We start from the raw sequence: 57,671 nt of genomic DNA, 5'->3' as shown, positions 1-57,671 counted from the left end.
CGGAGTCGGTGGCAGAGCAGCATCGACCACGAGACCCGGCAGATGGCGCGGGACCAGCGCGCCCTGGCCGAGCTCGACGACGAGCTGCTGTACGCCGCCCGGGAGGTGTACCCGCAGCTGCGCGAGCGCCTGGGCTACACCGAGGACAAGGGCGCCGAGTACGCCCAGACCGCGGACGAGGCCCACACCGCCGAGCAGGCGCTGGCCGACGCCGTGGACGCCGACGTGGAGCGGGCCCAGCGGGAGCTCAACGCCCTGACCACCCGCATCCAGCAGGCCATGGCCGAGATCTGCCGGCGGTGGCCGGACCAGACCAAGGAGATGGACGCCTCGATCGCCGCGCGGGACGAGTTCGTGCGGTTCCACGCCCGCCTGGCCGACGACGACCTCCCGCGGTTCGTGGGCGAGTTCGAGGAGCAGCTGCGCAAGAACACGATCCGGGAGCTGGCCGGCTTCCACAACTGGCTGCTGCGCCAGGCCGACGACATCGGTCAGAAGATCGAGAAGACCAACGAGGCGCTGGGGGCGATCGACTTCAACCCCGGCCGGTACGTGCGTCTTGACCGGGAGAACACTGTCAACCAGGAGGTCCGCCAGTTCCGCGCCGACCTCCGGGGGGTCACCGACCAGGCGTTCGGCGGCGAGGGGCAGTACTCCGAGGAGCGGTACGAGCAGGTCCGGGCCATCCTCGAGCGGCTGCGGGGCCGGGAGGGCCACAGCGACGGCGACCGCGCCTGGCGCACCCGGGTCACCGACGTCCGCAACTGGTACACCTTCTCCGCCTCCGAGCGGGACCGCGAGACCGATCAGGAATGGGAGCACTACCGGGATTCCGACGGCAAGTCCGGCGGGCAGAAGGAGAAGCTGGCCTACACCATCCTGGCCGCGTCCCTGGCCTACCAGTTCGGACTGGAATGGGGAGCCGACAAGGCCCGCGACTTCCGCTTCGCGGTGATCGACGAGGCCTTTGGCCGGGGCTCCGACTCTTCGACCCGCTACGCGCTGGAGCTGTTCGCCAAACTCGGCATCCAGCTGCTGATCGTCACCCCGCTGCAGAAGGTGCAGGTGATCGCGCCCTACGTGCGGTCGATCGGGTACGTGGACAACGTGGACGGCCGGTGTTCGCGGCTGGTGCAGATGACCACCGAGGAGTATCACAAGCTGAGGGGCGGTCAGTAAGGCTCTCATGAGGGGGGCGCGCGCTCTGCTGTCAAGCGAAGGTTGGCCGCGACGGCATTGGCGGACTGGTGCGGTCGTCTCGTACTTGCTTGCGGTGGGATAGACACGACAAGAAGATATGGTCGACCTGCTTGCGAGGCGAAACTCCAAACGAACCGCTCACCCACACTGGACTCAAGCTCGCTAGCGGCGGATCGCTGGCTTATCCCAGGCTAGAGTCCGGCGCGGGGCCAGCATTTTGTTGTTATAGAAGACCCACAGTCTCTTTGCGGCGGTGCGCGGATTGTCCTTGCAGCATCACGGTCTCTTCCAGCGACTTTCGTCGAGGACACAAACGGGATTGGGGGATCCAGATAGTATCGAATATTGAGTCAACCGAGACCAAGGGCCTTTCATCCATGGATGCACCCCACATGGCCCACGCGATCTTCTGCTTGAAGGGCGGGGTAAACCCTCCCCGAAAAGTCTAGGACTCAATCAGGCAGCAGTAGCAGCAAACTTCCGATCATCCAAGGAGTTCGACAGGTGAAGGGTCGCAGGAAGCAGGATCCAGATGTGACGCCTCAGGCGGAGTTCCGGCCGCTCATATGCGAACTGCTTATGGAGACTGGAGGCGGCCGTGAGATGAATGAGCTGCTAAGGGTGGCCGAGAAGCGGTTGAAGGGTAAACTCCGACCGGGAGACTACAACGGGCTTACCGGAGGAGAAATCCGTTGGCGAAATGCTATGCGTTGGGAACGCAATTCCATGGCCAAGGAGGGCCTAATTAAGCGGGGATCCCCTAGAGGGTGGTGGGAACTCGCCGATCGTGGTCGCAAGTGAGTGAAGGCCGCTAGTCGCGAATTGCGGCTAGCCGCCTGCTTCAGCCGCCTTCTTCAAACGCCTTCGGTAGTTAGTCAAAGTAGTCCTGATCCACCTTAACTGCGCTGAACGATTTTTCCTCTTCGATGCCGACTCGGTGCTCAATCATAAGGCTGACCAGATATTCGCCATCGACCAAGATGATGCGCGACTGGACCTTCTTGGCGTAGTCGATAGCGCCTGAGGTGAAAGAACTCGTCGTGAGGAATACTCCTCGTGACGCGCCAAAGCCGTGTAGTGCGCCAACGAACGCCTGGATCGCTTCTCGACCCACGTTATTGCCGTCTTTGTATCTCTTTGCTTGAACGTAAACTTGGTCTAGGCCAAGTGCATCTTGGTCAATTAGGCCGTCAACACCTTCGTCATTGCTTCTGCCTATTCTTTGTCCTCGTTTTCCGGCCCCGCCGTAGCCCATGCTTAAGAGGAGGTCGACCACGGACTGCTCGAAGAAGTCGGGGTGGCTGTTTCTCAATCTCTCAAGAAGTTCTTGACCGACGTTTTTCTCAATTCGAGAGATCGCGTCCTCGATAACTTCGATGGGATCAGTGAGCTCGGAGACGGATTCCGGCGGAGGCGAAGTGTCCTCTTGAACCTTGTCGTTCCAGAACGGGGTGAATACTACCCTCGCAAGCGAGTAGTCGAATCCTCCTGGGTAGGTCGCAAGGGCCTGTTTGCCAGCCTGCGTTATGAGGTAATGGCCTCTCTCGGGCCGGTCGACCCATTCGGCCTTGCTCAGGTGACTCAATGCCCAGCCCGCACGTTGTTCGAATCTCGAACCGCCAGATTTCAACGTTTCCTGTCGAGCTTCAGTGCTGAGCGTGATCAGCTCGGCGACGGTATCGAAGATTTGTCTGCGGTGGTGGGGTAGGCCATCAGAGAGAGCCTTGAGTGTGGGCACTACAAGCTCGGGCCAAATAGGAACTTCGCTTTCATAAGCATCCATATGGGCTATTCTCGCATATGAATGGCTCTAGCGTGACGGTTGATGTGCTTGCTTGAAGGGTCGCGTTGTAGTCCTGACGGAAAGTTTACGGGAACACGCTTCGATCCTAGTGAGTCGACCTGCTTCGTTAATTAGCTTGGACGACCGCCGATCGCGAGCGGAAGGATCTAATTGAACCCGTCCCGCACAGCCTTGGTCAGCCGTACGTACTGACCAGTGTCGGGATCGAGGATCCAGGTCCGCGGGCCGGCCTTCGGCAGCCCCCGGGCTGCGAGCGTCCTGGGGTCCGGCCGGTACCAGTTGGTCACCCGGATGTCTTTGACGACGTGGACGAGGTCCGGCCGCCCGGCGGGCGGGACCGAGGCCAGAGCGCCACCGATGTCGGCCGCGGTGATCGCCTCTGAACCCCACTTATTCACCGCGGCAACGGCGACCGGCCCCTCAGCGCCGGGCACCTCGTAGACCACGGCCAGGTCAACCGCGGGAAGGTCCCCGAGTGCGTCGGCGACCTGGATCGGATACACGGGCCCATGGGTCGTGCGGATGACGGTGCTCGCCGCCGCGAGCAACCAGAAGTCGCCGTCCCTGTCACGCTCGAAGATGTCATTGGTCGACACCCACGTGTCGCCGGGGCGGAACACCCCACGGAGTTGGCGCACGGAAGCGTCCAATCCGAGCCTGGGCCGGGTGAGAAGTACGCCGGGTGCGTCGATCTCACTGGGTATGGCGAAGCCATCGGGGCCGGCGAGGATCGCGCCGGTGTCGGGGTCGGCCTCGACGAGACGCACGTCGGCGGTGCCGGGCAGTGGACGTCCGCGCGCGCCCGGCTTGGAGGTGGTGAGGTTGGCCAGGACCACATCGGACTCGGTACCGGCATAGAACTCGAGGACCCGCGTGCCCGGGTAGCGGTCCAGGACCCGCCGCCACAGCCCACGGGGCATGCCTGACCCCATGAAGAGTGAGAGTGTCGGGAGCGTCTCGCGCGGATGCACTGGCCCGCGCACCAACTCGCGCATCATCGCCCAGGTGTAGGACACCACCGTCACGCCGTAGCGGCGGATCTCCTCGTCGAAGGTCGCCGGATCGAAACCGCGGGAGAGCGCGATCCGGGCTCCTCCCGCCACGGCGCCGCCGACGGTGGTGAGCAGGCCCGATGGGTGGTGGAGAGGGCTGAGGCAGTAGACGGTGGACTCGGTGGTGAGACGCGCAGCGCTGGCGGTGCCGAACGCGGACGCCGCCCACCGGTGGTTGGTGACGAGCTTGGTCTGCCACGTGCCCGTGGAGCGGGTGAAGAACACAAAGGCCAGGTCACCCCCTCGGCCGGGATTCGGCCGGTACCAGCGGGGCAACTCGACCGCCTCGGGGTCAATACGCTCGAGGTCGACGACGTCCTCGCCGAGGTCCGCGGGCAGGTCGCGCTCACCGCCGCCACCGCCGAGCACGAGCGCCCGCGCTCCGGCATCGGTGACCTTGGACGCGTGCTCGGGGTCGGCGACCACGTCGGTCACGGAACTTAGCTGGAGAAGTTCGGGCAGTGACTGGGACGGGGGGAGCAGCACGGCCACGGCGCCGAGCCGCGACAACGCGGCGATGGCGACCAACGCCGAGGGTCGCGTCTCCATGAGCACGCCGATGTGGTCGCCCTGCCGGACCCCGACGTCGATGAGGCCCTGGACGACGTTCGTGATCCGGGTGTCGACGGCGGAGAACGTGTGGACGCGGTCGGAGAACAGGAAGCACGCGTCGTTCGGCTGGTTCCGGGCGCGTTCGTCGATGATCTTGGCGAAGGAGATCCGGGTCGCGGGCTGGATCTGCCCCAGCCGGATGAGACGCGGTGCCGCGCGCACCGCCTCGTATCCGACGGCTCGCGTCGTCCGCAGCGCGCCCAAGGCGAGCTGCCCCGCACCGCGCACCACGCCGACCCCGAGTCCAGCGGCCTGGAACGCCCCGTCCGCCGCGAGCATGATCGCTTTGGTGGGGGAGGAGTCGATGACGGTGTCGGGGTCGACCTCAGTGATCCCCTCCGGTCGGGCCCCTCGCTCTTCGATCCAGTCGATCCAGTGAGCGACGGTGGGCCACGTCTGCGAGGCGGCGGTCGAGCCCACAACGAGGCCGAAGTGCCCGGCGCGGACCGGAAAGTCGTAGACATCGGCCGCGGGAGCGACGGACGCGATCTTGCGGACGCCGGCCGGGACGCCGATCTCGTCGACCTCGCCGAAGACGGCGAGGATCGGGCAGGTGATGTCCGCGAGTGAGACAACATGGTCGCCGACGACGAATCCACCGACCATCATCCGGTTCTGGATGACTACCTGTTGCATCATGTCGACGATCGCGGGCCCGGACCAGGCCACGAATCCCTCGCCCCCGATGAAGCGGCGCTGCCGTTCGTGGCCGAGGAGTGCTTCGCGGTTGTGGAGCTGGCGCAGGAAGTCGACCTGTGAACGGGCGGTCTTGATCGGATCGAGCAGACGGAACGCCGTCGAGGCCAACCACCCGGGCAGTGGGCGTTCGTTGAAGACGTAGTCGGCGACGAGGCGTGCGATGGTGACGACCACCTGCTCGGGAATGCCGAGCGGGGCGTTGCCGCGCCAGTCGACGGGGGAACCGAACGTCACGATGCTCTCGAGGTCGCGTGAGCGCCGGTAGGCCGCGGCCTGGTAGCAGAACATGCCGCCCTGGCTGTACCCACCGAGATGCACCGAACGGCCGGTGGCCGCGGTGACGAGGTCGACGGCGTCGCTCACGGCCACCACGTGGTCGGTGAGGGTGCGTTCGAGACCGCCGGTCTCGAGGTCCGGGGCGCCGAAGTCGATCACCCACGGGTCCATGCCGGCCTCGTGCAGCGCGGCCACTGCGCTGGTCGAGGGGGACACGTCCCAGACCTCCGCGGAGATCATCATCGGCGGAACGAGCACGATCGGCGGCCGCGGCGGCTCCTCCTCCTCGATGTGGACCCCACTGTGGCCAGCGTCCCCCGCCGCTGGCGGGTAGTAGCGGCGCAGCCGGAACATCGGGCGGCGGGTGACGATCTCGAACGGAGACTGCTCCTCGTCTGTCTGAAGGCCGCCGAAACGCAAGACCTCGACCGCGTTGAGGACGAACGACGTCGCGGTCGTGAGCGCGGCCGAGATGATGTCAGGGTTGGGCGGCATGGTGGTTCAGAGGATAGAGGGTGCGGCACGGGGACCGAGACGATCCAGTGGATTGCTCCGCTACTCGCGGCTGCCCGCCCTCGTCGGGCCGGCGTCGTCGCTCGCATTCCCGCTACAAAGCCGGGATTCTTCAGCACGGCCGGACCAACTTAGACGCTGCTCGCGGACGAGTGTCTTACTAAGAACCTACTCTCCACCAATGGCTTCTCTTAATAACTCGCTGATCCCAACCTGGGTGCCCGATCCCGCTGTCGCCACGTGGGCAGATCAGCAGGGCTTCGGGCCGGCGACCCCCATGTCTGACAAGGCGCTTAGAGCTTTAGCGAAAAGGCGGAGCGGTAAGCCGGCGGGTCTGTACATGTGGGAGGGGGAGGCCAACGAGGTGTACGTAGGAATCTCGAGCACGTCGGTGGTGTCGAGGTTGCGGCAGCACGTCAAGAACTATGACCACGCGAATATACAGTCGTTCCGGTACATGCCGGAATCTCCGAACACAGAAACCTTGAGGGCGGCAGAGCGCGAGCTGATCTACGACCTCTGCCGAAACGGGTTCACTTGTTTCAACCGAGAGCACAGCGCAGTGATCTACGGGACGTCCGTTCTAGACGAGCTCATCTCGGTGGAGGAACAGAAGGCATGGTTCAACAGCCCTGCAGCCGCTGATCGTCGGGCTGGCGAGGCCGATCAGACCGTCCTCGGCGGAAAGTCGGCGGAGGTGCGCTCGAAGGCCAGGTTCGAAGAGCTTTCTTCACACCCTGAGTTCGAGTCGATTCTGGAAGCGGTTGCGACGTATCTGCACGGGTGCGTGCTCTTCCCGAGGCGCACGCAGGGCCAGTTTTGGTCCCTATCGTGTCTTCCGAGCCTGAGGATGGGAGGTGGAGTCAAGCGCCTGGTGACCCTCAATATGGGAATGCTCGAGGTCTTTTACCTCAACGAGTTACCGGGCGGGAGGCTGGAACTAGGTGTTGCGACAGACAGCACCGTTCTTCCGGCCCGCATGACGTGGTGGGCACTGAAGCATCGCGGTGCGTCGATGGCTGGTCCCGTGCACAAGTCCTCGGGACCCAATGCGGAGTATCTCATCTTCAAGTCTCCAACTGCGTTCGTGAAGGCGATGAAGAAGTCGGACAAGATTCGCTCCGCAGCGGCCAGGTACGCCCTGGACAGGACACGTAAAGGCCGTGTCTCGGGGCGGTACGCCGATGCGCACAACGGGTTGCTGGCTGGGGCGGCGATCGACCGGGCGGCTGGAATTAGCTTGCCGACTGTGGGTCTGCGTGATGCCCTCCGTGCCGATGACGAGTAGTTGCTCGTAGCCGACTCAGCCGGCAAGGCAGCAACTGGTAGGGGATTGCAAGACGCACTCGCTGGCATCGTCGTCGTCCTAACACCCCGTCGACCACCACCAACCGCCCCCAGAACTAGAACCCGTTCTAGACACCCGTCAATTCGGGCGTATCATCATCAACGTGACGACCCTCACCTCGTTCCCTCGCCTCATGTCGCCCGGCCGCATCGGCCCCATGGAGACGCCCAACCGCATCGTGCTGCCGGCCATGGACATGAACGTGTCCGAGGACGGCGAGATCGAGCAGCGGGAGATCGACCACTACGTCGCCCGCGCGGCCGGGGGAGCAGGGCTCATCATCACCGGCGCGTGCGCGATCGCGTTCCCGGTGGGCGCGGCGTCCATGAAGGAGCCGGGGTTGTCGGATGACAAGTACATCCCGGGCCTCAAGGCGCTGGCGGACGCCGTGCACGCGGCGGGATCCAAGCTGTGCGTGCAGTCCACGCATCACGGCAAGGTCGCGCGCGTGGACATCGCCAACGACCGCCCCCTCATCGCGCCGAGCACCCCGGACTACGACTACGACTACTCCGCCCTGGCCGACAGCACCGGCGAGGAGCTGGGCCGGATGGGCGCCGCCACCGGCGGTAAGAAGACGGTCTACAAGGAGATGGACCACGACGACATCGCGTGGCTCATCGAGACCTGGGCCGAGGCCGCCGATCGCATCGCCCGGGCCGGTGCCGACGCGATCGAGATCCACGTGGCGCACGGCTATATCCTGGGCGTGTTCCTCAACCGACGCGACAACCAGCGCACCGACTCCTACGGCGGGGCGCTCATCAACCGGGCGCGGCTGGCGTGCGAGGTTATCGCGGCGGTCAAGGCGCGGGTAGGCGAGAAGCTCGCCGTGCTGGTGCGCGTGTCCGGCGAGGAGTACGGGCAGGAGGGCGGGCTGACCCTGCCCGAGGCCACCGAGGCCGCGGTGCTGTTCGAGCGCGCGGGCGCCGACGCCATCCACGTGACCGGCTGGGGCCGCAACCCCTTCGACAACTTCACCGACGGCCCCCTCCCGGACACGATCGGCGCGTACGTGGACAACGCCGCGGCCATCAAGAAGGCCGTGTCGATCCCCGTCATCGCCGTGGGCCGCATGTTGCCGGAGGTGGCGGAAAAGGCGATCGACGACGACAAGGTCGACTTCGCCGCCATGGGCCGGCAGCTACTCGCCGATCCGAACCTGCCCAACAAGTTGGCCGCCGGCACGCCGGAACGCGTCCGCCCGTGCATCAACTGCTACCTCTGCGTGGCGGAGAACTTCTTCGACGACACCCCGTTCTGCGCCGTGAACCCGGCGCTGGGCAACGAGACGCTCCTGCCACTCACGCTCGCTCCGAAGCGCGAGCACGTCGTGGTGGTGGGTGCCGGCCCCGCCGGTCTTGAGTCCGCGCTGGTCCTCACCGAGCGCGGGCACCGCGTGACCGTGCTCGACAAGGCCGACCGCCTCGGCGGAACCATGTGGTTCTCGACCCTGACCACGCCGGATAACGAGCCTCTCATCCGCTTCTTCGAGGCCGAGGTCAAGCGGCTCGGCATCGACGTGCGGCTGAACACCGAGGCGACGGTGGGGTCGATCCGGGCGCTGGGCGCTGACCGGGTGATCGTGGCGACCGGCGCCAAGCGTCCGGCCCCGTCCATTCCGGGCGGCGACCTGCCGCACGTGCACACTGGCGACTCGCTGCGCGCGACCATGCTGGGCACCGCCACCGCCGACGAGGCCGGGTTCTTCCTGCGGACCGTCGGGCGGCTGGGCAGGCTCTCGACCATCACCAAGCGCCCCTCGTGGATCCGGCGACTGACCAAGATCGCGCTGCCGATGGGCAAGAACGTCGTGGTGATTGGCGGCTCGCTGGTGGGCTTGGAGCTCGCGGAGTTTCTCGCCGAGCGCGGCCGCAAGGTCACCCTTCTGCACGAGTCCCAGCAGCTCGGGCTACCGCTGGCCATGCCGCGTCGTTGGACCGCGGTGCGCCACGCCAAGGCGCACGGCGTCGATATCCAGCGTCGGGTGAAGGTCAGCCACATCACCGAGTCGACGGTCGCCTGGACTGACGCCAAGGGTCGCGCCCAGTCTGCCGCTGCCGACATGGTCATCTACGCCGACGGCACCACCGCAGCCGCCCCGCTGGCCGACGAGCTCCGTGCCGCTGGCATCGACTGCGAGGTCATCGGCGACGCCGGCGAGGTGGGCTACATCCACGGGGCGATCCACTCGGCGTGGAAGGCGGCGGCTGTCGGCTGACCTCCGATTCACTCTTGAGGGAACTATTCGCCCGCCGGCCTTCAGCGCCGAGGGCCGACTTCGCACAGAGGATGGGACCGCAACTGGGCCGAAGAGATGAGGGGCAGGCCGGTACGGAGCGTAGTTGGCAGTTGTTCCCGCCGCCGCATAAGTCGGGGTACGCACGTGACAAACCAGTCTAGCAGTCAATCGCGATGCAAGGTCTGGACCCGCTTCACCTGCCGTGGGGTGACGTTAATTTGCCCAATGCGGTCGCAGCTGGGAGAAGACTCATGCTACGAAAAGACCATCGTTGACTGAGCCTAGGCTGTTCCCTCGATGCGTTCCGACGGGGCCTTTGGCTGAAGACCCGGCATGTCGTTGAAGAACTTAAGTAGTGCCGCGGAATATTCTGAGGCCGGTTCGAAGTGCGCAGCGATAGCGGTATCCAGTACCGACTCCATTTCCGTATTGCAATGCTTGCGCGAGTGAAGTAGCGCAAGAAGTTCGTTAATGCGCTTCTCACGTTGATGGAACAAGTCTGCTCTGTTGAGCTGTAGTACTTCGATGGTGTCGATCGCTCTTCGGTTACCTGGGTAAGGGAATGTAGCGGCACCCATAAACACGAGGTGTCGAGACGGATCTTCTGAAGTGGGGTCGATTAATGGATATTCCGATGAGTAATAATCGCCCTTATTGGTGTTGCAACGGCTGCATGCGCTCACCAAGTTCGTCCACTCAAGGACTAGTCTGGGAAAGCGCGACTTAGGACGAATGTGCTCTACGTTCACATAGCCGACTGCCGCAATATAGCTCTCGCAATACGCACATTTCGAATGAGTCTCGCGGGTAAGGGCTGACTTGATGTGTTCGTGCCGCCACGGCGACTTCGATTGATCCGTTAAGAAATCGTTCGTCAGTCTTTCCCGGTTGCGCGTAATCCATTCCGGGGCAGGAGACTTGAAGATTCGAATCATTGCTGCCTATTTGCGAGAGCAAGAACCGTCGCGGAAAACTCGGACTCAAGTCCGGCTTGACGGAGCTGGTCGGCTAGCCAGCGGGCGCGATCGGCTTGCGGTGGAAGTGAACTAAAGTCTCGCATAATGCGATCCATGTCTCGCTCGACCCAAACGGGAAGAGTTGACGATACGCCGAGCACATTGCGGAGCGTTTCTTCGGCCGCCTGTGACTTGTTCACGAAGTCCAAAGCCCTGCTCTCCACTTGGCCATTCGGGCTGAAGTCGAGTGCGTAAACGTTCGACTCGGTGCTGCTATTGACTATAAACGGGCTGTGGGTGGCAACAACGAACTGAACGTTTGGAAAGGCACTTATAAGGGCCGGCATGAGGTGTCGTTGGAGGCTGGGGTGGAGGTGGTTTTCAGGCTCGTCGAAGCATACTGTGAATTGGCTGCTGTCCTGTGAGGCAAGGAGGATCATCCACGCATATTCGACAATCGCACTGATGCCCCCCGACATGGCGTCGAGAGGGAAGCTGTTGGACTTGGTTTCCAGGAATAGTTCGGAAGACTTGACGTAAAGCCTTTGAAACTCGATTTCGCTGGGCAGCAGGCGGGACAGTAGAGATTGAATCCCCTCCCATAGGTAGACCGCCGATCTGTCGGCTTGTACGGCGCTCGTCGTCTGGCTAAAAACGGCGGCACCTATAAGTGACTCTTTCAGTTTGTAGGCGGGCATATTGCTGCCGCGCAGGAATGTTGTATTCTCGGGGTTTATTCGAAGTAGTTCTTGAGAGATGTACTCGTTCAGTAGTTTGTTGAGATCGCCGAATGAAGTCGGTATGCTGCTAACCTGCTTTGGGGACGGGGGGCTCCTGTGTGACGCGATAAATAGGCCTGGCACAGTCTGCTGACTCTGCCATTCAACTTGGTAGGGAGAGGTGCCTCGACCGGTGGAGATTAGACGACTTGTGGCGCCGCTGGTGTAGGAAAGGCGTACTGACTCCGAGGCGGTTTGATTTCGGCGGTTTTCTCGGTCTGCAAAGTTCTGATCTAATTCTCCCTCTGCGAGGAATTTCGGCTTCCACGAGAAGTGTGGTCCTAGCAGGTTCAGCACGGTAGTTTTTCCGGCACCGTTGGCTCCGGTAAGGACGGTGAGGCGTTCGTGGAACTCGATAGCAACTCGGCTGAATTGTCGCCAATTGTTAATATCGATCCGGGAGAACCTATTGTAGGGTCCGAGATGTGGTCGTGGGGCGTTCACAATTGTCCTTTCTTCGCCAAATGTCCATGTTCCACAGCTTCGTGCTTATCGCTGGGGCTGAGGTGCTCCAAGTGCATTGGCCGAAGGTCAGTCGCACCAAATCTTGCCCATTCTGTCACGCTTGGTGGTGGCGCGGTACACGGTGACGAGATTCAGGCGCAGGAAGCGCCCCTCAGCTACTGGTTAATACTCGCAATTGCGACAGGCTTTTCGCCGTGGCGCGCCGCCTCGTGGTCGTCGTCGGCTGATATCAGTTTGTCAATCACCAGATGCTGCCTCGCGAGTTCTGCGTTTCGGTCGGCCCTGCGCCGGCGACCCCTGCAGGCCCCCGCCTCCAGTACTGCCTGGATGGGTGACGCCGCTCGAATAGGCGTGCGTCGCAGCGCAGAACGGCTCGGCGGCCGGGGTGCGCCAGTCCACGAGGAGGGGGGTGCCGGGCGCATCGGTGAGGCCGATGCGGCCCACGTGCACCGGCGCGGCCTCGGGTGCTGTGGGACTGGAGTCGGCGGGGTCTGAAATGGCCGCGGTGTAATGGCCGATGCACACGTCCAGCCCGCAGCGGCGCAGCGTAGCGAGTTCGGCGACCAGGCGGCGGATATCGGTGCCGCGTTTGATGGGTATGCGCCCGGCGTCGGTGTAGCTGGCTCGGTCCGTACCGACGTGCATCTACTCGTCTGCCGATTTGGAGCTTCGGACGGTCGCACGTACTGTCGGTGACGCAACCGACGCGGGGTGGAGCAGCTCGGTAGCTCGCTGGGCTCATAACCCAGAGGTCGCAGGTTCAAATCCTGTCCCCGCTACCACGTACCAGGCCCGGTTCCCGAGAGGGAGCCGGGCCTGAGTACTTTCCGTGCCCAGGGCACCGACCGACCAACGGACAGAAGCGAGCGGTGGGAGCAATGAGAGGCGACTGCGGCGCGCGTGCTCGTTCACAAGGCTGAAAGCCGCCTCTGGCCAGGGGTGCCCTGAAAGGCGCTTTCAGGGCGCCCCTGGTCAGGAGCTTGGGGCTACCCAGTGACGAAGAACCACACAAAGAGTCCGGCGGCGGCGACCGCAGCGATCGCGGCGACGGACACTACCGCGGCGCGGAGATCCACTCTGCTTGACCGGTGCGACTGTCGGCTGACGGGCTGGTGCGCTCGTGGGCCACCCGGTTCGTCGGGCGGCCCCTATAGTTCGGGAATGGGGCCTGACGATTAGCTTGAGAAGTCCTCGGACTCTGGGCGAATGGGCAAGGCGGCGGAGCTGCTCGTCGCCGCCACCTGCATCCTGCAGTCCCGCGCGAAGCTCAACGTGTCGACGTCGATCATCGACGACGAGGGCGTCGACCTGGTCTTCCACCTGCGCGAACACACCGCCACTCTCGCGGTCCAAGTGAAGGCGCGAATGTCAGACGGACTGGTGGTGCAACGAGGCCGTTTCCAGGCTGTTGTCCGCGACTCGTCCTTCTACCCACGCAGCGACCTGGACATGATGTTCGTCTACGTAGACGTGACGCGGGGCTCGATCGCACAGGCGTGGATGGTGCCGAGCCCCGTCTTCGAGGCGAACACGACTGTGAACGCACGGGGTCGGCGCGTCTTCTCGGCCTCGATGTCCGCCGAGAGTGGCGATAAGTGGTCGAAGTACAGGCTCGTGGAAGGCGAATTGGCGCGCCGGGTGGTGCAGCGTCTGGAGTCAAGCGACCTGCGAATGTTCGTTGGTGTGAGCGGCGACGGGCGGCATCGGCGGTGGGCTGGAGCTCGACATCTTCCCAGAACAGTTGCTCAAGCGACCTATCGCGGACGTAGCGCTGAGGCAGGCGTCGGCGTTGTGACGCTGCGCGCCCGGCGGGAAACTACGACCTGAGGACGACCAGCTTCTGCGTCGCCCGCGTCATCGCCACGTAGCTGTCGACTGCACCGATGACGCCCGAACCGAACGTCTCCGGGTCGACCAGAACCACCAGGTCGAACTCGAGGCCCTTGGCCTGCGCAGGGGTCAGCGAGCGGACGCGGTCGGATTCGTTGAAGTCGGGGACGGTAGTGCCGGGCGCGCAGATGATGCCGACCGTGCCCTCGGAGTGGGTGGCGAGCCAACCGTCGATCACGTGCTGGAGATCTTCGACGTGGCCGTACTCGACGGGGATCCCGCTGCGGCGCACCGACTCGGGCACGTTGGCCTCGGGACGGACCGACCGGATCACCGGGGCAGCGGCCTCCATGATCTCGGCGGGCGTGCGGTAATTGATGCTCAGATGCACGGAAGTGATGCGGGCAGGGGAGAGGCCGATGCGTTCCAGTCGCTCGGGCCAGGACTCGTCGAAGTCGCGGCGGGACTGCGCGCGATCGCCGACCACCGTGAGGCTGCCCGACGGGCAGCGGCGCAGAATCATCGCCCACTCTGAGTCGGTGAGTTCCTGCGCCTCGTCGACGATGATGTGACCGAACGGTCCTGCGAGGCGGGCCGCGCCAGCAGTCGGCTCGTCGTCGGTCGACGGGTCGAGCAGTGCCTCCTGGAGATCGGCGTGGCGGAGCATGGGGGAGACGCCCTCGGGGTCGTCGTCGGCGGCGATGAGGTCGTCTATCACCCGCTGGCGCCTCGCGAGTTCGGCGGATCGCTCGGCCCGGTGACGCTGGGATCTGCGCGCCCGATCGGCATCGCCCAGCCGGTGGTGGGCCGCGTCCAGGAGCGGCAGGGCCGCGGTCGTCCACGCGCCGGCCGCGGGTCGCTGGAGCAGCCGGATCTGGTCGGTGGTGAGCCACGGTGCGCACAGGCGCAGGTACGACGGGACAGTCCACAGATCCCCGACGAGGTCGGTGGCGCTGATCATCGGCCATGCCCGGTACAGGGCGCGGTGCAGGTCCGGGTGCGCTGCGAGCTCAGCGCGGAGGACCTCCTCGGGCACGCCGCCGGCGCTGTTATGGAGGGCCCGGTCAACGAGGATCTCGGCGATCGTCTCGCGGATCTGCGGGTGAGCCTCGTTGTGGGGAGTGCCGTCCTCGACCGAGCCGAACGCCTCGGCCCAGTCGGCCGGCGTCAGGCGGAGGTCCACCCACTCGGTCTGCACCACCATCGACTGCTCGGGCGGTTGCTCGTAGAAGCGCACCGCGGCCTCGATCGCCTCGACCATGCGGAGCTCGGACTTCAGGCGGCCGACGTCGGGACCGGATTCGTCGGGCAGTCCGCCGGGCGGTGCCGCGATAGCTCCGCCGAGCGCCGCGAGGCCGAGATCGGCCACGGTCGCCGTCTGCACGCTGTGCTGGCCGAGCGACGGGAGCACATCTGCCACGTAATCGAGGTATGGCCGGTGCGGCCCGACGAGGAGCAGGTTGCCGCGGCGTAGCCCCTCTCGGGACTGGGCGTGCAGTAGGTAGGCCGCTCGGTGTAGCGCCACGACGGTCTTGCCGGTGCCGGGTCCGCCGTCCACGATGAGGGCTCCCTGGGAGTCCGCGCGGATGATCGCGTCCTGGTCGGCCTGGATCGTGGTGAGCACATCCCGCATTCGGCCGGTCCGCGCCTCGGACAAGCTCGAGACGAACGCCGAGAGGTCGTCGGGGCTGACGTGAGCGGAGACCTCGTCGTCGTCGCCAAAGACCTCATCCCAGTAGTCCACGATGCGCCCGCCCGACCACCGGTACCGACGGCGATACGTCACGCCCCTTGGATCGGCGAGCGTCGCGGCGAAGAACGGCTCGGCGGCCGGGGTGCGCCAATCCACGAGGAGGGGAGTGCCGGCCGCATCGGTGAGGCCGATGCGGCCCACGTACACCGGCGCGGTCGCGGGTGCTGTGGGGCTGGAGTCGAATTGAGGGGCGCGGGAGGCGGCGGCGGTGGCGTAGTGGCCGATGCACACGTCCAGCCCGAAGCGGCGCAGCGTGGCGAGCTCGGCGACGAGGCGACGGATGTCGGCGTCGCGCTCGATGGTCTGCGCGCCGCGGCCTGCGGGGTCGCGGCGGCGGGCGTCCAGACGGGCGGACAGGGAGGCGACCTTCTGGTCGAGGGCGTGGGAGATGGCGGCGAGGTGGCGTTCGTCGGCGGCGATGTGCGCCGGGTCAGCCTTGTGGGCGAGGTGATCGGGGAGGGCGAAGATGCCGGGTGCCTCGGGGGACATGGCGACAGTGTGCGCCCCCACCGGGGTCTTGCCGCAAGGCCCCCTACCAGCTATAACTTGAGAAGGGGAGGGGTTTCCGGCAGGAATCTAGTTGCCTGGAGGCTGCCAGATCGACGCCGCGCCTCGCAGTGGCTCGCCCCCACGCTTGTCGTCAATGACGCTCTCGACATCGACCGGCCGGATGGTCACGGTCTCAGGGTGGTCACTGGGTCTATACTCGTATAGCGGCGGAAGGGGTGTCATGACGGCCAAACAGCTGAACACCAAGTTGGACGACGAAACCATCGCCCGTCTGGACCATCTGGCTCGAATCACCGGCAGGTCCAAGTCGTTCTACGCGAGCGAGTTCATCCGCAGCGGGCTCGACGAGATGGAGGACTGGTACTTGGCCCGGCACCGTCTGGAGGAATTCAGGCAGTCAGACGATTCCGCGATCCCGTTGGACCAGGTGGACTGGTCCTGAGGTGGCGTATCTGGTCGAGGTCACGCCGCACGTCCAGAAGGTCATCACCAAACTCGGTCGACAGGATAGGACTGCGCAGCAGAGAATCCGGGCATTCCTCGAGGAGCGAATACACGGGTGCGAAGACCCCAGGTATCTCGGGAAGGCACTTCGCGGCGACCAGCACCTCTGGCGGTACCGCGTGGTCGACTACCGGATCATCTGCTCGATCGAGGATCAACGGGTGACCGTCCTCGTTGTCGATATTGCCCATCGGCGCGAGGTCTATCGATAGCGGCCCTTGGTGCTTCTGCCCTGTCACGCCCCGGGGGCACGGGCTTCTACGACCCAGGTTCCGGCGCCCAGACGGACCTCGCCGTCGGTGACATGCTCACCCAGCGCGGCCGCGGCCGCGGCGACAGCGGAGTCGCGGGCATCGGGGTTGGCGGCCATCGCCATCATGGCCTGGGGGTTCTGTTCCAGCGCCTGCCGGGCGAGTTGTTCGAGGCGGTCGGCGGGGCCGAGGGTGACCTCGTCGGGGCCGGGGTTCACCTCGACGGACTGGAAGCCGGCGGTCTCCAACACGCTGCGCACGCGGTCCGGGTCAGCGAACGAGAACGGTCCCGGCGCGCCCGGCGGAGGCACAGGGGCACCACCGAGCCGGGCCAACGCGGCGCCCGTGGGGACGGTGATGAACGGGTTCGCGGCGGGCGTGGCAAAGCAGACGAACGCGAGCCGGCCGCCCGGTTCGAGGGCGGCCCGGACGGCGGAAAACGCCACCCCGGGGCGGTCGAAGAACATCACGCCCATCCGCGAGAACGCGGCGTCGAACAGGCCGGGCAGCGGCTCGCTCTCCACGTCGAGGGTGAGGAACTCGACGTTTTCCGCATCAGCCTCATCCACCAGGCGAGCCTGCGCGCACTCGACCATCGGTCGGGACACGTCCACGCCGACCGCCGACCCGTCCGGGCGCACCCGACGTCCGATCTCCAACGTCGTTGTCCCGGTCCCGCACCCGATGTCCAGCACCCGCTGCGGTGGGCCGAGGTCCAGGCGGTCGAGGGCCGCGCGACCGAGCGGCTCGAGAATCGTGTCGTACGCGAGTGCATTGCGCACCCACGACTGCCCGACGGGACCACTCCAGAGGTCGGCCTGCGATGCACTCATGATGAGCTCCAATGCCTTGGTCTTCATCGTAGAACCGGGGAGAGACGACCGGAACCCTCAAGGCAGCGGCACCACACTCACAGGGCACGCGACTCTCCACAGGGCGCCGTGCCGGGCACCGTTTCGCGGGCGAGGACGCCGCCGACGGGTGTGACGCTGTCGGCCATGGACATCGCCACACCTCTGACCGGCACCCGCTACGACACCGTGCTCCGCCAGGCCCTCGCCTACGTTCGCGCCGGGGACTACCGCGCTCGCCGAATCACCTTGACGGGAGCGCCCGGGGTCTTCGCCGACAGGACCGCGATCGTCACTCCCCATCGCGACAGCTCCGGCGCGATCGATGCCGATGACCTGGCGGCCCAGCTCTACGCACTCGCCCACGGCATCCCGTCCGACACAGCCACCTACACCGACGGCTACTTCGTCAGCGGAGGACGGATGTACTCGGCCCGGGCCGAGGCGTATGAGGCCGGCTGGCCGTGACCGGTCGACGGCGGAACTGAGACACTGGGTCCGGCCCGGTTCGCGGGTAGCTTGCTCTCGCGCGTCATTCTTCCCCACGGTCGAGTGCGCGCCCGTTCGAAGGACTCCCGTGTCTTCTCCTGCCGCCCCCGGGTCGCCTGTGACCACCGTCAGCTGGCGAGAGAAGGGCGAGGACCGCACTGCCGGGTGGCACTCCGAGAACGGCGCGCCGCCGCCGCGGGACATCGTGGTGATCCACGACGACATCGCCGCGGACACGGCGCTTCGGATGATCCGGCGGGGCACCGGACTGCTCTGGCGAGGCGACTTCCACAACGCCCGCCAGCTCATGCGCGCCCTCGACCGGCGTCTGCAGAAGCGGGCGTCCCGGGCGGCGCAGAGCTCCGAACCCGGGGAGGTCTTCCTCGCCAACCGGAGGGCACGCGCGCAGCGGGCGGAGACTCTGGGAAAGATCCTCATCCCCCTCGAGCGGGACTACACGGTTCGGCTGCGCCGAGCGCCCGACGTGAGCGACGCCTGCGCCCATGCCTACGGGCCGCCGACCCACAACGGCAACGACTCGACCGGTCGGGAGACGCTGGTCTCGCTACCCGAGCTCCTCGGCGTCATCAGTGCCTACGAGTGGCACCTTGGCGGCATCGAGGTCGCCGCGTTGGGGGCCCGGATCCATCCCGCCTACGGCGTGTTCGCCCCTACCCGAGACGAGTACATCGACCTGGTCGCCGACGCCCCCTGGCCGCAGGGCGTCGAGGATCCGACCGTGTGGGACATCGGCACCGGAACCGGCGTGCTCGCGGCCGTCCTGGCCCGGCGCGGGGCCCGGCGGGTCGTGGCGTCCGACATCAACCCGCGCGCTGTGCAGTGCGCGCGGGACAACGTGGGTCGGCTGGGGTCGGCCGACCGGGTGGACGTGGTGGAGGCCGACCTGTGGCCTTATGACGACGACGACGAGGTGGGCGACTCCCGGCGGGCCGACGTGGTGGTGTGCAACCCGCCGTGGATTCCCGGTCATCCGACCTCGGCACTGGAGCAGGGGATCTACGACCCGGGCTCGGACGTGCTGGGCCGCTTCCTGGACGGGCTCGCGCAGCACCTCACGCCGCAGGGCGAAGGGTGGCTGATTCTGTCCGACCTCGCCGAGCATCTCGGCCTACGCACTCGCGACGAGCTGCTGACCCGTATCGCCGACGCCGGGTTGACGGTCCTGGAAACGCACGAGACGACGCCTCGACACTCGCGCGCATCTGACACGGGCGATCCGCTCCACGCGGCGCGATCGAAGGAGCGCACCATCCTCTGGCGGGTGGGGGCGAGGCGGGACACCTGGAGGCGGGACACCTAGCCCCGGTGTTTCATGGGGATCTGCGGATCGCTGGGCGCAAATAGACCGAAGTGCTCCCTGAACAGGGGAAACTGGGACTTGTCTAGAGCTACAGTTCCTCAAGCAGAAAGCACTCGGTAGGTGAAGCGTACTTCGTGGTCGTCTGGTCTGTCGTTCTCCGTCGAGGATGTCGGGGTGATTGCTCATGCCGGGGTCATCGCGCCACGTCTTCTGGCTGATCGCGTCGGCCTGACCGCCGAGCTGTCGGGGGCCATGGCGCAGCGCCGATCCATCCCGATCCATGACCGTGGCAGGGTGTTGACCGATGTCGCGGTGATGCTCACGGGTGGCGGGGAGTCCATCGCCGACATCCGCGTCCTGCGCCACCAATCCACGGTCCTGGGGCCGGTCGCCTCGTCCCCGACGGTGTGGCGCACGCTGGACGAGGTCACCGCTGGTAAACGCAAGAAGATCCAGGTCGCGCGTGCCCGCACGCGGCGGCACGTTTGGTCCCAGCTGCCTGGCGGGGTGCCGGCCTCCAAGTGCGCGGGCCGGGATCTGGGGGACACGGTCGTGCTCGATGTGGACGCCACCATCGTGGTCACCCACAGCGAGAAAGAACAGAGCGCGCCAACCTACAAGCGCACCTTCGGCTACCACCCGATCGGCGTGTGGTGCGACAACACAGAAGAGTTCCTCGCTGCGAGCTTGCGCCCGGGCAACGCGGGGTCGAACACCGCGGTCGACCACATCGACGTCCTCGGGCAAGCCATCGCCCAGATTCCCGCCGCCCATCGGCGTGATCTGCTGATCCGATCCGACGGCGCCGGCGCCTCCCATGACCTGTTGGAGTGGATCTCCGAGCAGAATCGGATCCGTGGTCGGCGGGTGGAGTACTCGGTCGGCTTTTCGATCACCGCCGGAATCCGCCGGGCCATCGCGATCGCCCCCGACACCGCGTGGGGGCCAGCGGTGAATCAAGGCGGCGACCTGAGGCCGGGCGCGGAGATCGCCGAGCTGACTGGACTGCTGCCGCCCAGGATGCTCGCCAAGTGGCCCGACGGGATGCGGGCCATCGTCCGCCGTGAGCGGCCCCACCCCGGCGCCCAGTTGTCGATGTTCGAGGAACTCGACGGGTGGCGCTACCAGGCGTTCGTCACCAACACCGCCACCGGTCAACTGCAGTTCCTCGAGGCCAGGCATCGGGCGCATGCCCGGGTGGAGGACCGGATCCGCCACGCCAAAGACACCGGCCTGGGCCGTCTGCCCTCGCGAGAGTTCGCTCTCAACCAGGCATGGCTGGTGGCGGTGATGATCGCCGCCGACCTCGTCGTCTGGACCCGGATGCTGGCCTGCACCGGCGCCGCCGCCATCCTCGCAGCGTGCGAGCCCAAAGCGATGCGCTACCGCTTCCTCCACGTCGCCGCCCTACTGACCCGCAGCAGCCGACGTAGACGGGTCAAAATCCCCGAAACCTGGCCCTGGGCCACCGCCATCGAAGCGGTGTTCCACAAGATCGCCGCGATCCCCAAACCGGCCTGACCCCGCCTGCCCACCCTTGAGAGCACCACCCGGAGACCCGCCCACCGGCAGCGCCAGCCGGCGCCCAAACACGTCTACACGACCCGCCGGGCACAACATCCGTAGAGAACCGACTCCATCACGCCCCATGAATCAGCGGGGCTAGAGGCGGGACACCTAACGGGGGCGGCGCCCACCGAACGCCCAGACCAGCGCGTGCACCGCGAGCAACGGGGCGATGAGCACCACCGCGCCCCAGCCCGTGGTGGCGACGGGCACCCAGTCGTCCCACGACGCGCGCATGGCGGCGAGGAAGTCGCCGCGCTCGGGATCAGTCTGTTCGGGTGCGCAGTGCCCGGGGGCGGCGAGCTCGGGGTCGTCGTGTGAAGAGCCCGCCCACAGCCCTTCAACGTCAGAGCTGTCCGCCGCCAGTGGGAAGTCGGCGGGCCGAGGGGACTGCGAGGCGGAGTGCATGACAGGGGTTCGTCGCGGCTGGCGGGCCGGATGGCCGGTTCGGCCGGGCGAGGACACGGCGGGTCTCCGGCGGCAGCGGTGCACCTCGTCGTCGTCGCACTTACCCCGCCACCACGGCGATTCCGGAACGTAGGCTGGCGGCGCCCGCACCACACCCGAGGCCGAGGATGCCATGGACAGCACGACGGACAGGTCGGCTCCCGCCGCTGGCGACGGACATCCCACCGAGGACGAGCGCGCACCCCAGCTCCCACCCGGGCCCCGGCTGCCCCGGCCGGTCCAGGGGGTGGGCTTCGGGATCGCCCGGCGGGAAACTCTCCGACTACTTCACCGGCGGTACGGCACCGCGTTCACCGTGCACCTTCCCATCTACGGGCGCGCGGTGGTGATCTCCGACCCCGCTCTGGCCAAGGAGCTGTTCACCGCCCCGCAGGAATCGCTGACCAACGTCGACCCCAACCTGGGCCGGGTCCTGGGGGAGAACTCGATGTTCGCGCTCGAGGGCCCCGACCACCGCCGGCGCCGGAAACTGCTCACGCCGCCACTGCACGGCAGACGCATCAAGGCCCACGAGGCGATCGTCGAGGAGGAGACCCGTCGCGAGCTCGACTCGTGGGTCGCCGGTCGACCGTTCGCCTCCATGCCCTCGATGACCCGCATCACGTTGGACGTCATCCTCCGGACCGTGTTCGGCGCCCGGGACGACGAGCTCGACACCCTGCGCCGCGTCATCCCGCCCATGGTCGAGGCAGGCTCGGCGGTGGTGATCACCCCGGAGCTGCCGGCACGGCTCGGCACGGTGGGCCCGCGCGCCCGGTTCGCCCGATACAAGAAGGTGTACGACGAGGCGATCGGCGCCCTCATCACCCGGGGGCGCCGCGACGACCGGCTCGACGAGCGCGACGACATCCTCGCGATGATGCTGCAGAGCACCTACGACGACGGATCGTCCATGACGGATGACGAGATCCGCGACGAGCTCACCGCACTCCTCGTGGCCGGGCACGAGACCACGGCGACGACACTCGCCTGGGCGCTGGAGCGGCTCAGCCGCACCCCCGCGGTGCTACGCGAGCTGGTCGCCGAGGTCGATGCCGGGGGAACCGACTACCGCAGCGCCACGATCCTCGAGGTCCAGCGCAGCCGGCCGGTGATCGATCTCGCCGGACGCAACGTGCAGGTCCCGCACCTCGACCTGGGCCCGTGGCGGATCCCACGCGGGTACAACGTGCTGGTCGCGATCTCGCTACTGCACGACGACAGCACGCACTTCGCCGAACCCGAACGCTTCGACCCGACCCGCTTCCTCGGCACCACGCCACCGCCGGCGTGGCTGCCGTTCGGCGGCGGGACCCGGCGGTGCATCGGGGCGGCGTTCGCGGCCATGGAGATGGATGTCGTGTTGCGCACCGTGCTGAGCATGTACGAGATCGTCCCCACGACCGAGCCAGACGAGAAATGGCATTCGCGGGGGGTCGCGTTCGCACCCCGTCGCGGCGGGCGGATCACCGTCCGGCGTCGGTGACCCTAGTCGGACGGCACCGGTGACGCGGCGGGGTCGCGGGGCTTGGCCTCCGGGGCCCTCGACTTCTGCCACGGCCACCGGCCCGAGATCTCCAGCTCCAACGACCAACTGAGGAAGGTCCTGATCACGACGATCGCGGCCAGCACCGCCACGCTCTCCAGCGTCGGAGTCACCGCGACCGTCTTGATGATGTCCGCCGCCACCAGGATCTCCAGCCCCAGCAGGATCGACCGACCGAGGAACCGGCGGAAGTGCCGATAGGTGTCCGGCTGCCGGCTGAGCAGGCGCCACCCCGCGATGACCGTGGCCGCCACGATGCCGATGACGATCGCCGCCACACCGAGCGCGTCGATCACCTCGCCGACCGCCTCGATGTACTCCTTGGAAGGCACCCTGGACTCCTCTCACCCGGATCCGCACCGGGGCGACCCGGACGGCGTTGTCCGACGAGCCTAGGGGGACCCCCGCCGCGCGCCCGGGCGTTTGCCGATCCCGTAACTAGTTGCACTGAGACGGGTCTTGGGTACGTTTGTGGCCCACCGCCCTGGATTGATCGGCCCACGCAGATCGAACCCGCGCCTACTCGAGGAGGCAGCGCACTTGCAGACGCCTACCGCAGAATCGACCACCGGAGCAACTGACCTGCGTCCGAACCCGACCCGCGACCTCAACGAGCACCTGCGCGACCCCGAAAAGGGCTACGTCGCACTGCTGGGCTGGGTGCCCAACGCCATCGACGCGCTCGACAAGTTCGACCGCCGCTACGTCGTGGTGGCACCGCCCTGGGCCGAGGAATACTGCAGTCAGCACCAGATCCCGTACGTCCCGTGGGACTTCGAGCGGCTCAACGACCGGTCCATGGAGATCGCCGAGACGCTGCGGGACATGGGCGTCGACGTGGCGATCCCACTGTTCGAGGAGACCGTCGAGTGGGCGGGCGCCATCAACTCGATGCTGCTCGACAACCCCACCCTGTACGGTCAGTCCCTGCTGCTGCGTGACAAGGCGCTGATGAAGCGGCGCGCGCAGCTCGGCGGGATCCGCGTGGGCATCTTCGAGGAGGCGCACGAGCGGGACGACGTGATCCGGTTCCTCAAGCGAGTCAACCAGACCCTGCTCAAGCTCGACGGCGACCCCAATGACCCGATCCACCTCAAGGCCTTCGACAAGGCCGGGTGCCTCGGTCACCGCGTCATCCGTACTCCCGACGAGGTCGACACGATTCCCGAGGAGGAGTTCCCCGTCCTCATGGAGTCCCACCTCGACGGCTGGGAGTTCGCCGTGGAGGCCTGGGTGCACAACGGCAAGATCGTGTTCCTCAACATCTCCGAGTACGTCACGCTCGGCTACTCGGTGTTCGTACCGGCCTCGCCCGAGCTGGAGAAGTACCGTCCGGAGATCACCCGGCAGATCGAGAAGCTCATCAAGACCTTTGACATCAAGTTCGGGTTCGTCCACCCCGAGTACTTCGTCACCAGCGACGGCGAGATGTACTTCGGCGAGGTGGCCTACCGGCCGCCGGGGTTCAAGGTCTTCGAACTGCTCGAGCGTACGTACGGGTTCAACGCCTACCAGGGCCTGGTGCTGGCGTTCGACCCCAAGACCACCGAGGACGAGATCGCGGCGTTCTTCCCGCGCGAGGTGGTCGACGCGAAGGGTCACGCCGGGTGCTTCGGCGTCTACCCGCGGCGCCGGGTCGTCTCCACGCTCGAGATCCCGGAGGCCACCGAGGACCACGAGTACTTCGAGTCCCACGAGCTCACCGCGCCGGTCGAGGAGACGGTCACCAAGCGCACCGCCTTCGGCACCCACTGGGGGCTGGTCTACTTCTTCGGCGACGACGCCTACGAGATGCGGTCGGTCCTGCGCAACCAGGAGGACCTCGACTTCTACGTGTGACGCCTCGGCCGGTACCGACCCGCGGGTACGGTACCGGCGGGTGGACGTGGAACGACGTGGGATGACCAGGCACGGCCTGGGGCGACCTGGCACGACGCGGCACGACTCAGCGGCGAGAGACGGAGAGTGGATCGAAGTGGGAAACGACGAGCCCGGCGCGACGCGGGTCCTGGACAAACGGGTCGCCTCCCTGGCCGACGCCACCAGAGCGCTCGCCGAGGCCGGTGACGTGACCAAGTCGTCGCGTCTGCGGCGCGTGCTGGACGGGGCCCGGTTGGTGCTGCTCCAGGACGGGGGAGCCGGGGCCGTGCAGGCGATGGCCCGGGAGCTCGAGGCCGCCGGGATCTTCGAGGGCACCGACTGGGACTCGCCGGCGGCCCTGATCCCGGCCCTGAGCGCCGGCACCCTTCGCAGCTCCGACTCGGACAAGGTCGTCACCGAGATCGTCAGTGATCTGCGGCTGACGGCCGTGGCGCAGGGTCAGTACGAGCACCCCGAGGTCACGGCCGAGCAGGCGCGCCAGCACCTCGCCGAGGTGCTCGCCAACAATGCCTCACTGCTGTTCACCGTGGCCACCGAGGCCGAGCGCACACAGCAGGGCCGGATGGCGACCGTCACCCGGACGGCCCTGGCGCACATCGCCTCGGAGATCGGTCTGGACGGCGTGCTCGACCAACTGGTCGAGGAGATCTGGCGCATCCTGCGCCAACGCCCCATCCAGGTGGACCAGATCAAGCAGACCATCACCCAGATCTCGATCGCCCGTCAGGACCCGCAGCTGGGCACCAGCGGCGGCGGCGTGGGCATCGACCGGCTCATCAGCAGCATCTACGGCACCACCGAAGCCAGCCGCGAGGACCCCGGGGTGGACGTTTACCTCTCCCGACTCGAGTCCATGGACGAGGGGACCCTCCAGTACGAGGCGGCCGGATTCGCGCGGTCGATGCACGACACCGGCCTGGTGTCGCCGTACCACCCGGTGCTCGTGCGGTTCCTGCGGGAGAAGGGCAGTTTCCTGCTCAGTGAGGCGCTCGGGCTGTCCAGCACGGGACGGGAGAGCCTGCTGTGCTTCCACGGTCTGGTCGACGCTCTGATCGACGCGGCCGTGCACCCCGAGACCGCGCAGTCCGTCTACGGGTTGGCACTGCTGCTCGAGCGGGGGATCCTCTTCCAGCCGCCCGCCGCCCCCGCGTTGTGGCGGCTGCTGGCACTCCCGCTGTCCGGTTACGCGGCCGAGCGACTCGCCCTCTCGTGCGGCCCCGCCCACGAGGGGCGCGTCTGGCTTCTCGCCGGGACGCTGTCGATGCTCGGGCAACCTCTGGGCGTGGGGCAGGGCGACAACCCCACCTGCCAGTCCGCCCGGGCGCTGTCGATGTGGGCGTACAACGACCCCGACTACCTGCTGCAGATCATCGCGTGGGCGGCCCGCGACAACGAGGTGGTCATGCACTTCGAGGGCCGGCCGATCTCCTCCCGCGAACTCGACGCGGGCCTGGCCACCACGCTGCCGGTGGACCTCGACCCCGTGTCGCTGCTGGTGGTGTCGCACCTGGACCGGATCTACGCCGAGATGGGGCGCCTGTGCTCGGACCGCCCGGGCGACCCCCACCGGTGGGTCAACCCCGAGTTCCACGGCTGGTGGTCGGCCCGGGGCTTCAGCATCAACGTGGACGTCGAGTCCGGCAGGCTGACCGGGCTCGAGGACTTCCTGCGACACTTCTACGGCAGCTACCACCCGTTCCACAACGGCAACCAACCGCTCATCCACCCGCAGCCCGCCGGCGTGGCCGTCACCGATTCCTCCGCGCGGTTCGTCGGGTGGCACGCCATCACGATCCTGCGGGTCGCGCTGGACCCGGACGAGACCATGCGCGTCTACTTCTTCAACCCCAACAACGACAGCGGGCAGGACTGGGGCAACGGCGTGGTGGTGAGCACCGCAGGCAACGGCGAGCGGTTCGGCGAGTCGTCGCTGCCGTTCGAGGAGTTCGCCTCCCGGCTGTACATCTTCCACTTCGACGCCCTCGAGCCAGGCGAGACCGAGACCGTCTCCGCGGAGGAGATCGCCCGTGTGACCGGGCTGATCCACGGCAGTTGGGGCGCCGACCGGCTACCGGAGCTCTGAGGGCTGCGGCGCGGCCCGGCCCGGCCCGGCTGCGCCCGCAGCGCCCCTCACCCCGTGCCTCCCGAGCGGCAGCATGAGCGGCCGGCCCGAGGTGGGGTCGTCGATCACCACGGCGTCCAGCCCGAACACCGCCCGCACCATCTCCGGAGTGAGCACCTCGTCGGGCGCACCGCTGCAGTGCACGCGGCCGTCGGCGAGCGCGACCAGGTGATCGGCGTAGCGGGCGGCGAGGTTGAGGTCGTGCAGCACCATGACGATGGTCGTGCCGCGGTCGCGGTTGAGATCCACCAGCAGGTCCAGCACCTCCACCTGGTGGGCGACGTCGAGGAACGTGGTGGGCTCGTCGAGCAGGAGCAGGTCGGTGTTCTGGGCCAGGGCCATGGCGATCCACACGCGCTGGCGCTGACCGCCCGACAGCTCGTCCACGGCCCGGTCGGCCAGCTCGAGGGTGCCGGTCGCCTCGAGGGCTGCGGCCACGGCCTCGTCGTCGTCCCTCGACCACCTCGACAAGATCCCCTGGTGCGGGTTCCGCCCGCGCCCCACCAGGTCGGACACGGTGATGCCCTAGGGCGCGATCGGCGACTGGGGGAGCAGCCCCAGGGTGCGGGCGAGCTTTTTGGCGGGGATGTGGTGGACCTGCTCGCCGTCGAGGAGCACCTGCCCGCCGCGGGGCCGCAGTAGTCGGGACATCGAGCGCAGCAGCGTGGACTTGCCGCACGCGTTGGCCCCGACGATCGCGGTGATCGTCCCCGGCGGCACCTGCAGGTCCAGGTCGCGGATGACGGCGCGGTCCCGGTAGCCCAGGTCGAGCCCGGTGGCCTGGAGCGAGTGGTCGGCGGTCACAGTGAGCCTCCGGTGCGGTTGGTGCGGGCGATGAGGTAGACGAGGTACGGCGCGCCCAGGGCCCCGGTGATCACGCCGACGGGGTAGCGGGAGCCGAACGCGTACTGGCCCACCAGGTCGGCGGCCAGCACCAGCACCACGCCGACCAGCGCGGCCGGGATGAGCGGCGAGCCGTGCGGGCCGACCAACCGGGCCGCGATGGGGCCGGCGAGGAACGCGACGAAGGCGATGGGTCCGGCGGCGGAGGTGGCGAACGCGATGAGGCCCACGGCGGCGATGATGAGGACGATCCGGGTGCGTTCGGTGCGCACGCCCAGCGCGGAGGCGGTGTCGTCGCCGAGCCGCAGCAGCCCCAGGTCGCGCGCGAGCAGCACCAGCACGGGCGCGAGTACCGCCGCTGCCACCAGGACGGGTCGGACCTGCTCCCACGACGCGCCGTTGAGGCTGCCGGTGAGCCACCGCATGGCCTCCTGCAGTTCCCACTGCGGGGCGGTTTTGAGGATGTAGTCGGTGACCGCGTTGAGGGTGGCCGCTATCCCGATGCCGATGAGCACCAGCCGCGTGCCGGCCACGCCGCCGCGGTAGGCCAGGGCGTAGATTCCCAACGCCACCGCGATACCTGCGACGATCGCGAACGCCGACACCTGCGCGCCGCCCAGGCCCAGCACGACGATCGCGAAGGCGGCCGCCGCGCTGGCGCCGGAGCTGATGCCGATGATGTCCGGCGAGGCCAGAGGGTTGCGCAGCATGGTCTGGAACGTCACGCCGCCCAGCCCGAAGCACGCGCCGGTGAGCACGGCGAGTACCGCGCGCGGCAGCCGGAGTCGTCCGACGGTGAAGGTCGCCCCGTCGACGTCGTGGCCGAGGATCACGCCCAGCACCTCGGCGGGGGAGTAGAAGGTCTTGCCCACCATGAGGGAGGCGGCGACCAGGCCGACGGCCCCCACGACGAGCAGGCCCATCACCAGCCGGCGCCGGCGACCGCGCGCACGCCGGCCCGCGGCCACCACGTCGACAGCGGATGAGTGCACGGGGGCGAGAGCCCGCGCGCCGCGACCCACGACGGCGGTCACAGCTCCCTGACCTTCTGGCGGCGCACGATCGCGATGAGGAACGGCGCGCCCACCAGCGCGGTGATGATGCCGACGTCGATCTCGGCGGGCCGGGCCACGATCCGGCCGAGGACGTCGGAGGCGGTGACGAGCACGGCGCCGGTGAGCGCGGAGAACGGCAGCAGCCAGCGGTGGTCCACGCCGACGAGCAGCCGGCAGGCGTGGGGGACGATGAGCCCGACGAAGGCGATGGGCCCGGCCACCGCGGTCGCGGCGCCGCAGAGCAGGACCGCACCGAGGGAGGCCACGGCGCGGGTGGCCAGCACGTGCTCGCCGAGTCCGGCGGCCAGGTCGTCACCGAGCGCGAGCGAGTTGAGGGGCCGTGCGGTGAGGACGCAGATCAGCGCGCCCACCGCGAGGAACGGCAGCACCTGCTCGATGGGTTCGAGGCTCGCCCCACCGACGCCGCCGATCTGCCACGAGCGCACGCCGCCGGCGATGTCCCCGCGCGGCAGCACCACCGCGCTGATGAACGACGACGCCGCCGCCGAGGTGGCCGCCCCCGCCAGCGCGAGCTTGAGTGGCGTCGCGCCGCCGCGGCCGAGCGAGCCCACCACGTAGACGAACACGGCGGTGATCGCGGCGCCGGCGATCGCGGTCCAGATGTAGCCGGTGAAGCTCCACAGCCCGAACCACGCGATACCCACGACCACCGCGAGCGAGGCGCCCATGGTCACGCCGAGGATGCCGGGGTCGGCGAGCGGGTTGCGGGTCACGCCCTGCATCACCGCGCCGGCCACGCCCAGGGCCGCGCCCACGAGCACGGCGAGGACGGTGCGCCAGACGCGTTTGGTCACCGCGGCCTCGCCCAGTCCATCGGTGGATCCGCCCAGCGCCGCGACGATCTCGTCGGGGGAGACAGTGCGGGATCCGATGGTGACCGAGGCGATGACGACGACGACGAGGACCGCGATCGTCACCGTGAGCCACAGCAGACGCACGCGCGCCGGGCGTCGCACAGCCTGGACGGCTGACCTCGCGACGCCCGACGCGGGGGCTGCGGCCGGGGCCGTGGCCGGGTCGGCGGTCACCTGCCGGCGGCCTCCGCGAGCTGCGCGACGTAGTCGTCGAGCACCCACGAGATGGCCAGCGGCGTGGGGTTGGCCGCAGTGCCCATGGGGCCGTTGCCGTCCAGGAACACGATCGCATCGTTCTTCACGGCCGGCATCTGCGACAGCAGCGGGTCCGCGCGCAGCGTGTCGACCAGCGACTGGTCGCCGTAGGTGACGATGAGCTCGACGTCGTCGAACATGTCGAGCTGCTCGGCGCTCACGCTGCCCGAGAACTTCCCGCCGGCCGAGGCCTCGGCCACGGCCTTCGGGGTGGTCAGGCCCAGGTCGGTGAAGAACGCGGCGCGGGTGTCGGCGGCGGTGTAGAAGTTCACCGTGGACAGGTCGGTGGGGTCGACGTGCGTCATGAACATGGTCGCCGTGCCGTCCAGCTGCGGGTACTCGGCGGTCGCCTCGGCGATCTCGCCCTCGATCCGTCCGATGAGCTCGTCGCCCTCGGCCTCGAGGCCCAGGCCCTGGGAGTTGAAGCGGATGACGTCGCGCCACGAGGTGGCCCACGCCTCCTCGGGGTAGGCCACGACCGGCGCGATCTCGCTGAGCGTGTCGTAGTCCTCCTGCGTCAGGCCCGAGTAGGCGGCGAGGATGACGTCCGGGTCGGTGTCGGCGACGGCCTCGAAGTCGATCCCGTCGGTCTCGTCGAACAGCACCGGGGTCTCGGCGCCCAGCTCCTCGAGCTTCTCCTCGACCCACGGGAGCAGGCCGTCGCCGTCGTCGTCGCCGAAGTTCGCGGCGGCCATGCCCACGGGCACGACGCCGAGGGCGAGCGGCACCTCGTGGTTGGCCCACGCGACGGTGGCCACCCGTTCGGGTGCCTGCTCGATGGTCGTGGTGCCGAGGGCGTGTTCGACGACGACGGGGAACGCCCCGGAGTCGCCGGACGCGGCGGCACCGCCGGGGGAATCGGCCTCGGACGACGACCCGCACGCGGTCAACACCAGCGCGGCCGTGGAGGCGATCAGGACAGAGGCAATACCGCGAGAACGCATCAGGGCGGCTCTCTCACTCTCAAAAAGGTCGACAGGGCGGCCCACCCGACACCACCATCGGCGTTAGGTGAGGCTGGCCTAAGACGTTACGACCCGGCTGGTCGGCGGCGCAATCGCTTGATCAGGACGCCGGGTATAGCGATTCGGACAGGGGTGAGCCGGTCGCGGGCCCGTCCGCGTCGCCCGCCGCGTCGACGCCGCCCGCCTCGTCCGAGTGTCCCGCCCCGCGGAACCGGCCCGGGGTGAGGCCGGTGGTCCGGCGGAACGCCGCGCCGAACGCGCTGGCGGAGCTGTAGCCGACCCGCACCGCGACCTCGTCGACCGGCATTCCGCCGCCGAGCATCACCGCGGCGTGCTGCGCGCGCAGCGCCGCCTGCCACGCACCGAAGCTCAGCCCCGTCTCGGCGCGGAACGTCCGGGTCACGGTCCGTTCGCTCACCCCGTGCCGGGCCGCCCACTCACCGAGCGAGCGGGTGTCGCCGGGGTTCACCTCGAGTGCGTCGACGATCGGGCGCAGCAGCGCGGAGTCCGGGCGCTGCACGAGCAGGGCGTGCGGTGAGGGCTCGAGCAGGTCGAACACCATCTGCTCGGTGAGCTCCCGCGACTTCGGTTGCAGTGCCTGGTCGACCAGGCGCTCGAGCAGCAGGGTCAGCAGCGGGGTCACCTCCACCGCCACGGGTTCTTCCGGCAGGGGAGAGCGGGTCCGCGTATCGACGTGGGCCGTGCGGTACCACGTGCCCGCCGGGGCCGTGGCCGAGTGCAGGACCCCCGCGGGGATCCACAGACCGATCGACGGGGTGATGGTCCAGGTGCGCGCGCCGATGGTCGCGGTCGACGCCCCGGTGCGATTCCACAGCAGCTCGTGCGTGGGGTGCGAGTGCGGCTCCCACACGGTGTCGCGGTCCACGCGCTCGGCCATGCCCGTGATGACGAACGGCATCACCACCGCGCCCGCCTCGTACACGGGCAGTGTGCGCGTCTCCACGCGGCCAGGGTAGACCTGATCTGACCGGCGGGGACCGGCAGCCGGCGTGAGGGGGAGCATGCGCGCGAGCGTGGAGTGGATGGAGCGGCACCAGGTGTCGCTCTACCTGGCGGGACTCCTCGTGGGCGGGGTCGTCGGGGTGCTCGCGCCCGCGGTGGCCGGCCCGGCGGAGCTCGCGATCCAGCCCGTGCTCGCGCTGCTGCTGTACGCGACGTTCCTCGGCATCCCGTTCGCGCGCATCGGTCGGTCCTTCCGCGACTGGCGTTTCCTCGGCACGATCCTCGCGGTCAACTTTCTGCTGGTGCCGCCGATCGTCTGGCTGCTGACGCGGATCGTCGCCCACGACCGGGTGCTCCTGGTGGGCGTGCTGTTCGTCCTGCTGACCCCGTGTATCGACTACGTCCTCGTGTTTGCCGGCCTCGCCGGGGCCGACGTGCACCGGCTCCTGGCCGCGACCCCGCTGCTCATGCTCGCCCAGATGGTGCTGCTGCCGCTGTACCTGTGGCTGTTCGTCGGATCCGAATTCGTTGCGACGGTGGAGCTTGAGCCATTCGTCCGGGCGTTCGTGCTGCTCATCGCGCTGCCTCTCGCGGCTGCGGCGCTGACGCAGTTCGTCGCCGGCCGCGGTGAGCCCGACCGGGCTGCCCGGGCCGGCCGCGTCAGCCGAGTCGGTCGGGCGGTGGCGCAGGGCGCGGCCGCGGCGATGGTCCCGCTCATGGTCGCCACGCTCGCGCTCGTGGTCGCCTCCCAGGTCAGCGCGGTCAGCGAGCGGCTCGGCGCGCTGGTGCAGGTGGTCCCGGTGTACGTGGCGTTCGTCATGGTCATGGTGCCGGTGGGCATGGCGGCCGGGCGGCTGGCGGGACTCGATGTGCCGGGCAGGCGGGCGATCGCGTTCAGTGGCGCGACCCGAAATTCCCTGGTCGTCCTCCCGCTGGTCCTGGCACTGCCTGCGATGTTCGATCTGGCAGCCCTCGTCGTCGTCACCCAGACCCTCGTCGAGCTCGTCGCCATGGTCGTCCTCGTCCGGCTCGTCCCGCGACTCATCCCCGAGGTAACGCCGGTCACTTGACGGGCGTCGGGCGCGTGGTTCCGGTAGCTTCATAGGGTTCCCGTGCGCGGCTCCGCCGGCGCCGGATTCTGCTCTCTGCTCACACCGCAATCCCAGAGGACGACCGTGACGTCTGAAGTCTCCGCCACCCCACATTCCGCACAAGCGGCCCCGGCCTCGCAGGCCTCCCCGCCGATGCCCGCCGCCACCGTGCGGCTCATCGCCCTGCTCGTCGGCGCCGCGTTCGTGGTGATCCTCAACGAGACCATCATGTCCGTGGCACTGCCCGAGCTCATGGGCGAGTTCGCGGTCACCGCCGCCACCGCGCAGTGGCTCACCACCGCGTTCATGCTCACGATGGCCGTGGTCATCCCGTTCACCGGGTGGCTGCTCGTGCGCCTGCCGCTGCGGTCCGTGTTCGTCATCGCGATGAGCATGTTCACCGCCGGCACCCTGCTGGCGTCGCTGGCCATGGTGTTCCCCATGCTCGTCGCCGGCCGGGTCGTCCAGGCCGTCGGCACCGCCATCATGATCCCGCTGCTCATGACCACCGTGCTCAATGTGGTGCCCGCCGACCGTCGCGGCCGCACCATGGGCGTCATCTCCATCGTGATCGCCGTCGCCCCGGCCGTCGGCCCCACGGTGGGCGGCCTGGTGCTGGACGTGCTCAGCTGGCGCTGGATGTTCTGGTCGGTGCTGCCGATCGGTGTGCTGGCACTCGTGGCCGGAGCGGTGCTGATCCGCAACGTCACCGAGCCCCGGCGCATCCCGCTCGACATCCTCTCCGGCGTCCTCTCGGCGATCGGGTTCGCCGGCCTCATCTTCGGTCTCAGCTCCATCGGCGAGGCTGCCAGCGACAACGCCCTCATCTCGCCGTGGATCCCCGTGGCGATCGGCGTGGTCGCCCTGGCCGTGTTCGTCTGGCGCCAGCTCGCCCTCAAGGACTACGCGCTGCTCGACGTGCGCGCGTTCGCGTTCCCGACCTTCACCGTGAGCCTGGCCCTCATGCTCATCTCGATGATGTCGCTGTTCGGCACCCTCATCCTGCTGCCGCTCTACATGCAGCAGGTCGTGGGCACCAGCACCCTGAACTCCGGGCTGGCGCTGCTGCCCGGCGGCCTGATCATGGGTGTGCTCGGCTGGTTCGTCGGCCGCGCGTTCGACCGGATCGGCCCCCGGCCGCTCATCATCCCCGGCTCCATTCTCGCGGCCGCGGGCCTGTGGGGGATGTACACGTTCTTCTCCGCGGACAGCTCCCTGGTCACGGTCGTGATCTGGCACATCGTGCTCAGCGTCGGACTGGCGTTCCTGTTCTCGCCGCTCATGACCTCCGCGCTCGGCTCCCTGCCGCCGCACCTGTACTCGCACGGTTCGGCGCTGCTCAACACCCTGCAGCAGGTCGCCGCCGCCGCCGGCACGGCGCTGTTCATCACCGTCATGACGCTGGGCATCGTCTCCGGGGCCGAGTCCGGGCTGGGCGACGTCGCCGCGCAGATGACCGGCGTCCACAACGCGCTGCTGCTGGGCGCGTGCATCTCGCTCATCACCGTCGTCGGCGTGTTGTTCGTCCGCAACAGCGCGCAGACCGAGGGACCCGCCTCGGCGCCGACGGCCGAGCGGTCCGAGACCGCCACGGCGCAGGAGACCGCCTCGGCGTAACCGGCAGTTCGGGTGTAGCCGACAGTTCGGGTGTAGCCGGTAGCCCGGGCGTGGTCGGCCGAACGCCCGTTGGAGTGACCCACGCCATACCCTGGATGGCGTGAAGGTTGATCTGACGGTCCTGGCCATCCCGGCGTTCGTCGGGGCGATGGCAGCCGAATACGCGTGGCAGAAGCGCAACCCGGCCATCGGGGAGCGGGCGGGGGACTACGAGTTCGCCGACACCATGGCGAGCCTCTCGATGGGCGTGGGGAGTCTGCTCGCCCCCTACATCTCCGCCACGGTGCTCTCGCCGCTGACCCCGCGGACAGGCCGATGCGCGAAAGCCGTGATGGGCCTGTCCCTCGGGGCGGCGGCCGTCGCCACTGCCGGGGACGTCCTCCGACGCCACCGCGGGTCGGGTCTGGGTGAGGCGGGGTCGTTGTCGTCGTCGTCATCCGGCCCCGGACCCGACGCCGACGGTGCCACCGGCGTGGCGGTTCCTCCCGCCCTCCGTCGGATCACTGGCGGTTCTGCGGTGACCGCCGTGGCCTCGACCGTGGTGATGGTCTCCACGCTGTGGAGCGCCCAGACCGCGAGCTCCCGGCTCTTCCGGACGTCCCCGCTCGACCTGGGGTCCGGGCCGCTGGCGTACGCGGTGGGGATCCTCGGCTGGGACCTCATCTACTACTGCAATCACCGCCTCGCCCACGAGTCGCGGTGGCTGTGGGCCATGCACGTCGTCCACCACTCGAGCGAGCGCTACAACCTGTCGACGGCGCTGCGCCAGCCCGTCGCCGAGGCGCTGACGATCTACGTGCCGTACGGGTTGCTCTCGCTGCTCGGGGTGCGGCCGGCGATCGTCATGGACGCCCGCGCGATCAACCTCATCTACCAGTTCTGGGTCCACACCGAGGCGGTGCGGTCGATCGGGCCGCTGGAGAAGGTGCTCAACTCACCCTCACACCACCGCGTGCACCACGGCAGCAACCGGCGGTACCTCGACCGCAACCACGGCAGCATCCTCATCATCTGGGACCGGCTGTTCGGTACCTACGAACCCGAGCGCGAGGACGTGGTCTACGGGCTGACCACCAACATCGACACGTTCAACCCGCTACGGATCGCCACGCATGAATGGGTCGCGATCGGGCGCGACATCTTCCGCGCGCAGACCTGGCGCGACCGCGCGGGGTACCTGGTGCGCGGGCCGGGGTGGGCCGGGGCGCGGAGGGCGTAGGGCCGCCGGTGCAACGTGGGCTCAGACGAGCCGGCGACCGACCATCCCGGCGGCATCGTCGAGCACAGCCCGGAACAGGGCGTCGTCGCGCAGTTCGAACCAACCCAGCGCCGCCCCGAACATCAGCGTCATCGCCTGCTCGGCCACCAGCACCACGTCGGCGTCCCACCGCAGGCCCGCACGCTCGGCCAGGTCGTCGAGAAGGGAGACGATGATCCGGCGATACTCCTGGTGGGACTGCGCGGCCAGAGCCCGCAGCTGCTCGTCGCGGGCCGCCATCAGAGACAACTCGAAGTAGGCGATCTCGGTCATCGGATCGGCGAGGACGGAATCCGCGTAGGCCGCGAAGAGCTCGGCCACGGCGGCGGTCACGTCGTCGGGTCCGTGTACCGGCCGGTCCTGCTGCGTCTGGACCAGGTCCGACAGGTGCGTCAGGTCCAGACGCAGCACCGAACGCATCAGCTCGTCCTTCGATGAGAACGCGTAGTGGACGGACCCGTGGGGCACCCCGGCCTCCTTGGCCAGGGCCCGCGTGGTGAGCGCCCACGCCCCGTCCCGCGCCATTACCGTCACCGCGGTCTCGGTGAGTTCCCGGCGGCGCTGTTCGATCGGCACCTGTGCGCGGCGAGCGTCAGCCACGGTTCACCTCCGACGCAGCGGAGTCCGCTCGCGCGGCCGGTGGCACGTATGGAAGGTTCGCCTCCGGCTCTCGCGCGGACGTGGCTGCTGCGGCGTCGTGCGCCTCTACCGGCGCCACCCCGGCCACCCCGGCCGCCCCGGCCGCCCCGGCCGCACCGGCTGCTCCGGGCGCCCCGACCGCCCCGGCCGCTCGCGACTCCGAGCGCAGGCCACGCCAGGCCAGTATCAGAGTGATCGCCGCCGTCCCGATACCGATCGCGGCCACGAGATCCATGCCCGCCAGGAAGGCGGAATCGGCGATCTCCAGCAGACGAGCGCCGCCGCCGGGCATCGTTTCCGCGATCTCGTGGGCGCCGGCCAGGGTCTGGGAAGCGGCGTTCGCGGAGTCGGCGTCCATGCCGGGCAGGGTAGCGGTCTCGACCACGCGGCTCGAGTACACGGCCATCCCCGCGGTGCCGAGTACGGCGGTGCCCATCGCGCCGCCGAACTCGTAGCCGGTCTCGGAGATCGCCGCGGCGGCGCCGGCGCGGTCACTCGGGGCGGCAGTGAGGATGACGTCGTTCGTGAGGGTCTCGGCGAGGCCCACGCCGATGCCGAACAGGGCCGACAGGAGCGTGAAGAGGAGCATCGTCTCGGCGGTGTCCAACCGGGTGCCGATGACGAACCCGACGATCACGAGCGACAGGCCCGTCATGATCACGGTGCGCACCGAGACCGTCCGCGCCAGGGCCGGGGCCAGCAGGGTTCCGACGACGGCGGCCACCGCGAGCGGCAGCATCCACAGACCGGCCTCGGCCGAGCCCATGCCGCGCACGAGCATGAGGTACTGCGGGAGGAAGAACATCAGCCCCATGAACGCGAACACCGAGATCACGTTGATCGACACCGCCGAGGAGAACGCGAAGTTCCCGAACAGGGTCACGTCGATCATGGGGTTCTCGCGGCGGCGCTGACGGGACACGAACCAGACCAGCGCGGCAGTACCCAGAACGAAGGCGACGAGCACCGCCCCGTCGATTCCCTTCACGCCGGTCTTGAGGGCGTAGACCAGGGAGATCATTCCCGCGATCGAGAGTATGACGGAGGTCGGGTCGAACGGGCCCGGGTTGGGGTCCTTCGCCTCGGGGAGCAGGAACGGGGCGGTGAGGAGGAACAGTGCGATGACCGGGACGTTCAGGAGGAAGACCGAGCCCCACCAGAAGTTCTCCAGCAGCAGCCCGCCGACCACGGGGCCCAGTGCGGCGCCGCCGGAGAACGCGGTGGCCCACACGGCGATTGCGGTGCGTCGCTCGGTGCGGTCCGGGAAGATCGCGCGGATCAGGCCGAGGGTGGAGGGCATGAGGGTCGCACCGCCGATGCCGAGGAGCGCACGGCCGAGGATCAGCATCTCCGGACTGGTGGAGAACGCGGCCACGAGGGAGGCGACGCCGAACAGGGGTGCGCCGATCATGAGGATCCGTTTGCGGCCGATCCGGTCCCCGAGCGAGCCCGTGAAGATCAGCAGGCCCGCGAGCAGGAACGAGTAGAGGTCGATGATCCACAGCAGTTGGTTCGACGACGGTTGCAGGTCTGCGGACAGCGCGGGCACGGCGATACCGAGCACGGACATGTCGATCGAGATCAGCAGAACGGGAAGGACGAGGACGAGCAGGGCCGTCCAGCGGCGTGCGGGGGACACGGGTGCCTCTCCAAGGCGGTCGGACTGCGGGCGGTGTGCACGCAGCGATGCCGGGGAGATCCGCACCCGGCGAAGACCATCCTGACACGAGGTTGGCCACCTGGCCAACCTCTCTTGGCCAGATGGCCAGAAGTGTGAAGAATGCCACCGTCGGGAGCGCTCGCGGTTCGCGCACTTGGGTCATTCCGCTGCCGTCCGCGAGGGTGCTTCCTAGGGTTCACCCATGAGCGGACGCGCGCGAGGGGCAGGACATCCGACGATCATCCGGAGGGCGCTTCTACTGCTGCTGGCGCTCGTCCTCGCCGTGGCGGTGGCCCCGCAGTTGCAGCCGAGCGCAGCGGCCCAGCCTGGTGGGCGCCCGGCCGCACCGGGCTCCGGCTTCCACTGGGGCGTCGCCACGTCGGGCTTCCAGGTGGAGGGCTCGAACCCGGACTCCAACTGGAAGCGGTATGTCGACGCGACCGCGCCGACGGGTCAGGCCGACCCGGTGGGTGAGGCGGTGGACTTCTGGAACCGCTATGAGGAGGACATTGCCAACGCCGCGGCGATGGGCGTGAACACCTTCCGGCTGAGCGTGGAGTGGGCGCGGATCGAGCCCGCGCCGGGGGAGTACGACGACGAGGCCCTCAGACACTACGACCGGATCATCGACACGGTCCGCCGACATGGCATGACCCCCATGATCACGATGGTGCACTTCGTCTACCCCGGGTGGCTGGCCGACCGGGGCGGGATGCTCGCGGACAACGCGGTGGAATCGTTCGGCCGCTTCGCCGACCTCATCACCGACCGGTGGGCCGGCGCCGGCACCATGTGGGTGACGTTCAACGAGCCGCTGGTGTTCTTCAAACACGAGATGACCATCGGCCGGGTCGCCTTCACCGACTTCTCCCGCTTCCTCGACACCATCGAGGCCGCCCACCGGCTCGGCTACGCTGCCGCCCACCGGGCCGACCCGGCCGCGATGGTCACCATGAACGAGGCCTATCTACCCATGGCCACCGAGTTCACCGACACGCTGATCGGGGACAGGGTGGCCGACGTCGTGGACTACGTCGGCATCGACTACTACTACGGCGTCGCGCTGAACAACCTCACCGCCATCAACGCCGCGTGGGACGACTTCGCGGCCGTGCGGCCACAGCCGGAGGGCATCTACGAGGCGGTCACGCACTACGCGCAGGCCTACCCGGGCAAGCCGATCTACATCGTCGAGAACGGGATTCCGACTCTCAACGGTGGTCGCGCCGACGGGATCGAGCGGGGCGACTTCCTGCGCGACACGGTCTTCTGGCTGCAGCGGGCCGTGGCGGACGGCTACCCCGTGATCGGCTACAACCACTGGTCACTGGTCGACAACTACGAATGGGGCGACTACTCGGCGCGGTTCGGGCTGTATCGGGTGAACGTGCTCACCGACCCGACGCTGACACGCCAACCCACGTCGGGCGTCGACGCCTACCGCGAGATCATCGCGGGCGGGGGAGTGCCCGACGGATACCGTCCGGTGCTGCCGTCTGCGTGGTGTTCGCTGGCCACGATCCCGGACAGCTGCATCGGGCCGGTGTCGGCAGAAGGGCCCTTGACGACGCTGGCAGGGCGATAACAGGATCGACCTCACACGCGATTTCCCTAGTGGACCCGCCCGTCGACCACGAGAGGACCGATGAGATGTTTCCCGCCGGCTCGATCGAGAATCCGCTGCGTTTTCTGTTCGGCCCCGGGCCGGATGAGCCCGCGTGCCTCGCTCTCACACCGGAGTGCATGGGCCTGATCCCGTACCTCGCGGCCCGTTTCGGTATCCCCAGCTGACGAGCCCCGACTGACGAGCCCCGACTGACGGCCCCCGGCCGACGACTCCCGGTAGCCCCTGTCCGAAACGCCCCGATCCGCCCGTCGGATTTTCTTCTGCGCGCCGGGGCCGCAGCGTGGATCGAAATCCGAGGGGCGGATCGAACGCAGGTCAAAATCCGAGGGGCGGATCGAACGCAGGTCAAAATCCGAGGGGCGGATCGAATGCGGATCGAATTCCGCCAGGCTCGACGGCGGCGGTCGGGACTACCTGCTGAACATCTTGGCGAAGAAGCCGTCCTTGACGGCGGGGACGTCCGACTCGTGGCCCGGGCAGCGGTCGGCCCTGGGCACGCCGGCCATCACCTGGTCGACGTGCATTCCGCATCCGGCCCAGGTGGTCTTGCCGCACTTCTTGCAGGTGGCGGGACGGCACATGATGAGACTCCTCAGGGGGTGGGGTTGTCGTCGGCGTGAATCGCGCCGACCGCCGGCCGATGATCCGACTGGCTGATGCCCCGAGGTTACATACCCCTAGGGGTATCGGTCAACCCTGCCGGTTCGGCACGCCCTGCACCTGCGGCGTGGGCGGGGTGGTCGACCTCGTCGTCGTAGTTTCCCTCGAAGCCCACCCCGCCGACACCCGGCCCGGCTCACCAGTCGCCGCGCGTCAGGCCGTCTCCCCATTCCCTCGCGCGCTCCAGCTCGCCGGGCAGGAGCGGGCCCTCGTAGCCGTCCACGTAGAAGGTCTCGGGATCCGTCACCGGGTGGCAGCCGAGCTTGCGTAGCTTCTTTGCGGCCTTCTTGCCTGCATGGCCGGGGAGGTCGGGATGGCGGACGTGGGTGTCGAAGGTGGCCACCGCAAGGGAGGCGGGCTCGGCGGCGTCGAGCCACTCGCGCACTCCCGACGGGATCAGCTCGCCGCCGCGGGCGTGGGCGTCCTCGCGGGTGCCGTCGCGGGGTAGCCCGAACGCGTGGGTCGGCGCGCCCACCACGAGGAGGTCCACCTTGAGTTCGGCGAGCGGCGGCGCTTGGTGGGCGGCCACCACCTCGGCGGTCAGGTGAGGGGACAGGCCGTCGCTGATCGCCTCGGCGACGAGCCTGGTGTTCCCCCACGCGGATTCGTACACGACGAGTGCGTTCATGGCCGGCCCTTTCCGCAGGTCCTTGCCTCAGTCTGCGCCTCTGGGCCGCCCCGCACAACGGCTCGTCAGCATCCACTTTTTGACAAGCGCCCCGCCTGATGTCACTGTATTAAGCACCTAATACAGCAACACGGAAGCGGGGCGGCGATGCAGTTCGACAACTCGTCCCCGATCTGGGTGCAGCTCGTCGGGGAGTTCTCGCGGCGCATCGTGACCGGGGAGTGGGCGGCCGGGGAGAAGATGCCCGGCGTCCGGGAGTTGGCGGCCGATCTCGGCGTCAACCCCAACACCGCCCAGCGGGCCCTCGCGGAACTGGAACGGCTCGAACTGTGCCGGTCCGAGCGGGCCACCGGGCGGTTCGTCACGCAGGACGATGAACGGATAGACGAGGTCCGCGCCGACCTCGCCACCGGCGCCGCCGACGCCTTCATCCGACGCGTCCGCGGCCTGGGAATGGCGCACGACAAAGCCCGAACGCTGCTCGACCACAGATGGGACACCCATGAACACACCACTACCGATGAGCACGACGGAGGTGCCTGACATGAGCGCCACCGACCACGCCGCCACCGCGAGCCCCGCCACTACACTCGTTGAGGCCACCGGGCTCCGCATGACGTACGGCGCCACCACCGCTCTCGACGGCCTGGACATGGCCCTGGCCCCGGGGCAGATCGTGGGCCTGCTGGGCGAGAACGGCTGCGGCAAGACCACGCTGCTCAAGATCCTCGCCGGCGTCCTGGCCGGGTACTCCGGCGACGTGCGGATCGCCGGTCACGTCCCCGGCCCGGAATCCAAGGCTCTCGTCTCCTACCTGCCCGATACCAGCTTCCTGCCCGACGCCGCGCGGGTGAGCTACTGCCTCGAGCTGTACACGGACTTCTTCGCCGACTTTCAGCCCGAGAAGGCGCGCGACCTCATCGGTTTCTTCGGCCTGAGCGAGTCGGCGCGCCTCAAGCAGATGTCCAAGGGCATGCGCGAGAAGGTCCAGATCGCCCTGGCGATGTCCCGCGACGCGCGCGTGTTCCTCCTCGACGAGCCCATCTCGGGCGTCGACCCGGCCGCGCGTCAGGTGATCCTCGACGGGATCGTACGCAACCTCTCCGAGGACTCGCTCCTGCTCATCACCACCCACCTCGTCCACGACCTCGAGCCGATCCTCGACGCCGCCGTCATGATGCGCCACGGCCGCGTCCTGCTCTCCGGCGACGCCGACGACCTCCGCGGCAGCCGGGGCGCCAGCCTCGACCAGATCTTCAGGGAGACCTACCGATGACCGCGACGACGACAACACTCCTCAAGCACGAGTGGCTGCGCACGCGCGGTCCGCTCGCGACCCTCTTCGGGTTGATCGCGCTGGTCGGCGTGCTGGGCAGCCTGCTCGGTGCCTCGGGATGGCCGCTCCTGTCCGAGCTCGGGCTGGCCGCGGGCATGCTCGCCGCGGTCGTGGCGGTCCCGGCCGTCCAGTTGGCCCTCGCCGCCGACTACTGGCGCTCCGGTTACGGCCGGACGGGCTACTTCACGCACTCGATCCCGGTCCGCGGGGCCCGCATCTTCCGGGCCAAGCTGGCGTGGGCGATGCTCGCCTCGCTGGCGGCGATCGTCCTGACCGTCGTGCTCGCGCTGCTCGCGTGGTGGGCGAACTCGCAGCGGTCCGGGGGCACCGCGCCGTCGTGGTCGACGCTGACCGAGGCGTGGTCCACGGTCACGGCCGTGACCCCGGGGTGGATGATCGCCGCCGGGTTGGCACTGGTGCTGGCCTGGTTCCTCGTCTGGCCGGTGTACTACTACTTCGCCGTCTCGGTGGGGCACGAGCGGCGACTGGCCGGACTCGGTGCCGGCGGGCCCGTGGTGGTGTTCGTCGCGGTCTACATCGCCAGCCAGGTCCTTGCCCTGCTCGGCATGCTCGTGATCCCGTTCGGGGTGGGGGAGGCAGAGGGCGAGACCCTGGGCCTCGTCCGGTTCGACCTTGTCGGCGAGCTCGCCGCGGGGCACACGACCAGCGAGGTCATGCCGGTCGGGTTCGTGGTCTCCCTGGTCGCGGTGGCGGCGTTCTGCCTCTGGCGCACCGCGCGATCGTGGAACCACAAGGTGGCGCTGGGGTAGTGGACCCTGCGCGGGGCCGACCCCTGTCTGGATAAGGATTTCTTTGGCGGGCGGCACGCGGTGGAGTAGTGTTCACATCCTCACCGCGCGTCGTCCGTTGGCCGCCGCGGGCCCCTCACCTCCCTCGAAAGACCGCGAGCATGCCGATCGTCCTGCCCTCCATGGCCCGTCCGACCCTGACCGAGCCCACCTACCTCACGCCTCCCGTCTGGAAGCCGGTCCTCGCCTGGGCCGGCCTGGTCATGGGCGGGATCATACTGGTGGGGGCGCTCGGAACGCTCGGCAGCGGCGTCCTCGAGTCGGTGGCGATGGCGCTCATCGGTCTGGCCATGGCCGTGGCGGGCGGGTGGTGGGTCTTCTGCGAGCGTGAGGACCGCACCCACGCCGAGGAGGACTTCCAACTCGACCGGCAGGCCGCTCTCGCCGCGCAGTCGATGTCCGGCTTCGTCGCCCCGGACGCGCTGAGCCCGCTGACCTGGAACACCCCGCTGCGCCCGTTCACCCGTCGCTGGCCGGTGGTCGGCTCCGTCTCGGTGGCCATGTTCATCGTCGGGGCGGCACTGATGCCCACCCCCGCGCCCACGCCGACCCCGGCCTCGAGCCCGGTGGCCGCGACCAGCACCGTCACCACCACGGCCCGGGCCGCGGCGCCGACGACCACCGTGACGCAGACCCCCACGAGTTCACCGGCCTCGGCGACCCCGGTCACGCCCGTCGCCGTCGAGTCGGAGTCCGCGCCCCGGCAGCCGGTGGCTCCCGAGCCCACGTACGCGCCCGCCCCGGTCCAGACGTACGCCCCGCCGCAGACCTACGCGCCCGCCCCGGTCGCCGAGCCGGTCCCGCAGGCGGCGTACTACGCCAACTGTTCGGCGGCCCGGGCCGCCGGCGTCGCGCCGCTGTACCGCGGGCAGCCGGGGTACGCCTCGAAACTGGACCGCGACGACGACGGTGTCGCCTGCGAATGATCCGCGGCGTCGGGGACCGCAGAATCGCTCGGCGCTGAAATCTTCGTCGTCGTCGTCGTCGTTCCCGTGAGTCGTTCCGGGCCGGGCGAACGGATCGGGCAAGATAGGTATCGGCGCCGGGAACACACAGGTGAGCCCGCGCGTTGACTATGTACGAGTGATTCGTCGGTGACCCGGCGGGGACTCTCGACCAACGACCTTCCCCGACAATTCCGAAGGGACCTCGATGCGCACCAGTAGCAACCCGGTCTTCAGTTCACTGTCCACGGACAGTGCCCGCGGCGCCACCCATCTCGGTGGTGCCGGCCGTGGCGCCTTCCAGCAGGGCCAGTACGGCCAGCAGGGCTTCGGTGCCCAGGCCGGTTACGGTGCCCCGCAGGCGCACCCGCAGTTCGCCGCCGACACGCGGCCCATGACGATCGATGATGTGGTCGCGAAGACCGGCACGACCCTCGGTCTGCTCGCCATCGTCGGCACGATCTCCTTCTACCTGATCACGATGAACCCGGGGCTGCTGTTCCCGTTCATCCTGGTCGGCGGCATCGGCGGCCTGATCACCGTTCTGATCGCCACCTTCGCGCGCAAGATGGACTCCGCGCCCGTCACCCTGACCTACGGCGCCCTCGAGGGGCTGTTCGTCGGCGCGGCGACGTACCTGTTCACCATCGACCTGCAGGGGACCGGCGGCGTCCTCGGCGCGGTGGGTGCCGCGATCCTCGGCACCATCGGCGTCTTCGTGGGCATGCTGTTCGTCTACAAGACCGGCGCCGTGCGCGTGACGCCCAAGTTCACCCGCTTCATGTCCGCCGCGATCGTCGGCGTGCTGTTCGCGGCCCTGGGCAGCATCGTGCTGAGCCTGTTCACCGGCACCAACCCGCTCTACGACGGCGGCCCGATCGCGATCGGCTTCTCCCTCCTGTGCATCGGCCTGGCCGCGTTCAGCTTCCTGATGGACTTCGACAACGCCGACCGCCTCGTGCGCGCCGGTGCCCCGTCCAAGATGGCGTGGGGCGTCGCGCTCGGCCTCACGGTCACCCTGGTGTGGCTGTACGTCGAGATCCTCCGCCTCATGAGCTACTTCCGCGACTGACCGGCGCGAGCTGTAGCGCTGCCTGACTGATCAGGTCAGGTTCCGGCGAATCCCACGGCCCCGGCCCCCCGCGAGGGGAGCCGGGGTCGTCGGCATTTCGGGTGTGGCGGCGATGGGGTTCCGGCGGCGGCCGGCGTGCCCGGCCCGCCTCGTACACCCCGCGGGCGCCGCCGGGGTAGCCGGCTGCAGGACCAACGGCGAGAGCGCCCCGGGCACACTTCCTCGAGAGAAGCGTGCCCGGGGCGCTCGCAGTGCCGCGGGGTGGCGCGGGCTCAGGCCACGCCGGATGGGATCAGCTGAGGCGCTCGAGCACCATCGCCATGCCCTGGCCGCCGCCGACGCACATGGTCTCGACGCCGAACTGCTTGTCCTCGGCCTGCAGGTTGTTGAGCAGCGACGCGGTGATGCGGGCGCCCGTCATACCGAAGGGGTGGCCGAGCGCGATGGCACCGCCGTTGATGTTGAGCTTGTCCTCCTCGATGCCGAGCTCGCGGGCCGAGCCGAGCACCTGCACGGCGAACGCCTCGTTGATCTCGAACAGGTCGATGTCGGAGATCGACTTGCCGGCGATCCGCAGGGCGTTCTTGACGGCCTCGATCGGCCCCAGGCCCATGATCTCGGGCGACAGGCCGGACACGCCGGTGGAGACGACGCGCGCGAGCGGGGTCAGGCCCAGCTCCTTGGCCTTGGTATCGGACATGATCACCAGGGCGGCAGCACCGTCGTTGAGCGGGCAGCAGTTGCCGGCCGCGATGGTGCCGTCGGGACGGAAGACCGGCTTGAGCTGCGAGATCTTCTCGTAGGTGGTGCCGGGCCGCGGGCCGTCGTCGGCGGAGACGACGGTGCCGTCGGGCATCGTCACCGGGGTGATCTCATTGGCGAAGTGGCCACGGTCGACGGCGGCCACGGCGCGCTCCTGCGAGCGCACGCCCCAGCGGTCCTGCTCCTCGCGGGTGATGCCGGTCATCTGGGCCACGTTCTCGGCGGTCTGGCCCATCGGGATGTACACGTCGGGCAGCAGGCCCTCGGCGCGCGGGTCGGTCCACACAGGGGCCCCGCCCTCGGCGCGCGCGGCGGTGCGGGCCTCGGCGTCGGCGAAGATCGGGTTGTGGGTGTTCGGGATGTGGTCGGAGGTGCCGTACTGGAAGTTGGAGACGGTCTCCACGCCGGCGGAGATGAACACGTCACCCTCCCCGGCCTTGATCGCGTGCAGTGCCATGCGGGTGGTCTGCAGCGAAGAGGAGCAGTAGCGGTTGACGGTGGTGCCGGGCACGGTGTCCAGGCCGGCGAGGACCGACACGACGCGGGCCATGTTGAACCCCTGCTGGCCGCCGGGCAGCCCGTTCCCCAACATGAGGTCGTCGATCTGGGTGGGGTCGAGCGCGGGGATCTTGTCCAGCGCGGCCTTGACCATCTGGGCGGTGAGGTCGTCGGAGCGGATGCCCACGAGGGAACCCTTGTTGGCGCGCCCGATGGGGGAACGGGCGTACGAGACGATCACGGCTTCCGGCATGGAGAGCTCCTTCGTTGCGGGTGAGTGCTGGTGTGGTCGGGTCAGTCCTGGGGATCCGGGTCGTCCCGCGTCGAGCGGGTCGGTGTCAGGATCCGGCTACGGCGTCGGAGGGTGTCCGCGGCCTCACGGGCCTCGCCCGTGCTCTCGGGGTCACCGTCCACGTCCTCATTATGCAGGAACGTGTTCCGGTCACCGTCGTTCGCATCCTCGTGAGTGCGGGCGAAGTCGGTCAGGCGCTTGGTCAGCCGGGCCACCACGGACTCGCGGTGCTCGGCCGGAGAGGCGGCGTCGGAGGAATCGGCGTCCGGTTCCGCGCGGGCATCCGACGCAGCGTCTGCCGCGGCGCTCTCGGCGGCCTCCAGCGACGCGGCGGCCTCCTCGGCGTCGCGCGGCACGTGCTCCTCGGGAATCTCGTCCCACACGCCCAGGGCAACGCACACGGCGGGCAGCAGCAGGCCGGCGGCGAGCTCGTATCCGGCGGAGTTGGGGTGGAAGCGGTCGGGCGAGAACAGGCTCTCGCCGCGACGGTGGAACTCGGGCGCAAGGGTCTCCGCGAGGGAGACGGGGACGCCGCCGGCCCTGCGGGCCTGCACGGCCTGCGCGGCGGCCAGGCGTCGGCTCAGGCCGGACATGACCGATCGCAACGGCTGGGGGACCGGCTTGATGATGCTCAGGTCGGGGCAGGTGCCCACGACGACGTGTGAACCGTTCTCCCGCAGCGCCCGCACGGCCTCGCCCACGCGGCGGGCCGAGGGGCCGATCGCGTTGCGGGAGGTGATGTCGTTGCCGCCGATGAGGATCACCGAGATGTCGGGGTCGCCGTGCGCGATCTGCATGGCCTCGATCTGCCCGGGCAGTCCCTTGGAGGTGGCGCCGACGATCGCCTTGATGCTCAGCCGCACGTTCCACCCGGATTCCTCGGCCAGGCCGCGTGCCAGCAGCACGCCGGGCAGCTCGTCAGGGGAGTCGGCGCCCAGGCCGGCGGCGAGCGAGTCGCCGAAGATCATCATGTGCACGTCGCACGTCATGCCGGGCCGCCACGGTTCGGGCGCGCTGGCCCTGGGCCGGTAGAGCCCGTCGCCGGAGTAGGGCCGCGACGTCGGCTTGGGGATCACCCGGCGGGCGATCCTGGCCTGCTGCGTGAGTACCTCCTGCGCGCCGCGGTACGCCCCCACCGTGCCCACGGCTGCCAGCCCGAGGCTCATCCAGATGCGTCGGGAGGCGTCGTCGGCGTCGGTCATCGGGCGTGTCGTCTCCCCTCTGGGTTGTGGTCGAACTCTGCGTTGTGGTCGGACTCTGCGCTGTGGTGGGCCCCGGCGTCGTGACGTGAGGCTGTTCGGTGGCGTGCGGCGGACGGAGCGGCCAGCTCACGGGCGTGCTGGGCCAACTCGACGATAGCCCTCCTGCTCTCGGCGGGCCCGCGCGAGAGATCGATCGGGTACTCCACGATCGAGATGTCGGTGTGGACGATCCGTCGGGGCTGGGGGGAATCGTCGCGCCGCTGGGCCGGGTAGACCAGGTACGCGCGGTCCACCCCGAGCGCGGTGCAGGCGGCCAACAGTCGATAGTGCTCGGCGGCGCGGGCCCGGCGGTCCGTGGGATAGGTCGGGACGAACGTGGTGACGGGCTCGCCGTCGACCTCGTACACCAACCCCGTGCGCACGGAGATGTGGTCACCGTCGTCGGACGGCGCGCTGTGACGCCCCGACGGCGCGTCGTCCGCCTCGGCACCGGAATCCAGGTTGACGACGGGGTTCTGCAGCAGCCGACCACCCCGGCCGTCGAGGGCGGCGGTCAGCTCGGCTTCCACGAAGCGTTCGAACAGTGCCGGCATTTCGGTGACGAAAGCCGCCGACGCGGCGTGACCGTCCTCGACCTCCACCGAGATCCGCCGCACGATGCGGTCCGCCAACGCCAGCGCGTCCTGGTAGCGGGCGTTGAGCCTGCTGGGCGTCCACGCCGGCACGGGCGCGCCCTGGCCGATGAGCGTGGCATCCGAGAGTCGGGCGTCGACCATCGCCAGCTGGCGGCGGGTGGCATCGGGCAGCTCGGGCAGGAACTGGAGGCGGTGGGCGGCCGTCCGCAGGATGCGGTTCTCTGCGATGTCCGGGGTGAACTCGGAGTAGGTGACCTCGAGCGGGATGGTCATGCCCGGGTGGCGGCGGATCTGGTCACCCAGGCGGATCCGGCCGCGCACGGTGGTCAGCGCCTCGTCCACCCTGCGGTACCCGCGCAGCAGCCCGGCGGACAGGGCCCGGTGCGCCAACCGGGCCATGGACTCGGCGACGGAGGTCCACAGCTCGTCGTCGTCCCTGGCCTGCACGGACGAGGACAGGAACGGGTCGTCGGCCGCGTGGTCGAGCAGGAAGAACAATTGCGTCAGGCCGAGGCTGGCGGCGGGCATGACCCGCACCGACAGGCCTTCGACGCGGACCGAGCCGACCGCGCCGCAGGGGATGAGCCGCCACGTGTCACGGCCGGCGGGCAGCACCTCCACGAGTCCGGTCTGCGACAGGTGCTGCGCACCCTCCCAGCTCAGGTTGACCAGTCGGCCACGTCGGTCGAACTCGTCGAACTCGAGCGCCACCGGCGACGCCGGCGACTGTGCCGACGCCGGCGCGCCGGCGCGCGTCGGAGTTGCGGTCACGCCCGCCCGATCTTGCGGCGCAACGCCGCGAGGCCGAACCGCTCGTGCACCTCGGCGCGGGTGAGCCGCCCGTAGTAGTGCTCCTCGAGCAGCGGGAGGAGGTCGAACCGCCAGATCGCCTCGAGGCCGCCCGGCTCGGTGGCCTGGTCCTTCATGAAGTACGACGGCCCGATCCGCAGGTCGCGGTCGGAGTCGTCGATCTCGGAGTTGAGCGCCTCGAGCAGCTCCGCGGGCTCGGTCGTCACGCCGCGCGCCTCGAGGTGGCGTCGCAGCACGCCGGCCACCGGTGGGGTGTCGGGGTGCAGTTCCATGAACGCGAAGCGTCGGCGGATGGCGGCGTCGACCATGGCGATCGACCGGTCGGCGGTGTTCATGGTCCCGATGATGAACAGGTTGCGCGGCAGCCGGAACGAGGTGTCGGGGGAGTACTGCGGCAGCACGGTCCGGTCCCGGTACTCCAGCAGGAAGTACATCTCGCCGAACACGCGGGCCAGGTCGGCGCGGTTCATCTCGTCGATGATGAGGAAGCTCGGGTGTTCGCGGCCCGACTCCGAGGTCGCCCGCGCGGCCTGGCGCCGCAGCGGCCCGGCCTGGAGAGCGAAGCCGGGCTGCCCCGACTCGGTGAGCGTGGGCCGGTAGCCCTCGAAGAAGTCCTCGTAGGCGTAGCTGGGGTGGAACTGCACCAGCTGGACCCGGCTGGGGTCGTCGGGGCCGGCGAGGAAGCGGGCCAGTTCCTGGGCGAGGAAGGTCTTGCCGGTGCCGGGCGGGCCGTAGAACACGATCTGCTGACGCTGTTGCAGGGTGTCGACGATCTCCTGCAGCTCCTCGCGGGGCATGTGCAGGCCGTCCGCCAGCTCGTCGGTGACCTCGGGCAGGGTCGGCACCGCCCCGGCGGCGGGCGCCTCGGCGACCTGCGACTCCGCGGAGTGGCGCCCGGGGTGCATCGCCGACAGCATCGCGTCCAGGCCGTCGGTGAGGTCGACGACCGTGCCGGGCTCGCCGATCAACTCGGACAGAGGACTGGGCAGGGTCTCCAGGTCGAGGGTGACGGTGCTCCACAGCACCGAACGCTCGAGTTGCTGGCCGCCGTCGTCGACGTAGCCGAGGTCGTCGGTGAGGGTGCCCAGATGCAGTTTGGCGTCGGCGACAGTGGCCACCACGTCCTGCGGGTTCATCCGGGACAGGAAGGTGTGCAGCTCGGCGGTGAGCTGGAACCGGGCCTGGTAGTCCAGGTGCGGGTAGCCCTGCTCGACGGCCTGGGACACCTCGAGCCGGCTGGCGTGCGCGGGGATCCGCGGCAGGTGCGAGGCGGGCAGCGCGATGCGGTTCTGGGCGACCCACTGGCCGGCCTGGCCGACGCCGCCGCGGCCGGGCCGCACGAGCCAGGCGCGCCGGGAGTGGTCGTCGCGGTGGCGCTGCCACTGGTTGGCCACGGAGCCGCGGTACCAGTCGACGGGCTGGCCGAGCTGCGCGGACAGCACCTCGGAGATGCGGTGCAGGTCCTGGTCGATGTCCAGCTCGTCGATGCCGGACGGGCCGCCGATGAGGTCGGCGAACGCGTCGCGGATGCGGGTCTTGTGTTCGTGCTTGACGATCGGCTGGAAGTAGCCGGGCCACACGAGGTACTGGAGGCTGTAGCGGATGGCCCGCCAGTCACCGGGGGTGGAGCGGGCCGCGCGCTGGAATTCCCACGGATCCGACAGCGCGGCGTCCCGGACGGACGCGTCGAGCTCGGCCCAGTGGATGACGAACGAGCACAGCCAGCGCAGGTGCTCGCGCATCTGCACGTTGAAACCCAGGCCGCCGGTGAGCGGGCCCTTCTCGCTGAGGACCTCGTCGAGATCGGTGGGGATCGCGGGCGCGTCCTCGATCCAGGAGAGGACGTCGCGGACGCGGCCGCGCTTGAGGCGGGCCGTGACCGTGGACAGGGGGAGCTGTTGGATGAAGAGCAGCTCGGCGGCGAGCAGGACCACGGGCCGCGGGGCGCCCTCGAGCTGGTCGTGCAGCGCCTGCATCACGGGGGAGCGTGTCGACCCGGGCGCCGCGCCGGCGGCCCCTTCCTCGGGGTCGGAGTCCAGACGGCGGGCCAGCTCCTCGGCCACCTCGGGCGTCCACGTGTAGAGGTCGTCCTCGAAGGGGGACTGACCCGTCCGTAGTGCCGGTCCCAGGACCCGCCCGGCCGCCGCTTCGATAGTCGGGGCCGGGCCGTGGGGCCTGTCCTGGGAACCGTCTGACACGTGGAACTCCTGCTACGCCGGGGCGGATTCGGGCCCGCCTGGAGGCGACCCGACATTCGTGAAGAACGTACCACCGGTCCCCGTCTTCAGCCGGTCAGCTGTGGTACGGCTCCGCGGTCACGATGGTGACGGCGACCTTCTTGCCGTTGGGGGCGGTGTACTCGCGGCTCTCCCCGTTCTTGGCGCCGAGGACGGCCTTGCCGAGCGGGGACTCGGGGGAGTAGATCTCGAGGTCGTCCTTGCCGGAACCCTCGCCGCGGGTACCGATGAGGAAGGTCTCCTTGGTGTCCTCGTTGCCGTTGTAGTAGGCGCGGACGACGGAGCCGATGAGCGCGACACCGGACTCGGTGGGCGTCTCGCCGACCTGGGCGTTGGCCAGCAGGTCGTCGATGGTCCGGATGCGGGCCTCCTCCTGGCCCTGCTGCTCACGCGCGGCGTGGTAGCCGGCGTTCTCCTTGAGGTCGCCCTCCTCGCGCCGCTCGTTGATCTCGGCGGCGATGACCGGACGGTTGGCGATCAGCGCCTCCTTCTCGGCCATGAGGCGGTCGTACGATTCCTGGGTCAACCAGTGGACCTGGGTGTCGTTCGCCATGAGCGCACTCCAATCTGTTCGCGTGCGTGATGTAAGAAAAACACGGCCCCGCGAAAAATGGAGCCGTGCTGAAGCGCCGATTCTAACACAGGCGCCGTTGCTCGCCGTCCGTTACGCGCGGCCCTGACGGCCGCGCCGTCTGCGGCCCTACCTGCGCAGGTAGTCGGGGACGTCGTCGCCACACCCGTAGACGTCCGCGGCGAAGGCGCGTCCGGTGGTGAAGACGGACGCGTCGATCTGGATCGTGGTGTTCTCCGACGGTGGGACGTACACCTCGCGTCGGCCGAGTTCGCCCTTCGACTCCTCCTGGGCCCGGATGATGCAGTAGGCGGGTGTGCCGGGCTCCTCGCGCGTCACGGTGAACGTCAGGTCGACCCGGGTCTCGTCGACGACCTCCACCCCGATCGCCTCACCGGTGATGTCCGGCGTCTGGTTGAGTCGCCACGTCGTGTAGACGCCGGCGACCACGAGGCCGCCCACGAGCAGCGCCAGGATGACGGCGACGACCTTGCCGGTCAGGTTCGAGCCGCGGTCGGCGGTCGCGTACCGGTCCGCGGGCGGGCCCACGGGGGGCTGCGACGGGGCGTCCGACCTCGGCTCACTCATGGAACCAGGGTATCGGGGCACGCTGGCGGGGACGGCCGGGGGTCGCCGGCGGGCCCCGCCGGGGGCGGCGCCTGGGCCGACGCCCATAGAATGGTGCGGTCATCCACTCACGTGAGAAGAACGGCAGGTGCTCCCGATGGCCGGTCTGCGGCTGATGGCGGTCCACGCCCACCCCGATGACGAGTCGTCAAAGGGGTCGGCAACCATGGCCAGGTACGTCGCCGAGGGCGTCCACGTGCTGGTGGAGACGTGCACCGGGGGCGAGCGGGGCGACATCCTCAACCCCGCGATGGACCGCCCCGACATCGTCGCGGACCTGACGGGCGTCCGGGTGCGTGAGATGGCGCGCGCGGCCGACATCCTGGGGGTCGACCACCACTGGCTGGGATATGTGGACTCGGGGTTGCCGGAGGGTGACCCCACGCCACCCCTGCCGGAGGGATGTTTCGCCCTGGCCGACGACGACGAGGTCACCGAGTCCCTGGTCCGCAGGATCCGGGAGTTCCGTCCCCACGTGATGATCACCTACGACGAGAACGGTGGATATCCCCACCCGGATCACCTGAAGGTGCACTCGGCGTCGATGGCCGCGTACGAGGCCGCCGCCGACCCCGACCGGTATCAGGACGCCGGTGAGCCGTGGGCGATCGCCAAGGTCTACTACACCCACGGATTCCCCAAGAGTCGCCTCCAGCTGCTGGACGACGAACTGTTCGCCCGCGATGGCGTGCGCCACTTCGAGGAGTTCCTGTCGCGTTGGGGGGACCGCCCCGACATCATGGAGCGGGTCACCACGCGGGTCGAGTGCGCTGACTACTTCGAGCAGCGCAACTCGGCACTGCTGGCCCACGCCACCCAGATCGACCCCAACGGCTGGTTCTTCGCCGCACCCGTGGAGATGCAGCAGCGGGTGTGGCCCACCGAGGAGTTCGAGCTCGCCGCCAGCCGGGTGGGCTTTCCCGAGCTCGGTGAGGGAGAATACGAGACAGACCTGTTCGAGGGAGTCGACCCCTACGTCGCGCTCCCCGTCGGCCCGAGCACGAGTGAGGACCCACGATGATCACCCTGGGACCGGACGTCCAGATCCTGGCGTACCAGTCGGCGATGGTGCTCGCGCAGAACCAGTCGCCCGGTACGCCCGGGTACAACGACAACCCGGTGGGGCCGGAGTTCGGCAAGGCATCGCCGATCGGTATCCCGGTGATCCTGCTGTTGCTCATCGCCACCGTGCTGCTCATCCGCAACATGAACAAGCACATCAAGAACCTGCCGGAGAGCTTCGACACCGAGCATCCCGAGCCGGATCAGCTCGCCGACGAGGGCACCGACCGCGGCGCCGTCCCGCCCCTGGAGTCGACCGACGGGCAGCCCGACCCCCGCTGACGGTCTGCGTCGGGGCCGGGCCGCACACCCCGCCGGGGGCAGGACCTGCCCGCCGGTTCAGCGGCCCAAGAGGTCGCCCATCGGGACGAAGTCGCTGAACTCGTCGTCGTCGGTCTTCCGTCCCCGACCGGAGTCCGCGCGCGTCGGCGCCACCGCGCCGGCGGTGACCCCGGCGAACCGCAGCATGTAGTCCGACAGTTCGGTCCCCACTCGCGCGGTACGGGCGCGCAGCGAGTCCTCGTCGCCGTCGGTGGCCACGGCGCCGAAGTCCTCGGACGCCGCGAACACGGTCGTGGGCACGACGTCGGCCTTGAGGTAGGCGAACATCGGCCGCAGTGCGTAGTCGACCGCCAGCGAGTGACGCGCGGTTCCGCCGGTCGCGCCCAACGCCACCGGCACGCCGGCGATCGTGCCGGGTTGGATGACGTCGAACAGCGACTTGAACAGGCCCGAGAACGACTGGTTGTAGATGGGCGTCACCGCGATAAGCCCATCCGCCCGGCCGATCTCGTCGATCGCCGCGGCCAGTTTCTCCCCGGGGAACCTGGTGAAAGTGGCGTCGACGACCTCGTGCGCCAGTTCGCGGGCCCCGAGGACCGTCACGTCGACCCTCTGGCCGTGCCGCGCGAGCGCGTCGCGGGTCGCGGCGGTGAGTTGGTCGGCGAGCATCCGGGTGCTGGAGGGCACCGAGGTTCCGGCGGCGACGACGACGAGGTTGAGCGGCCGCCCGGCGGAGTGGCTGTCGTGGGAGTCGGTCACTTGGAGTCCTTCCCGGCCGGCGCCTCGGCGAGGCGGGCCTGGTTGCGGCGGGCGCGGGCCAGCGACTGCTCCTGGGCGCGCTGACCGCCCTCGGCGGTGAGGCCCGTCCAGTTGTCGCCGGTGCCGAAGCGGTACGCGTCGGAATAGGTGGGATCGCCGGCGGCGGCCAGGTCGGCGTCGCGGGCGGCCACTCGCCCGGCGTGGGTCGGCCCGTCCGGGACGTGGGCCGGGCGCAGTGCGTCGAGTTCCAGTCGCAGGGTCGGCACGATCTCGGTGCCCAGGATCTCGATCTGCTCGAGAACGGTCTTGCGGGGCAGGCCGGCGTGGTCGATGAGGAACAGCTGACGCTGGTAGTCGCCCACGTGCTCGCGCATGGTCATGTATCGGTCGATGATCTGCTGCGGCGAGCCGACGGTCAGCGGGGTCTGGGCCGTGAAGTCCTCCAGCGACGGGCCGTGGCCGTAGACCGGGGCGTTGTCGAAGTAGGGGCGGAACTCGTCGACCGCGTCCTGACTGTTGGTGCGGGCGAAGAACTGCCCGCCCAGGCCGACGATCGCCTGGTCCGCCGAGCCGTGGCCGTAGTGCTCGTAGCGGCGGCGGTACAGCTCGACCATCTGCTTGGTGTGGTGGATCGGCCAGAAGATGTTGTTGTGGAAGAAGCCGTCTCCGTAGAACGCGGCCTGCTCGGCGATCTGCGGCGAGCGGATCGAGCCGTGCCACACGAAGGGCGCGACGCCGTCCAGCGGGCGCGGGGTCGAGGTGAACTGCTGCAGGGCCGTGCGGAACTTGCCCTCCCAGTCCACGACGTCCTCGTGCCACAGGCGGTGGAGCAGTTCGTAGTTCTCGATCGCGATCGGCAGGCCCTGCCGGATGTCCTGCCCGAACCACGGGTAGACCGGGCCGGTGTTGCCACGGCCCATCGTCAGGTCCACCCGGCCGCCTGCCAGGTGCTGCAGCATGGCGTAGTCCTCGGCGATCTTCACCGGGTCGTTGGTGGTGATCAGGGTGGTGGCCGTCGACAGGATGATCTCGGAGGTCCTGCCCGCGATGTAGCCCAGCGTCGTGGTGGGGGAGGACGTCACGAACGGCGGGTTGTGGTGTTCACCCAGCGCGAAGACGTCGAGGCCCACCTGCTCGGCCAGAGTGGCGTACTCGACGACCGCCTCCAGTCGCTCGTGCTCGGTGGGTATCCGCCCGGTGGTGGGGTCCGGGGTGATGTCGGCGATGCTGAAGATTCCGAACTGCATGATGGTGGCCTCTCGTCTGGTGGTGTCCCCATCCTAACTTGCTGACATGTCAAACAACAGGGCGTGGCGCGGTATTCCCCCTCACATGGCGGGTGTCCGCACGGCCTGCCCCGGTGTGGACGGTTCCGCAGCCGCCCCTCGCGACGGCGTCTGGCCTGCGCAGCGGTGCACGCCAGACGCCATGGCGGGACGCGGCTGCGTCCTGGTCGAGCAGGCGCGGGAGCGACACGCCAGCCTCGCGGGCGACACGCCAGGCGCGGGAGCGGCTGTCGGGGTAGGGCTGCGAGGCGATTCCGGCCGGCCCGGGTCCGTCTGCTATCGTGTCCGGCATGTCGAACGCTCGCGCTTATTGGCGCTTTATGTGGGCTCCGGGTGGAGCCCGCGCCGCGAGCGCACGCGTCCGCTAGACGGACGTCTCGACACCCGGAGCCCAGAGGCGGTGACCACCATGGTCGCCGCCTTCCGCCTTTCCAGACGGCGGATCCGGGTGCGCGAGACACAGGGCACCGAAGAGATCACGGCACCCGGCCCGCCACGACCACATCGCCAGGAGTGCACAGCCGTGACCGTCACCGCCGAGAACCCCACCCAGACCGCCGACAGGCGAGTCCTGTCCTACTCCCCGCTGCCGACGCCGACCGAGATCCTCGGCGAGCTCCCGCTGGGCGAGGCCCGCGAGGCGCTGGTCGAGCGCAGCCGCGCCGAGGTCGCCGACGTGCTCGCCGGGCGCGATGACCGCCTGCTCGTGGTGGTCGGCCCGTGTTCGGTCCACGACACCGAGGCGGCCCTCGACTACGCGGCGCGACTCGCCGCGCTCGCGGAGGAGACGGCCGAGGACCTGCTCATCGTGATGCGCGTGTACTTCGAGAAGCCCCGGACCACCGTCGGGTGGAAGGGCCTCATCAACGACCCCGCGCTCGACGGGAGCTACGACATCCCGCGCGGCCTGCGCACCGCCCGCACCCTGCTGCTCGACGTGCTCGACCTGGGGCTACCCGTGGGGACCGAGTTCCTCGAGCCGACCAGCCCGCAGTACATCGCCGACGCCGTCTCGTGGGGCGCGATCGGCGCCCGCACCACGGAGAGCCAGGTACATCGTCAGCTGGTGTCGGGACTGTCGATGCCGGTGGGCTTCAAGAACGGGACCGACGGCGAGGTCCAGGTCGCGGTCGACGGCTGCCGGTCGTCGGCGGCGCGGCACGTGTTCTTCGGCACCGACGCCGACGGGCGTGCCGCGGTCGTGGAGACCGCCGGCAACACCGACTGCCACGTCATTCTCCGCGGCGGGACCGGCGGACCCAACCACGACGCCGAATCCGTGGCCTCGGCCGTCGCGGCGGTCGGCAAGGTCGGGCTGCCCGGTCTGGTGATGG

At 68.9% G+C, this 57,671-nt stretch carries 51 protein-coding genes, 1 tRNA gene and 1 pseudogene (2 of these 53 cut by a window edge); 27 read left to right on the top strand and 26 right to left on the bottom strand.

Features of this window, described 5'->3' with window-relative positions:
- Positions 1-1,179, top strand: the final stretch of a protein-coding gene (locus NR111_RS02875) for an ATP-binding protein (RefSeq protein ID WP_256819824.1). Its footprint begins 2,250 nt before the window's first position; the window shows 1,179 of its 3,429 coding nt (coding positions 2,251-3,429); the start codon falls outside the window, past its left edge; the stop codon is at positions 1,177-1,179.
- 600 nt (positions 1,180-1,779) lie between these two features.
- Complete coding sequence (locus NR111_RS18795) at positions 1,780-2,001, top strand: winged helix-turn-helix domain-containing protein (RefSeq protein ID WP_374210679.1); 222 nt, start codon at positions 1,780-1,782, stop codon at positions 1,999-2,001.
- Between the two features lie 70 nt (positions 2,002-2,071).
- Here NR111_RS18795 and NR111_RS02870 read toward each other — a convergent pair whose 3' ends face one another.
- Together NR111_RS02870 and NR111_RS02865 are read right to left on the bottom strand one after the other, a co-directional pair.
- Positions 2,072-2,983 carry a restriction endonuclease gene (locus NR111_RS02870; protein ID WP_256819823.1) on the bottom strand — a complete coding sequence of 304 codons (912 nt, stop codon included), beginning with the start codon at positions 2,981-2,983 and terminating at the stop codon, positions 2,072-2,074.
- A gap of 167 nt (positions 2,984-3,150) precedes the next feature.
- Positions 3,151-6,138, bottom strand: a complete 2,988-nt coding sequence (locus tag NR111_RS02865; protein ID WP_256819822.1) for an AMP-binding protein — start codon at positions 6,136-6,138, stop codon at positions 3,151-3,153.
- A gap of 199 nt (positions 6,139-6,337) precedes the next feature.
- Between NR111_RS02865 and NR111_RS02860 the strand changes: the two genes are divergently transcribed.
- Complete coding sequence (locus NR111_RS02860; protein WP_256819821.1) at positions 6,338-7,444, top strand: GIY-YIG nuclease family protein; 1,107 nt, start codon at positions 6,338-6,340, stop codon at positions 7,442-7,444.
- Between the two features lie 193 nt (positions 7,445-7,637).
- A complete protein-coding gene (locus tag NR111_RS02855; RefSeq protein WP_256819844.1) occupies positions 7,638-9,725 on the top strand; it encodes an FAD-dependent oxidoreductase in 2,088 nt (695 codons plus the stop codon).
- A 302-nt stretch (positions 9,726-10,027) separates the two neighbouring features.
- On the opposite strand, the gene NR111_RS02850 is transcribed toward NR111_RS02855, so the two are convergent.
- From NR111_RS02850 to NR111_RS02840, 3 genes are all read right to left on the bottom strand, one after another.
- The gene (locus NR111_RS02850) at positions 10,028-10,681 is read right to left on the bottom strand and encodes an HNH endonuclease (RefSeq protein WP_256819820.1); all 654 of its coding nucleotides are present in this window, start codon (positions 10,679-10,681) and stop codon (positions 10,028-10,030) included.
- A complete protein-coding gene (locus tag NR111_RS18660; protein WP_256819819.1) occupies positions 10,678-11,925 on the bottom strand; it encodes an AAA family ATPase in 1,248 nt (415 codons plus the stop codon). Before NR111_RS18660 ends, NR111_RS02850 begins: the two co-directional genes overlap by 4 nt.
- A gap of 258 nt (positions 11,926-12,183) precedes the next feature.
- Entirely contained in the window at positions 12,184-12,591 is a 408-nt protein-coding gene (locus tag NR111_RS02840; protein WP_256819818.1) for a hypothetical protein, read from the bottom strand.
- 60 nt (positions 12,592-12,651) lie between these two features.
- Here NR111_RS02840 and NR111_RS02835 point away from each other — a divergent pair.
- Together NR111_RS02835 and NR111_RS02830 are read left to right on the top strand one after the other, a co-directional pair.
- Positions 12,652-12,728: transfer RNA gene (locus tag NR111_RS02835), tRNA-Met, on the top strand.
- A 424-nt stretch (positions 12,729-13,152) separates the two neighbouring features.
- Positions 13,153-13,773 carry a hypothetical protein gene (locus tag NR111_RS02830; RefSeq protein ID WP_256819817.1) on the top strand — a complete coding sequence of 207 codons (621 nt, stop codon included), beginning with the start codon at positions 13,153-13,155 and terminating at the stop codon, positions 13,771-13,773.
- Here NR111_RS02830 and helR read toward each other — a convergent pair.
- A complete protein-coding gene (gene helR / locus NR111_RS02825; RefSeq protein ID WP_256819816.1) occupies positions 13,763-16,018 on the bottom strand; it encodes an RNA polymerase recycling motor ATPase HelR in 2,256 nt (751 codons plus the stop codon). The two genes, NR111_RS02830 and helR, sit on opposite strands and share 11 nt — an antisense overlap.
- Positions 16,019-16,259: 241 nt before the next feature.
- Here helR and NR111_RS02820 point away from each other — a divergent pair, with 241 nt between their 5' ends.
- Positions 16,260-16,481 carry a ribbon-helix-helix protein, CopG family gene (locus NR111_RS02820; protein ID WP_119192871.1) on the top strand — a complete coding sequence of 74 codons (222 nt, stop codon included), beginning with the start codon at positions 16,260-16,262 and terminating at the stop codon, positions 16,479-16,481.
- A 1-nt stretch (position 16,482) separates the two neighbouring features.
- A complete protein-coding gene (locus tag NR111_RS02815; RefSeq protein ID WP_256819815.1) occupies positions 16,483-16,755 on the top strand; it encodes a type II toxin-antitoxin system RelE/ParE family toxin in 273 nt (90 codons plus the stop codon).
- A 23-nt stretch (positions 16,756-16,778) separates the two neighbouring features.
- Here the strand turns inward: NR111_RS02815 and NR111_RS02810 are convergent, their stop codons facing one another.
- Entirely contained in the window at positions 16,779-17,627 is an 849-nt protein-coding gene (locus tag NR111_RS02810) for a class I SAM-dependent methyltransferase (RefSeq protein WP_256819814.1), read from the bottom strand.
- Positions 17,628-17,792: 165 nt separating this feature from the next.
- Here NR111_RS02810 and NR111_RS02805 point away from each other — a divergent pair, with 165 nt between their 5' ends.
- From NR111_RS02805 to NR111_RS02795, 3 genes are all read left to right on the top strand, one after another.
- On the top strand, positions 17,793-18,113 hold the full coding sequence (locus tag NR111_RS02805; protein WP_256819813.1) for a hypothetical protein: 321 nt from the start codon (positions 17,793-17,795) through the stop codon (positions 18,111-18,113).
- Between the two features lie 109 nt (positions 18,114-18,222).
- Positions 18,223-19,455: a methyltransferase gene (locus NR111_RS02800; RefSeq protein WP_374210675.1), complete on the top strand. Its 1,233-nt coding sequence runs from the start codon at positions 18,223-18,225 to the stop codon at positions 19,453-19,455.
- 174 nt (positions 19,456-19,629) lie between these two features.
- Complete coding sequence (locus tag NR111_RS02795) at positions 19,630-20,976, top strand: IS1380 family transposase (RefSeq protein ID WP_256819812.1); 1,347 nt, start codon at positions 19,630-19,632, stop codon at positions 20,974-20,976.
- Positions 20,977-21,132: 156 nt separating this feature from the next.
- Here NR111_RS02795 and NR111_RS02790 read toward each other — a convergent pair whose 3' ends face one another.
- The gene (locus tag NR111_RS02790) at positions 21,133-21,429 is read right to left on the bottom strand and encodes a hypothetical protein (protein ID WP_256819811.1); all 297 of its coding nucleotides are present in this window, start codon (positions 21,427-21,429) and stop codon (positions 21,133-21,135) included.
- A gap of 172 nt (positions 21,430-21,601) precedes the next feature.
- Between NR111_RS02790 and NR111_RS02785 the strand changes: the two genes are divergently transcribed.
- A complete protein-coding gene (locus tag NR111_RS02785; RefSeq protein ID WP_256819810.1) occupies positions 21,602-22,954 on the top strand; it encodes a cytochrome P450 in 1,353 nt (450 codons plus the stop codon).
- 2 nt (positions 22,955-22,956) lie between these two features.
- Here NR111_RS02785 and NR111_RS02780 read toward each other — a convergent pair whose 3' ends face one another.
- The gene (locus NR111_RS02780; protein ID WP_096905149.1) at positions 22,957-23,346 is read right to left on the bottom strand and encodes a DUF1622 domain-containing protein; all 390 of its coding nucleotides are present in this window, start codon (positions 23,344-23,346) and stop codon (positions 22,957-22,959) included.
- A gap of 208 nt (positions 23,347-23,554) precedes the next feature.
- Here NR111_RS02780 and NR111_RS02775 point away from each other — a divergent pair, with 208 nt between their 5' ends.
- Entirely contained in the window at positions 23,555-24,853 is a 1,299-nt protein-coding gene (locus tag NR111_RS02775; RefSeq protein WP_256819809.1) for an acetyl-CoA carboxylase biotin carboxylase subunit family protein, read from the top strand.
- Positions 24,854-24,983: 130 nt separating this feature from the next.
- On the top strand, positions 24,984-26,978 hold the full coding sequence (locus tag NR111_RS02770; RefSeq protein ID WP_374210678.1) for a hypothetical protein: 1,995 nt from the start codon (positions 24,984-24,986) through the stop codon (positions 26,976-26,978).
- On the opposite strand, the pseudogene NR111_RS02765 reads toward NR111_RS02770, so the two are convergent.
- The 5 genes and pseudogenes from NR111_RS02765 to NR111_RS02745 all read right to left on the bottom strand — a co-directional run bounded on the left by NR111_RS02765 (position 26,964) and on the right by NR111_RS02745 (position 31,974).
- Positions 26,964-27,821 (bottom strand): annotated as a pseudogene (locus NR111_RS02765) (ABC transporter ATP-binding protein). The gene NR111_RS02770 and the pseudogene NR111_RS02765 sit on opposite strands and share 15 nt — an antisense overlap.
- Positions 27,818-28,852 carry an iron chelate uptake ABC transporter family permease subunit gene (locus NR111_RS02760; protein WP_256819842.1) on the bottom strand — a complete coding sequence of 345 codons (1,035 nt, stop codon included), beginning with the start codon at positions 28,850-28,852 and terminating at the stop codon, positions 27,818-27,820. The pseudogene NR111_RS02765 and the gene NR111_RS02760 overlap by 4 nt, the downstream one beginning before the upstream one ends.
- Positions 28,853-28,890: 38 nt before the next feature.
- Positions 28,891-29,892 carry a FecCD family ABC transporter permease gene (locus NR111_RS02755; RefSeq protein WP_374210677.1) on the bottom strand — a complete coding sequence of 334 codons (1,002 nt, stop codon included), beginning with the start codon at positions 29,890-29,892 and terminating at the stop codon, positions 28,891-28,893.
- A gap of 68 nt (positions 29,893-29,960) precedes the next feature.
- Positions 29,961-30,989, bottom strand: a complete 1,029-nt coding sequence (locus NR111_RS02750; protein WP_256819807.1) for an iron-siderophore ABC transporter substrate-binding protein — start codon at positions 30,987-30,989, stop codon at positions 29,961-29,963.
- Between the two features lie 121 nt (positions 30,990-31,110).
- A complete protein-coding gene (locus NR111_RS02745; RefSeq protein ID WP_308201999.1) occupies positions 31,111-31,974 on the bottom strand; it encodes an AraC family transcriptional regulator in 864 nt (287 codons plus the stop codon).
- A gap of 58 nt (positions 31,975-32,032) precedes the next feature.
- Here NR111_RS02745 and NR111_RS02740 point away from each other — a divergent pair, with 58 nt between their 5' ends.
- The 3 genes from NR111_RS02740 to NR111_RS02730 all read left to right on the top strand — a co-directional run bounded on the left by NR111_RS02740 (position 32,033) and on the right by NR111_RS02730 (position 35,900).
- Positions 32,033-33,043 (top strand): arsenic resistance protein, encoded by a 1,011-nt coding sequence (locus NR111_RS02740; RefSeq protein WP_256819806.1) that lies wholly within the window; start codon positions 32,033-32,035, stop codon positions 33,041-33,043.
- A 174-nt stretch (positions 33,044-33,217) separates the two neighbouring features.
- The gene (locus NR111_RS02735) at positions 33,218-34,681 is read left to right on the top strand and encodes an MDR family MFS transporter (protein WP_256819839.1); all 1,464 of its coding nucleotides are present in this window, start codon (positions 33,218-33,220) and stop codon (positions 34,679-34,681) included.
- 100 nt (positions 34,682-34,781) lie between these two features.
- A complete protein-coding gene (locus tag NR111_RS02730) occupies positions 34,782-35,900 on the top strand; it encodes a sterol desaturase family protein (protein WP_256819805.1) in 1,119 nt (372 codons plus the stop codon).
- 21 nt (positions 35,901-35,921) lie between these two features.
- Here the strand turns inward: NR111_RS02730 and NR111_RS02725 are convergent, their stop codons facing one another.
- Positions 35,922-36,539: a TetR/AcrR family transcriptional regulator gene (locus NR111_RS02725; protein ID WP_206472574.1), complete on the bottom strand. Its 618-nt coding sequence runs from the start codon at positions 36,537-36,539 to the stop codon at positions 35,922-35,924.
- Positions 36,532-38,217, bottom strand: coding sequence for an MFS transporter (locus NR111_RS02720; RefSeq protein WP_256819804.1), 1,686 nt, complete (start codon positions 38,215-38,217; stop codon positions 36,532-36,534). The genes NR111_RS02725 and NR111_RS02720 overlap by 8 nt, the downstream gene beginning before the upstream one ends.
- Positions 38,218-38,440: 223 nt before the next feature.
- Between NR111_RS02720 and NR111_RS02715 the strand changes: the two genes are divergently transcribed.
- On the top strand, positions 38,441-39,823 hold the full coding sequence (locus NR111_RS02715) for a family 1 glycosylhydrolase (protein ID WP_206472570.1): 1,383 nt from the start codon (positions 38,441-38,443) through the stop codon (positions 39,821-39,823).
- Between the two features lie 65 nt (positions 39,824-39,888).
- Positions 39,889-40,029, top strand: a complete 141-nt coding sequence (locus NR111_RS02710) for a hypothetical protein (protein WP_167492418.1) — start codon at positions 39,889-39,891, stop codon at positions 40,027-40,029.
- A 246-nt stretch (positions 40,030-40,275) separates the two neighbouring features.
- Here NR111_RS02710 and NR111_RS02705 read toward each other — a convergent pair whose 3' ends face one another.
- Together NR111_RS02705 and NR111_RS02700 are read right to left on the bottom strand one after the other, a co-directional pair.
- Entirely contained in the window at positions 40,276-40,446 is a 171-nt protein-coding gene (locus NR111_RS02705; RefSeq protein ID WP_167492419.1) for a hypothetical protein, read from the bottom strand.
- A gap of 215 nt (positions 40,447-40,661) precedes the next feature.
- The gene (locus NR111_RS02700) at positions 40,662-41,153 is read right to left on the bottom strand and encodes a flavodoxin domain-containing protein (RefSeq protein WP_256819803.1); all 492 of its coding nucleotides are present in this window, start codon (positions 41,151-41,153) and stop codon (positions 40,662-40,664) included.
- A 147-nt stretch (positions 41,154-41,300) separates the two neighbouring features.
- Between NR111_RS02700 and NR111_RS02695 the strand changes: the two genes are divergently transcribed.
- The 5 genes from NR111_RS02695 (at position 41,301) to NR111_RS02675 (ending at position 45,314) form a co-directional block, all read left to right on the top strand.
- Positions 41,301-41,696: a GntR family transcriptional regulator gene (locus tag NR111_RS02695; protein ID WP_206472565.1), complete on the top strand. Its 396-nt coding sequence runs from the start codon at positions 41,301-41,303 to the stop codon at positions 41,694-41,696.
- Between the two features lies 1 nt (position 41,697).
- Entirely contained in the window at positions 41,698-42,429 is a 732-nt protein-coding gene (locus tag NR111_RS02690; RefSeq protein WP_241260950.1) for an ABC transporter ATP-binding protein, read from the top strand.
- Positions 42,426-43,259, top strand: a complete 834-nt coding sequence (locus NR111_RS02685; protein WP_120283783.1) for a hypothetical protein — start codon at positions 42,426-42,428, stop codon at positions 43,257-43,259. Before NR111_RS02690 ends, NR111_RS02685 begins: the two co-directional genes overlap by 4 nt.
- A 140-nt stretch (positions 43,260-43,399) precedes the next feature.
- Complete coding sequence (locus NR111_RS02680; RefSeq protein ID WP_205475761.1) at positions 43,400-44,224, top strand: excalibur calcium-binding domain-containing protein; 825 nt, start codon at positions 43,400-43,402, stop codon at positions 44,222-44,224.
- Between the two features lie 226 nt (positions 44,225-44,450).
- A complete protein-coding gene (locus NR111_RS02675; RefSeq protein WP_069389597.1) occupies positions 44,451-45,314 on the top strand; it encodes a Bax inhibitor-1/YccA family protein in 864 nt (287 codons plus the stop codon).
- Between the two features lie 292 nt (positions 45,315-45,606).
- Here the strand turns inward: NR111_RS02675 and NR111_RS02670 are convergent, their stop codons facing one another.
- The 6 genes from NR111_RS02670 to NR111_RS02645 all read right to left on the bottom strand — a co-directional run bounded on the left by NR111_RS02670 (position 45,607) and on the right by NR111_RS02645 (position 52,909).
- Positions 45,607-46,827: an acetyl-CoA C-acetyltransferase gene (locus NR111_RS02670; protein ID WP_154828059.1), complete on the bottom strand. Its 1,221-nt coding sequence runs from the start codon at positions 46,825-46,827 to the stop codon at positions 45,607-45,609.
- Positions 46,828-46,868: 41 nt separating this feature from the next.
- On the bottom strand, positions 46,869-48,068 hold the full coding sequence (locus tag NR111_RS02665) for an SGNH/GDSL hydrolase family protein (protein ID WP_256819802.1): 1,200 nt from the start codon (positions 48,066-48,068) through the stop codon (positions 46,869-46,871).
- Complete coding sequence (locus NR111_RS02660) at positions 48,065-49,474, bottom strand: McrC family protein (protein ID WP_256819801.1); 1,410 nt, start codon at positions 49,472-49,474, stop codon at positions 48,065-48,067. The genes NR111_RS02665 and NR111_RS02660 overlap by 4 nt, the downstream gene beginning before the upstream one ends.
- The gene (locus NR111_RS02655; RefSeq protein ID WP_206472556.1) at positions 49,471-51,711 is read right to left on the bottom strand and encodes an AAA family ATPase; all 2,241 of its coding nucleotides are present in this window, start codon (positions 51,709-51,711) and stop codon (positions 49,471-49,473) included. Before NR111_RS02655 ends, NR111_RS02660 begins: the two co-directional genes overlap by 4 nt.
- A 94-nt stretch (positions 51,712-51,805) precedes the next feature.
- The gene (gene greA, locus NR111_RS02650; RefSeq protein WP_067715687.1) at positions 51,806-52,303 is read right to left on the bottom strand and encodes a transcription elongation factor GreA; all 498 of its coding nucleotides are present in this window, start codon (positions 52,301-52,303) and stop codon (positions 51,806-51,808) included.
- A 147-nt stretch (positions 52,304-52,450) separates the two neighbouring features.
- Entirely contained in the window at positions 52,451-52,909 is a 459-nt protein-coding gene (locus NR111_RS02645) for a DUF4307 domain-containing protein (protein ID WP_067715685.1), read from the bottom strand.
- A gap of 136 nt (positions 52,910-53,045) precedes the next feature.
- Here NR111_RS02645 and mca point away from each other — a divergent pair, with 136 nt between their 5' ends.
- Complete coding sequence (gene mca / locus NR111_RS02640; protein WP_206472554.1) at positions 53,046-53,969, top strand: mycothiol conjugate amidase Mca; 924 nt, start codon at positions 53,046-53,048, stop codon at positions 53,967-53,969.
- Complete coding sequence (locus NR111_RS02635; RefSeq protein WP_067715680.1) at positions 53,966-54,292, top strand: hypothetical protein; 327 nt, start codon at positions 53,966-53,968, stop codon at positions 54,290-54,292. The genes mca and NR111_RS02635 overlap by 4 nt, the downstream gene beginning before the upstream one ends.
- Positions 54,293-54,349: 57 nt before the next feature.
- Here the strand turns inward: NR111_RS02635 and NR111_RS02630 are convergent, their stop codons facing one another.
- Together NR111_RS02630 and NR111_RS02625 are read right to left on the bottom strand one after the other, a co-directional pair.
- Entirely contained in the window at positions 54,350-55,051 is a 702-nt protein-coding gene (locus NR111_RS02630) for a CE1759 family FMN reductase (protein WP_256819800.1), read from the bottom strand.
- On the bottom strand, positions 55,048-56,298 hold the full coding sequence (locus tag NR111_RS02625; protein ID WP_256819799.1) for an LLM class flavin-dependent oxidoreductase: 1,251 nt from the start codon (positions 56,296-56,298) through the stop codon (positions 55,048-55,050). Before NR111_RS02625 ends, NR111_RS02630 begins: the two co-directional genes overlap by 4 nt.
- A 562-nt stretch (positions 56,299-56,860) precedes the next feature.
- Between NR111_RS02625 and NR111_RS02620 the strand changes: the two genes are divergently transcribed.
- On the top strand, positions 56,861-57,671 hold the 5' portion of the coding sequence (locus tag NR111_RS02620) for a 3-deoxy-7-phosphoheptulonate synthase (protein WP_256819798.1). It continues 263 nt past the right edge of the window; only the first 811 of its 1,074 coding nucleotides appear in the window; it begins with the start codon at positions 56,861-56,863; the stop codon falls past the right edge of the window.

It is taken from the genome of Dietzia sp. Die43 (genome assembly GCF_024519835.1).
Lineage (GTDB): Bacteria > Actinomycetota > Actinomycetes > Mycobacteriales > Mycobacteriaceae > Dietzia > Dietzia kunjamensis.
Note: the sequence above shows the minus strand (reverse complement) of the source record. Positions and strands in the feature narration are given on the sequence as shown.

Bases quoted from the DNA above. Each gene is read 5' to 3' on its own strand.
- NR111_RS18795 (WP_374210679.1), top strand. From the start codon at position 1,780: ATGGAGACTGGAGGCGGCCGTGAGATGAATGAGCTGCTAAGGGTGGCC.
- NR111_RS02870 (WP_256819823.1), bottom strand. From the start codon at position 2,983: ATGGATGCTTATGAAAGCGAAGTTCCTATTTGGCCCGAGCTTGTAGTG.
- NR111_RS02865 (WP_256819822.1), bottom strand. From the start codon at position 6,138: ATGCCGCCCAACCCTGACATCATCTCGGCCGCGCTCACGACCGCGACG.
- NR111_RS02860 (WP_256819821.1), top strand. From the start codon at position 6,338: ATGGCTTCTCTTAATAACTCGCTGATCCCAACCTGGGTGCCCGATCCC.
- NR111_RS02855 (WP_256819844.1), top strand. From the start codon at position 7,638: ATGTCGCCCGGCCGCATCGGCCCCATGGAGACGCCCAACCGCATCGTG.
- NR111_RS02850 (WP_256819820.1), bottom strand. From the start codon at position 10,681: ATGATTCGAATCTTCAAGTCTCCTGCCCCGGAATGGATTACGCGCAAC.
- NR111_RS02840 (WP_256819818.1), bottom strand. From the start codon at position 12,591: ATGCACGTCGGTACGGACCGAGCCAGCTACACCGACGCCGGGCGCATA.
- NR111_RS02830 (WP_256819817.1), top strand. From the start codon at position 13,153: ATGGGCAAGGCGGCGGAGCTGCTCGTCGCCGCCACCTGCATCCTGCAG.
- helR (WP_256819816.1), bottom strand. From the start codon at position 16,018: ATGTCCCCCGAGGCACCCGGCATCTTCGCCCTCCCCGATCACCTCGCC.
- NR111_RS02820 (WP_119192871.1), top strand. From the start codon at position 16,260: ATGACGGCCAAACAGCTGAACACCAAGTTGGACGACGAAACCATCGCC.
- NR111_RS02810 (WP_256819814.1), bottom strand. From the start codon at position 17,627: ATGAGTGCATCGCAGGCCGACCTCTGGAGTGGTCCCGTCGGGCAGTCG.
- NR111_RS02805 (WP_256819813.1), top strand. From the start codon at position 17,793: ATGGACATCGCCACACCTCTGACCGGCACCCGCTACGACACCGTGCTC.
- NR111_RS02790 (WP_256819811.1), bottom strand. From the start codon at position 21,429: ATGCACTCCGCCTCGCAGTCCCCTCGGCCCGCCGACTTCCCACTGGCG.
- NR111_RS02785 (WP_256819810.1), top strand. From the start codon at position 21,602: ATGGACAGCACGACGGACAGGTCGGCTCCCGCCGCTGGCGACGGACAT.
- NR111_RS02750 (WP_256819807.1), bottom strand. From the start codon at position 30,989: ATGCGTTCTCGCGGTATTGCCTCTGTCCTGATCGCCTCCACGGCCGCG.
- NR111_RS02740 (WP_256819806.1), top strand. From the start codon at position 32,033: ATGCGCGCGAGCGTGGAGTGGATGGAGCGGCACCAGGTGTCGCTCTAC.
- NR111_RS02735 (WP_256819839.1), top strand. From the start codon at position 33,218: ATGCCCGCCGCCACCGTGCGGCTCATCGCCCTGCTCGTCGGCGCCGCG.
- NR111_RS02715 (WP_206472570.1), top strand. From the start codon at position 38,441: ATGAGCGGACGCGCGCGAGGGGCAGGACATCCGACGATCATCCGGAGG.
- NR111_RS02710 (WP_167492418.1), top strand. From the start codon at position 39,889: ATGTTTCCCGCCGGCTCGATCGAGAATCCGCTGCGTTTTCTGTTCGGC.
- NR111_RS02705 (WP_167492419.1), bottom strand. From the start codon at position 40,446: ATGTGCCGTCCCGCCACCTGCAAGAAGTGCGGCAAGACCACCTGGGCC.
- NR111_RS02700 (WP_256819803.1), bottom strand. From the start codon at position 41,153: ATGAACGCACTCGTCGTGTACGAATCCGCGTGGGGGAACACCAGGCTC.
- NR111_RS02695 (WP_206472565.1), top strand. From the start codon at position 41,301: ATGCAGTTCGACAACTCGTCCCCGATCTGGGTGCAGCTCGTCGGGGAG.
- NR111_RS02690 (WP_241260950.1), top strand. From the start codon at position 41,698: ATGAGCGCCACCGACCACGCCGCCACCGCGAGCCCCGCCACTACACTC.
- NR111_RS02685 (WP_120283783.1), top strand. From the start codon at position 42,426: ATGACCGCGACGACGACAACACTCCTCAAGCACGAGTGGCTGCGCACG.
- NR111_RS02680 (WP_205475761.1), top strand. From the start codon at position 43,400: ATGCCGATCGTCCTGCCCTCCATGGCCCGTCCGACCCTGACCGAGCCC.
- NR111_RS02675 (WP_069389597.1), top strand. From the start codon at position 44,451: ATGCGCACCAGTAGCAACCCGGTCTTCAGTTCACTGTCCACGGACAGT.
- NR111_RS02670 (WP_154828059.1), bottom strand. From the start codon at position 46,827: ATGCCGGAAGCCGTGATCGTCTCGTACGCCCGTTCCCCCATCGGGCGC.
- NR111_RS02665 (WP_256819802.1), bottom strand. From the start codon at position 48,068: ATGACCGACGCCGACGACGCCTCCCGACGCATCTGGATGAGCCTCGGG.
- greA (WP_067715687.1), bottom strand. From the start codon at position 52,303: ATGGCGAACGACACCCAGGTCCACTGGTTGACCCAGGAATCGTACGAC.
- NR111_RS02645 (WP_067715685.1), bottom strand. From the start codon at position 52,909: ATGAGTGAGCCGAGGTCGGACGCCCCGTCGCAGCCCCCCGTGGGCCCG.
- mca (WP_206472554.1), top strand. From the start codon at position 53,046: ATGGCCGGTCTGCGGCTGATGGCGGTCCACGCCCACCCCGATGACGAG.
- NR111_RS02635 (WP_067715680.1), top strand. From the start codon at position 53,966: ATGATCACCCTGGGACCGGACGTCCAGATCCTGGCGTACCAGTCGGCG.
- NR111_RS02625 (WP_256819799.1), bottom strand. From the start codon at position 56,298: ATGCAGTTCGGAATCTTCAGCATCGCCGACATCACCCCGGACCCCACC.